The organism is Pseudomonas ovata (assembly GCF_003131185.1).
In the GTDB taxonomy this organism is placed as follows: domain Bacteria; phylum Pseudomonadota; class Gammaproteobacteria; order Pseudomonadales; family Pseudomonadaceae; genus Aquipseudomonas; species Aquipseudomonas ovata.
On record NZ_QFFU01000013.1, the window covers coordinates 1 to 57,671 of the forward strand.

Consider the following 57,671-nt stretch of genomic DNA (forward strand, 5'->3'; position numbering starts at 1 on the left):
ACGATCTGAGCGGTGGTCAGGGCGGCGACATCAGCGGTTTCCATCGCGGCCACTTGCGTGGTGGTCAGGGCCGCCACTTGGGCGGTGGTCAGACCGGCGACTTGAGCCGTGGTCAAGGCAACCACTTGATCAGTGGTCAACGCAGCGGCTTGGGTGGTCGTCAGCGCAGCAATGCTGGCTACTGGCATCGCGGCCAGATCAGCCGTTTCAATGGCAGCCACTTGGGCTGTGGTCAGTGCGGCGACTTGAGCGGTGGTCAGGGCTGCCGCCTGGGCGCTGCCCAGGGCGACGATCTGAGCGGTGGTCAGCGCCGCGACATCGACGGTTTCCAGTGCCGCGACCTGGGTAGTGGTCAGCGCCGCTACCTGGTCAGTGGTCAGGTTGGCCACCTGGGCGGTGGTCAGAGCCACGACCTGATCGGTGGTCAGTGCCGCCACGTCAGCGGTTTCCATCGCGGCCACTTGCGTGGTGGTCAGGGCCGCCACTTGAGCGGTGGTCAAGCCGGCGACCTGAGCGGTGGTCAGGGCCACAACCTGTGCAGTGGTCAGCGCTGCGGTCTGGGTGGTGGTCATTGCCGCCAGGCTGGTGACCGACAGTGCCGAGATATCAGCGGTTTCAATGGCGGCCACTTGGGCTGTGGTCAGTGCGGCGGCCTGGGCGGTGGTCAGGGCGGCCACCTGGGCGCTGCCCAGCGCTACGATGCCGGCGGTGGTCAGCGCGGCGAGGTCAACGGTTTCCAGGGCGGCGATCTGTGCCGTCTTGAGGGCGGCCACTTGAGCGGTAGTCAGGTTGGCCACCTGGGCGGTGGTCAGGGCCACAATCTGATCGGTAGTCAGCGCTGCGAGATCGACGGTTTCCATCGCCGCCACTTGCGTGGTGGTGAGGGCCGCCACTTGAGCGGTGGTCAAGCCGGCGACCTGAGCGGTGGTCAGGGCCACAACTTGTGCAGTGGTGAGCGCTGCGGTCTGGGTGGTGGTCATTGCCGCCAGGCTGGTGACCGACAGGGCCGAGATATCAGCGGTTTCAATGGCGGCCACTTGGGCTGTGGTCAGTGCGGCGGCCTGAGCGGTGGTCAGGGCGGCCACCTGGGCGCTGCCCAGGGCGACGATGCCGGCGGTGGTCAGCGCGGCGAGGTCAACGGTTTCCAGTGCGGCGATCTGTGCCGTCTTGAGGGCGGCCACTTGGGCGGTGGTCAGGTTGGCCACCTGGGCGGTGGTCAGGGCCACAATCTGATCGGTGGTCAGCGCTGCGAGATCGACGGTTTCCATCGCCGCCACTTGCGTGGTGGTCAGGGCCGCCACTTGAGCGGTGGTCAGGCCGGCGACCTGAGCGGTGCTCAGGGCCACGACCTGTGCAGTGGTCAGCGCTGCGGTCTGGGTGGTGGTCATTGCCGCCAGGCTTGTAACCGACAGGGCCGAAATATCAGCGGTTTCAATGGCGGCCACTTGGGCTGTGGTCAGGGCGGCAGCCTGAGCGGTGGTCAGGGCAGCCACCTGGGCGCTGCCCAAGGCGACGATCTGAGCGGTGGTCAGCGCGGCGAGGTCAACGGTTTCCAGTGCGGCGATCTGTGCCGTCTTGAGGGCGGCCACTTGCGCGGTGGTCAGGTTGGCCACCTGGGCGGTGGTCAGGGCCACGACCTGAGCGGTGGTCAGGGCCGCCACGTCAGCGGTTTCCATCGCCGCCACTTGCGTGGTGGTCAGGGCCGCCACTTGAGCGGTGGTCAGGCCAGCGACCTGAGCGGTGCTCAGGGCCACAACCTGTGCGGTAGTGAGCGCTGCGGTCTGGGTGGTGGTCATTGCCGCCAGGCTGGTGACCGACAGAGCCGAGATATCAGCGGTTTCAATGGCGGCCACCTGGGCGGTGGTCAGTGCGGCGGCCTGGGCAGTGGTCAGTGCGGCCACCTGGGCACTGCCCAGGGCGACGATGCCGGCGGTGGTCAGCGCGGCGAGGTCAACGGTTTCCAGGGCGGCGATCTGTGCCGTCTTGAGGGCGGCCACTTGGGCGGTGGTCAGGTTGGCCACTTGGGCGGTGGTCAGGGCCACGACCTGAGCGGTGGTCAGCGCCGCGACATCGACGGTTTCCATCGCCGCCACTTGCGTGGTGGTCAGGGCCGCCACTTGAGCGGTGGTCAGGCCAGCGACCTGAGCGGTGCTCAGGGCAATGACCTGTGCGGTGGTCAGCGCTGCGGTCTGGGTGGTGGTCATTGCCGCCAGGTTTGCAACCGAAAGGCCGGCGAGATCAGCGGTTTCAATGGCGGCCACCTGGGCTGTGGTCAGTGCGGCGGCCTGGGCAGTGGTCAGTGCGGCCACCTGGGCGCTGCCCAGGGCAACGATGCTGCCAGTCGTCAGGGCTGCGACATCGACGGTTTCCAGGGCGGCGATCTGTGCAGGCTTGAGGGCGGCCACTTGAGCGGTGGTCAGGTTGGCCACCTGAGCGGTAGTCAGCGCGACGATCTGAGCGGTGGTCAGCGCCGCGACATCGACAGTTTCCAGCGCGGCCACTTGTGTGGTGGTCAGTGCTGCGACCTGGTCGGTGGTCAGGCTGGCCACCTGAGCGGTGGTCAGGGCGATCACTTGTGCAGTGGTCAGCGCCGCCGCTTGAGTGGTGGTCAGCGCTGCCAGGCTGGCGGTCGGCAAGGCGGCGATATCAGCGGTTTCAATCGCGGCCACTTGCGCGGTGGTGAGGGCGGCGACCTGGGTGGTGGTCAGTGCGGCCAGCTGGGCGCTGCTCAGGGCAACAATGCTGCCAGTGGTCAGGGCGGCAACATCGGCCGTTTCCAGGGCTGCAATCTGCGCAGGCTTGAGCGCTTCTACTTGATCGGTGGTCAGTGCTGCGACCTGGGCGGTGGTCAGCGCCACGATCTGGGCAGTGGTCAGGACGGCGACATCGGCAGCTTCCAAGGCCGCCGCTTGCGTGGTGGTCAGGGCCGCCACTTGATCAATCGTCAGGTTGGCCACCTGAGCGGTGGTCAGTGCGATCACTTGATCGGTGGTCAAGGCCGCCGCCTGAGTGGTGGTCAGTGCTGCAATGCTGGAAACCGGCAGGACAGCGATATCATCGGTTTCAATGGCGGCCACCTGGGCGGTGGTCAGAGCCGCCACCTGAGCGGTGGTCAGGGCAACCACTTGGGTGCCAGTCAGCGCGACGATCTGACCGGTGGTCAGGGCAGCGGCTTGCGCAGTGGTCAATGCGACCAGGCTGGCCACAGGCAGTGCGGCAATATCGTCAGTTTCAATGGCTGCAACCTGGGCAGTGCTCAGGGCTGAAATCTGCGTGGTTAGCAGTGCGCCGATCTGGTCGGCACTCAGGGCCACGACCTGGGCGGTGGTCAACCCAGGCAGTTGTTCCGTAGAGAAGACACCCAGGTTGGCATTGGTGATGACCGCCACCTGATCGGTGGTCAGCGCCGCAATCTGGTCAGTGCTGAAAGCAGCAATGTCTTCAGTGCCAAGATCTGCGATGGTCGTGGTGCTCAAGGCAGCAACTTGCGCGGTAGTCAACGAAGAAATAAAGCTCATATACGCGTCCTGTTTAAGGTCATAACCGCGCCGTCAGCGTTGCCGCCTTAGCTTGATGTAAAAGAATGGGTTGCCCATGTGTCACCGTTAGCGACCAAGGCTAAATAAACATTAAGAACTTTTTAGGTGGCTTTTTGCCTTTTTTGGTTTTTTGGTTATTAAAAAACCGGGTTTTATAGGCTCAGGGCAAGGAAAATTAGTATCACATGGCTATTACTGTTTGTTGAATGCTTGCGTCCTTGACGTGCGATCAGCGGTACAGAGGGGCTGCAAGGCCTGTCTCAGTCTTGACCCTCTGTTGCTCTTGACCTAGTGTGCGTTGGAACCTCCGTTCGTCGGCGCACGGTATGGAGCACGTCATCCCCCACCCTCTGGCTATCCAGCAAGGGCCTTGATCGAGTAATAGATTGTGAAAACCTTCCTTCATGTAGGTTGCGGTCCAAAAGACAAAAACGGCACGACCAAGGGCTTTGCTTCGCCGGACTGGCATGAGCTGCGTTTCGATATCGATCAGAGCGTCAACCCTGACATCGTCGGCACCATGACCGACATGTCCCAGGTCAAGGACGCCTCGGTCGATGCGCTGTTTTCCAGCCACAACATCGAACACCTTTATCCGCACGAAGTGCCGGTAGCGCTGGCGGAGTTTCGCCGTGTACTCAAGCCTGGCGGTTTTATCGTGATTACCTGCCCGGACCTGCAATCGGTCTGTGCATTGGTGGCCGAAGACAAATTGACCGACCCTGCCTACATCTCGCCGGCCGGTCCCATCGCGCCGATCGATATCCTTTACGGGCATCGCCCGGCCATGGCCAATGGCAATCTCTACATGGCGCACCGTTGCGGTTTTACCAAGCGTGTATTGACCGGCAGTCTGCAGGCGGCCGGCTTCGATATGGTACTGCCGGTCCAGCGCACCCATCCGGCCTATGACCTGTGGGCTGTTGCAGCACTGGCGCCGATCACCGCAGAGGAAATTCTGGAGCTGGCCAAACAGCACTTTCCCGACTGACAGCGTGCTGCCTGTCCTGGCCCGCGCCTACAACGGCGTGACCAGGACGGGTTGAAGAGCATGGCCCGACGACCTTCGGAGTTAACCGTAATGATCGTGAGCGGCGACAATTTCAATATCACCAACCTGCCACTGTTCAAACACAGCCTTGAAGGCCTGCGCCAGAGTCTGGCGACCCCGGAAAGCTTCTACAGCGCTGACAACGTCATCTGCTGGAACCGCAATTTCAGCTTCATGACCGATGAAGGTTTCATGGAGATCATGCGGCGCAACGCCACCTCCAACACCGAAATGACCATCATCTGGCGCACCTACATCTTGTGTCACTTCGCCATGCTGGCCCGGAGCCTGCCTGGTGATTTCATCGAAGTAGGGGCGTGCAAGGGCAATACTGCCAATATCGTTGCCGACCGCATCGACATGGCCACCAGCGGCAAGCAGTACTACGTGTACGACACATTCGAGCACCCGGCCGACGACGATAACGGCTCGACGCTGTTCAGCCAGGTAAAGCAACGCTTTGCCAGCTATCCGTTCGTGCACGTCATTCAGGGGGATATACCGGATTCGTTCGAGCAGGACTTTCCCGAGCAGATCGCCTTTGCCCATGTCGACCTGAACCTGGCGTTGGTAGAAGTCGAGGCACTCAAGTGCATCATTCCGCGTCTGGTGCCTGGTGCCGTGCTTGTGCTTGATGACTACGGTCGGTGGAGTCATGACTCGCACAAAGCCGCCGAAGACCCGCTGCTGGCCTCGTTTGGCCTGAGCGTCCTGGAGTTGCCGACAGGCCAGGGCCTGGTGATCAAGCCCTACGCCTGATTGCATGCCCTGCCGGTCGCCCGGCCGGCAGGGCAGCAGGTTTCAGACCAGTTGGTTGTAAACCTCGACCGTGCGCTCGCACATCCGCTGCGCCGTAAACAACGCTTCGAAACGCGCCCGGGCCTGGGCGCCGAAGCGGGCGGCTTCCTCGGGGTTGTCCCACAGGCGGCGCAAGGCCTCGCGCAGGGCCTGCGGATTTTCCGGCGGCACGGCCAGCCCGGTTTCGCCGTCGATATTGACGAACGTAGTACCGGTGCCGATCTCGCAGGAGATCATCGGTTTGCTGTACATCGACGCTTCCAGCAGCGATATGCCGAAGGCCTCCGAGCGCAGGTGCGAGGGGAACACCAGCGCCTGGCTCAGCTGTAGCAGGCAGGCTTTGTCTTCATCGTCCAGGCGGCCGAGAAAACGCACATTGCGCAATTGCAGGCGCTCGGCCTGTGCCTTGAGCTCCTGCTCCTGTGGGCCACCGCCCAGAATCAGCACCGGATAATCCACACCTTCCAGGGCATCGAGTAGCGTGCTCAGGCCCTTGTAGTAACGCAGCACGCCGACGAACAGGAAAAACCGCTCCGGCACCTGTTGCTGCCAGTGCGCCCGGCGCTCGGGCGAGACCTGCGGGTACGCGGCCTCATCCAGTCCGTACGGCACCACCACGGTCTTGTCGGCAAAGGGCTTGAGGGTTTCGCTGGTGCGCTGGTAATTGGGCGAGGCGACCAGAATGCGGTCCATGCTGCCCAGCATGCGGTTCATCAGCGGCGCATACAGCTTGAGCAGCGTGCGCTGCTTGATGATGTCCGAGTGATAACTCAGCACCGTCGGGCGACCATGACGGGTGGCAAAATGCACCAGGTCCATCATCGGCCACGGAAAATGAAAATGCACCAGGTCCGCTTCGGCGGCCATGGCCTTGAAGCGGGCAAAGGCGGGCAGTGAAAAACCGGTGGACGCCAGGTTGAAGTTTTCCTTGACCCGCACCACCGGGTGATCGGCCACCTGGATGCGCTCAGGCACCGGGTCGGGGCTCAGGGTCAACACCTGGCCTTCGACGCCAAAGGCGCGACTGCCCTGACAGAGTTGAAACATGACCTGTTCGATACCACCGGTAGTGTCGGGGTAATAGGTCTTGAAGAAATGCAATACCTTCATGGGGGGGGCTCGTTGGTAGGAGCGCGCTTGCCCGCGACCGAGTGCGTAGCGCTCGCAAAATCTCGGAAACGCTGCAAGTTTACGATCTGAAATCTGCGAAACGCTGCAAATTCACGATCAGGAAATCTGCGAAACGCTGCAAATTTACGACTGCTGACGCAGCCGGTCGCGGGCAAGCGCGCTCCTACAGCGGTCCGGTCAACCGGACGACAACATCCAGCGCAGGGTGTCGCGCAGCGGCGGGGTCTGCCAGTCCGACACATGGGTGCGCAGACGGGTGTTGTCGCCACACAGGGTCTTGACCTCGTTGGCCCTGACGAAGGCCGGGTTGACCTGCACGTCGATAGCCTGGCCGGTGATGTCCCGGCACATGTCCAGCACCTCACGCAGCGAGTGGGTCACGCCCGAGCAGACGTTGATCGTCTGCCCGATCGGGCGGCTTTGCAGCAGCCCGCGATAGGCGCTGACCACGGCCCGCACATCGCTGAAGTCACGCCACACATCCAGGTTGCCGAGTTCGATGGTGTCGGCCTTGCGGACAAAGTGCGACACGATCTTGGGCAACAGGAAATTATCGGCCTGGCCGACACCCGTGTAATTGAACGGGCGGGCAATGATCAGCGGCAGACGGTCGTGCCAGAGGCTCGCCATGTATTCCATCGCCAGTTTGCTCACCGCGTAATCGTTGGCCGGTGCCGGCGCGGTCGACTCGTCGAGCAGACCGCTGGAGGCATTGCCGTACACGTTGGCACTGCTGGCCAGCAACACGCACTCAGGCGTCTTGCCGCAGGCCGCAATGGCCTCCAGCAGGTTGCGGGTGCCGATCAGGTTGACCTGATAAAACGCATCCGCCGCGCCGTGGCCGACAAAGGCCAGCGCGGCCAGGTGCACGACGATGTCCGGCTGGATGTCGGCCAGCAGTGTGCGCAGGCCAGCGGCATCCGTCAGGTCTGCCTGGTAGTAACCGGCACTGTTCGAAGGCTGGCTCCCGGTGCCGACCACCTCACAGCCGCAAGCGGCAAGCTCGGCGGCCATGAACTGTCCCGTGAAGCCATTGATACCTGTAATCAGGGCACGCTTACCGGCGATAGTCATCAGAACGAGAAGCCCTTTTCGTTGCGACGCAGGTCAGCTTCTACCATCATGCGGCACAGCTCTTCCAGGTTGGTCTTGGGCTCCCAGCCCAACACTTCCTTGGCCTTGGCCGGGTTGCCGATCAACAGCTCGACTTCGGCAGGGCGGTAGAACTTCGGATTCACCGCGACCAGCACCTTGCCGGTGGCAGCGTCGATGCCTTGCTCGGCCTCTTCCTTGCCTTCCCACTGAAGGGTGATGCCGACTGCCTTGAACGCCATGCTGACGAAGTCACGCACGGTTTCGGTACGGTTGGTGGCCAGTACGAAGGTGTCCGGCTCGTCAGCCTGCAGCATGCGCCACATGCCTTCGACGTATTCCTTGGCAAAACCCCAGTCGCGCTTGGCGTCCATGTTGCCCAGTTCCAGCTTGTCGAGCAGGCCCAGTTTGATCTTGGCCACCGAGTCGGTGATCTTGCGGGTCACGAACTCACGGCCGCGCAGTGGCGACTCGTGGTTGAACAGGATGCCGCTGGTGGCGAAGATGCCGTACGACTCGCGGTAGTTGATGGTCATCCAGTGCGCGTAGAGCTTGGCCACGCCATACGGGCTGCGCGGGTAGAACGGCGTGCTCTCGATCTGCGGGATGGCCTGGACCTGGCCGAACATCTCGGAGGTCGACGCCTGGTAGAAGCGGATCTTGGTATTGACGATGCGAATCGCTTCGAGCAGGTTCACAGCACCCAGGCCGGTGATTTCGGCGGTGGTCACCGGCTGGTCGAACGACACACCCACGAAGCTCTGGGCCGCGAGGTTGTAGACCTCGGTGGCTTCGGTGGTTTGCAACAAACGAATACTGGCAGAAAGGTCGGTCAGGTCGTATTCGACCAGGTGCAGATTCGGGTTGTTCTGGATGCCCAGTTCTTCGATACGCCAGAAGTTGACGGAGCTGGTACGGCGATAAGTGCCGTAGACGGTATAGCCCTTCTCGAGGAGCAGTTCAGCCAGGTAGGCGCCGTCTTGACCTGTGATGCCGGTAACGATTGCTTTCATGCTGGGGGTTTTACTCCATTGAAAAGAGTGGATAGCCAAGGACGACTGGCGCAAACATCGGCCAGTAAACGAAAGGACGCGATGATACAGGTTAGGCCGCTTATATACGACCCGCCAGGCCATGTGACTGGTGGCGCGGGGTCTGTATCGAAACAGCAGAAATGTTGTAGTCCGACAGCGCCCCGAGGGGGCGAGAGCGGCTAACTGACACTCAAAGCGGTATTTAATTCCCTTGTTTCATTCAGGTGAAGTACACCGGTCTGTGCACGGCCTTGACATACAGGCCTCGAGGCCGCTGAACCAATGGCCTGTTGCCTCATCCAACCCCCTCTTCAATACGTTCCGAAAACGACTAAACGATGACTATTACGATGAAGGCGATATAGTGCGCCTCCAGAAATGGCTTTTTGGCTTTTCTGCGTTTCGCTGCCCGACGCGCAAAGGACTTTGCTGCCAGGGGGCAGGCCCCGTCAGGGAACCCTCGAAACACACTTTCAAGCGTGAGGCCGTTCGGCCGCACCCTTATCAGGAGTCATGAATGTTGGAGTTGTTTAGAAGCCTCTGGGATTACCGGGGTTTCGTGTTTTCGTCCATTCGCAACGAGTTTTCCGCGCGTTTTTCCCGCAGTCGTCTGGGGGGGCTGTGGATGATCATCAACCCGCTGGCGCAAGTTGCAATTTATGCGCTGGTGCTCTCCAACGTGCTGGCTGCCAAACTGCCCGGCATTGAAAGCAAGTATGCCTACGCCCTTTACCTGATGGCCGGGATATTGGCCTGGAGCCTGTTCTCGGAAATCATCGGCCGCTGCCTGACCCTGTTCATCGACCAGGGCAACCTGATGAAGAAAATGCGCTTCCCGCGCATTACCCTGCCGGTGATTGTCGTCGGGTCGTGCCTGCTCAACTACCTGTTGCTGTTCGTGGCGCTGCTGGTGGTGTTTGCGCTGCTGGGCCAGTGGCCGCAATGGCAGATGCTCTGGCTGGTCCCCCTGACCGTCGTCGTCACCGCACTGGCGGTCGGCCTGGGCCTGATCATCGGCGTGCTCAACGTGTTCGTGCGTGATGTAGGCCAGGTGATTCCGATCCTGTTGCAGATCTGGTTCTGGTTCACCCCGGTGGTCTATCCGCTCAACATCATTCCTGATGAATTCAAAGGCTACATGGCCATGAACCCGATGTTTCCGATCGTCAGCGCCTACCACGACGTCCTGGTCTACGCCCGGGCGCCGGACCTGCAAAGCCTCGTAATGACCGCGGCGATTGCCGTGGTGCTGCTGGGACTCGGGTTGTTCATGTTCCGCCGCGCCGCACCGGAAATGGTGGATGTCCTATGAGCCTGTTGAGCGTCAACAACCTGGGCAAGGCCTACCGCACCTATGCCAGCGAGCTGCAACGCATCGCCAGCTGGTTCGGCGTACCGGTCAAGGCCCGCGAAGAGCACTGGGTGCTCAAACACATCAGCTTCAACATCGAGCCGGGCGAGGCCATCGGCATCGTTGGCCAGAATGGCGCGGGCAAGTCGACCCTGCTGAAAATGATCACCGGCACCTTGCAACCCACCGAAGGCCACGTGCAGGTCAATGGCCGCATTGCCGCGATCCTGGAACTGGGCATGGGCTTCTCGCCCGACCAGACCGGCCGCCAGAACGTCTACCACGCAGCCGGGCTGATGGGCTTCAACGCCGACCAGATCGACACAGTCATCGACGACATTGCTGCATTTGCCGAAATCGGCACGTATTTCGACGACGCCGTACGCACCTACTCCAGTGGCATGCAGATGCGGGTGGCCTTTGCCGTGGCCACCGCATTCCGCCCCGACATCCTGATTGTCGATGAGGCGCTGTCGGTCGGCGACAGCTACTTCCAGCACAAAAGCTTCGAGCGCATCCGCGAGTTCCAGCGCCAGGGCACCACGCTGCTGATCGTGTCCCACGACCGCGGCTCGATCCAGGCCTTGTGCGACCGGGCGATCCTGCTGGAAAAGGGCACCGTCATCAAGGACGGCAACCCTGAAGAAGTCATGGACTTCTACAACGCGCTGATCGCCGAAAAGGAAAACTCGACCGTGCAGGTCCGCGAGCTGGACGACGGCTCCGTGCAGACCCGCTCCGGCAGTGGCGAGGCCAATATCGGCCTGGTGACCCTGCACAATGCCGCCGGCGAGCGTATCGAGTACGTCAGCGTCGGCGAGCCGGTGTCGCTGCGCATCCAGACCCAGGTCAACAGCGCCATTCCCGAACTGGTGGTGGGCTACCTGATCAAGGACCGCCTCGGCCAGCCGGTGTTCGGCACCAACACCCATCACCTGGGCTGCACGTTGCATGACCTGCAGGCGGGCGAGACGCCGGGGTATTCGTTCAACTTCATCGCCAACCTTGGCGTGGGGTCCTATTCCGTGGCCGTCGCCCTGCACACCACCGACAGCCATCTGGCACGCAATTATGAATGGGTGGATTTAACGCTCGTGTTCAACGTAGTCAATATTTCGCAAAGCGAGTTCGTCGGCCTGGCCTGGATACCGCCGAGCGTGGAGTGCCAACGATGAGTGGGCTTTTCTATCGTGCCTTTGAAGACCGTCACCGCGGCTCGCGTGAGTTGATCCACGAGCGTCAGCAGATCTATGTGCCGTTCCTTGAACCCCTCAAGCAGCTCTACCCCGAGCGCAAGGCGCTTGACGTCGGCTGCGGGCGTGGCGAGTGGCTGGAAATCCTGCAGCGCAACGGTTTCGACCCCCTGGGCGTCGACCTCGATGCCGGCATGCTCCAGGCCTGCCATGACCTGGGACTGCCGGTCGAGCAGGGCGATGCGCTGGAGATGCTCAAGCGCATGCCCGACGAGAGCCTGGCCGTGGTCTCGGGTTTTCATGTCGCCGAGCACATTCCGTTCGATGTCCTCAAGGACCTGGTCAGCGAAACCATGCGGGTCCTCAAGCCCGGCGGATTGCTGATCCTGGAAACGCCCAACGCGGAAAACCTGGTGGTCGGTGCCCAGTATTTTTACCTCGACCCCAGCCACGAACGGCCGATCCCGCACCTGCTGTTGAGCTTTCTGACCGAATACTGCGGCTTCGAGCGCTCCAAGGTGCTGCGCCTGCAAGAGCCGGCGCCGCTGGTCGAGGGCGACGAAGTCAACCTGGTCAGCGTCCTGTTCGGCGTCAGCCCGGACTACGCCATCGTGGCCCAGAAGCAGGCGCCTGCCGAGCAGATGCAGACCTTCGATGCCGCCTTCGAACGCGATTACGGGCTGTCGCTGGACCTGCTGGCCACCCGTTATGACCACCAGGTGTCGCGCTCCAGTGCCCAGATCGAGCATCTTGAAGCCGCTGTTCGCGAGCTGGCAGCGCTTAATGCCAGCCATCACGCCCAGCTGCATGAACTCAGCCAGCGTGCCGAGCAGGCGCACTTGCGCTGCCAGCAGATCGAAGAGTTTGCCGTCGGGCAAGTCGAGCAGCGTCATCTTGAGTCCCTGCGCGTCAACGCTGAGATCGAGCATATGAGGGCGCAGAATCAAGCCTATCAAGCGCAGATCAGCGCCTTGCTGAGCAGCAGTTCCTGGCGCCTCACCCGGCCGCTACGCGTTGGCCTACGCGCAGCGCGCTGGGGGCTCAGGTTGCCCAAGCGGGGCATGCGCTCGGTCCTGTTCCGTTCAATGCGTTTTGTGCTTGACCGGCCGGTACTGACCCTGCGCGTGAACGCGCTCATCAAGGCCCATCCCGGCCTGTTCCAGAAGGCCAGGCAGTTTGCTCTGGACCATGGCTTCATCGAGCCGTCCCTGAGCGAGTTGAATCCAAACATCATGCAAGCCGATGAAGACGAATTCGCGCACCCGAGCCCGCGAGTGGCTCATGTCTACGCCGAACTCAAGCAAGCTTTTGAGCGCAAGGAAAACCGTTGATGCGTATTGTCATCGATCTGCAAGGCGCACAGTCCGATAGCCGCTTCCGGGGTATCGGCCGCTATTCGCTGTCTCTGGCCCAGGCCATGGCCCGCAACGCCGGCGAGCATGAAATATGGCTGGTCCTCAACGGCCAGCTGGCCGACAGCCTCTCCGATATCCGCACCGCCTTTGCTGGCCTGGTCGAGCCGCAACGTATCCGCGTGTTCTCCGTGCCAGACGCCGTCAGCGCCAACCCCAGCCCCTGGACCGTGCAGGCGGCCGAAGTGCTGCGCGAAAGCTTTATCGCCGCCCTGAACCCCGACGTGGTGCTGGTCAGCAGCCTGTTCGAAGGCTACCAGTCCAACGCCGTTACCTCGATCGGCGTGATTGCGACCCGTTACCAGACCGCGACGGTGCTGTATGACCTGATCCCGTTGCTGAACAAAGAGGTGTACCTGGGCACGCCGGAGCTTGAGGCGTACTACCAGCGCAAGATTGACTGGCTGAAGAACGCCGACACGCTGTTGGCCATCTCCGACTCTTCGCGCCAGGAAGCCATTACCTGCCTGGGGATCGATCCGCAGCGTATCGACAATATTTCGGCCGCCATCGGTGAGCAATTCAAGCCCGATGACGACCTGCCTGGCCAGGCCGAACGGCTGCAGCGGCTGGGCATCAAGGCGCCGTTCATTCTCTACGCGCCGGGCGGTTTCGACCCGCGCAAGAACTTTGCGCGCCTGCTTGAGGCCTACAGCCGCCTGTCCCAGAACCTGAAAAGCCATTATCCGCTGGTCATCGCCAGCAAGCTGCATGCTCCGCAGCGGGCCGAGTTGCAGGCGCTGGCTGAAAAGTTCGCCATACGCCCCAACGAGCTGGTACTGACCGGGTATGTCAACGATCAGGACCTGATCGGCCTGTACTCGCAAGCCACCGTGTTCGTGTTTCCATCCGTGCACGAAGGCTTTGGCCTGCCGGTGCTCGAAGCCATGGCCTGCGGGGCGGCGGTCATCGGCTCCAACAGCAGCAGTGTGCCTGAGGTCATCGGCTGCGATGAGGCCTTGTTCGACCCGCTGTCGGTCGAGTCCATCGCCGCCAAGCTGACCCAGAGCCTGGAAGATGAAGCGTTCCGCCAACGCCTGATCGACAGCGCCCGCCAGCAATGCATGAAATTTTCCTGGGACGCGTCGGCCAGAAAAGCCATTGCCGCACTTGAACTGCGCCATCAGCCGCGTCCGGCCGAGGCGCAGGACACCGCACCTGACGAGTTGCTGCAGCGCCTGGTGGCCTTGACCGACACCGTCCCCAGCGACGCCGAGCTGTTCCGGGTTGCCAAAAGCATTGCCTTCAACGTGGCCGGTGCCGGGCAGCGGCAACTGCTGCTCGACGTCTCCAGCATCGTGCAAAAGGATGCCAAGTCCGGTATCCAGCGCGTGGTCCGCAGCCTGTTGCATGAGTTTCTCAGTGCCCCGCCCGAAGGCTTGAATGTGCGCCCGGTGTATTACGCCGAAGGCCGCTATTACTATGCCAATGCCTTCACCTCGCGCATTCACCCGCCGTTTCCTGACACCGAGGACGCGCTGATCGATTTTGCCCAGGACGATATCTACCTGTCCCTGGACCTGAACATGCACCTGGCCAATCAGCTTTACCCGCTGCATCACCAGATGCGCTTGATGGGCGTGCAGATCAGCTACATCGTCTACGACTTGCTGCTCTACCATCGTCCCGACTGGTGGCCAGAAACGACCGGTGACATGTTCAATGACTGGCTGCACAAGATCGCCCTGGCCGGCAGCAACCTGATCTGCATCTCGGCAGCCGTGGCTGATGAACTGCAGGCCTGGCTGGACACGCACCCCGAGCTGTATGCCGGCAACCAGCCACGGGTGAGCAGCTTCCACCTGGGTGCCGACATCGACAACAGCCTGCCGTCCACCGGCCTGCCGGACGACGCGCCGCAACTGCTCGACCTGCTGCGCCACCAGCCCAGCTTCCTGATGGTCAGCACCATCGAGCCGCGCAAGGGCCACGCGCAGGCCCTGTCGGCGTTCGAGACGCTGTGGGCGCAGGGGCAGCAAGTCAACCTGGTCATCATCGGCAAGCGTGGCTGGCTGGTCGATGCCCTGGTCGCACGGCTGGAATCACACCCGGAAAAAGGCAAGCGGCTGTTCTGGCTCGAAGGCATCAGCGACGAATACCTGGAAAAGGTCTATTCGGCTGCCACCTGCCTGATCGCGGCCTCCGAAGGAGAAGGCTTCGGCTTGCCGCTGATCGAGGCCGCCCAGCACCACATGCCGATGATCATTCGTGACCTGCCGGTGTTCCGTGAGATTGCCGGCGAGCACGCGTTTTACTTCAGCGGCCTGAATCCCGCCGACCTGAGCACTGCGGTCATCGCCTGGCTGGAGCTGTACCAGGCCGGCAACCACCCGGCCTCGTCCGCCATGCCATGGCTGACCTGGGAACAGAGTGCGGAGCAGCTCAAGGCACAACTGGCCTAATCTTCCGGGCCCGCCCACGCCGAGGCGTCTATGCGCCACGGCGGCATCCTGTGGATGTCAACGACAGCTTCATCAGTCCGGTGTCAGGCACGAGATCCTGGGCGACCTCAACCCTGTGGGAGGCGGCTCTGCCGGCGATGAGGCCAGTAAGGCCAACACACTTGCTGCGCCTGTCACACAGCCATCGCCAGCAGAGCCTCCCAAAGTCTGGTGTCAGGCCCGAAATTCAGGGTCACATCAAGCCTGTGGGAGGCGGCCCGCAATGAGGCTAGCTCACATCAGCCTTGCAGGTGGGGTGTCACTTTGCGAATGCCCAGGCCTTGAGCACAAAGAAGTTGAGCACCGGCACGATGAAGATCGCCGCCAGCAGGCTGAACAGATAGTGCACCTGCAACAGCGTACCGATGTAGGCAATCAGTAGCGTCAGCCCCAGTGACAGCAGCGAGGCCACGAAAAACCGGTAGTACTTGTACAGGCTGATCGAGGTCTTGAAGGTGTAGGCGCTGTTGAGGAAATACGACACCAGATTGGCCAGCATGAAGGCGACACCGTTGGCCAGCGTCGGGGAGAAATGCAGGAGTTCGACACACACGACCACGGCGGCAGCATGGATCAGGGTGTTGCACACCCCGATCACGGCGAAGGTCATGAACTGCAGGTTCATGAGGGACTTGATAGCGTTCACTTAGCTGATGATCTCGCGAATGATGTACACCGGCCGGCGCTTGCTTTCGGCAAAGATCCGGCCCATGTACTCGCCCAGCACACCGATGCCGATCAACTGCACGCCGCTGGTGAACAGGATCGCGATCATGATCGACGCATAACCGGGTGTGTCGATGCCGAAAAACAGGGTCTTGAGGATCAGGTAAATACCATACAGAAACGCCAGCGAAGAAATGGCAAAGCCCAGGTAGGTCCAGACCCGCAAGGGCACCGAGCTGAAACTGGTGATGCCCTCGATGGCGAAGTTCCACAGCTTCCAGGTATTGAAACTGGTGTGGCCGTGCTCGCGTGCGGCCACCTTGTACTCAAGGGTGGTGGTTTTGAAACCGACCCAGGCAAACAGCCCCTTCATGAAGCGGCGGCTCTCGGGCAACGCTTTGATGGCCTCGACCACCTTGGCATCCATCAACCGGAAATCGCCCACGTCGGCGGGAATGTCGATGTCCGAGATGCTGTTGTGCAGCCGATAGAAATAGTTGGCGGTGACCCGTTGCACGGCGCGATCGGTGTCGCGGTCCGTGCGCTTGGCCAGCACGACTTCAAAGCCTTCTTCCCATTTTTGAATCATCTCGATGACCATCTCGGGCGGATGCTGCAGGTCCGAGTCGATCGGGACGACAGCATCGCCACTCGCGTGGTCAAGACCGGCCGACAGGGCGGCTTCCTTGCCGAAGTTGCGCGAAAAATCGATCACCTTGATGAAGGACCAGACGGCCTTGGCCTGAATCAGCTTTTCCAGGGTCTTGTCACGGCTGCCGTCATTGACGGCCACCACCTCAAGATCGTAGCGATCCTGAATGTGCAGCCTGAGCGCCTCGATCCGTTCAAAGAACGCGAACACGCCGTTTTCTTCGTTATAGAACGGGGCGACCAGGGAGATTTTCTTGCGCGCGGCAGAGTTCATACGACTTATTCCTTGGACTCATGGGCTTTGCAGACAAAAGCAAAATCAACGCGATTGCAGTGGAGGGTCACGTTGGCCGGGAACAACGGCGTGATCGACTCCACCGATCCATAAACCGACTGGTTGAACACAAAGGCTGAACGGGCCCGGTCCGCCTGGCTTATTTCAGTCTGCAGGCTGGCCGTGTCGCACGGTGGCTGGTGCCGGGCGATATAACCGGTATTGAGGGTCAGGCCGCGTTCGGCGCTGTAACGCATCATGGGCATCAGGGTCTGCAGAACATCAGGACTCGGGCAGCGGAATTTCGGATAGAAATACAGATGGGCCGCCTGCGGGCCAAGTTCCTTGTCCCACAATGCGGTGGTCAGTATCTGGCTGGGCGGCCGATTGATCGTGTCGACGAAGTTATGCCGGACGCTGCGCAGATCCATCACTTGTACAAACAGTAACGCCAGCATCAGGCCCGCAAATACAACCCGGCGGGTATGACGGTAGAGCATGACGACCGTGAACACGATGATGCAGTACCCGACCGGCCAGAAGAACCGGCCCGAAGCCCGGAATTGCGAAGTCAGGATGTCCATGAAGGCCGGGTAATTGAGCGTCAGCACCTCGACAGTACCGAAATAGATCCGGTTCGACAGGGCATAGAGCGTGAACAACAGCATCAGGATGAACAGCGACCGATGCCGGGTAAATGTAGGGCTCGGGTGGGTCTGGTGCACACGCAGGGCGATCAGGAAGGCAAGGATCACGCCCAGGCCCAGGTAGTTATAACCCTCGCCCTGACCCGGCATGGAGGCATTGGGAATACTCATCAGGCTGGCACCGGCAATGGGCGACAGCAGGTTCATCGAGTAAACGCCAAAGCCACCCTCAGGCGCGACGGCTTCGCGTGGCAGCGGCAACACGGTAATCAGCAGACTCAGGCCGATCACCACCACCGGCAGCGCTGCCCAGGCGAGCTGCCGCAGGCTCTGGTAGCTGCGCACGGTGAAAAAGGTCGCGATGTAAATCGCTGTCGCCATGGTGAACAGGTAGATGTTCAGGTAGAACGCCATCGCCAGCCACAGTGTCCAGGCCACCGGCCTTAACTGCGACAGCCGTGCCGAGCGGATGTACAGCGCCAGCGCGCCCAGCACGATCCACTGCGAAAACAGCGAGGTGTGCGGCACCCGGGCCAGAAACGCCGGTGACAGGATGAACAGCACCACCAGGGTGATCAGTGCCAGCCATGAGGCGATGCGCAACTCCTTGAGGATCCACCAGGCACACACCGCCTGCAGGACAAACGCCAGGCCGATCCAGACGCCGAAGGGATTGAAGGGCGCAACATGCGCCGGCACGAACACTTTCAATAACAGTGAGTACAGCGGCAACGCATCGAGAAACGTAATGCGTGTGCCCACCGGGTAGTTGAAACTGTCGAACGCCAGCAAGGGCCAGCTGAACGGTGCCTGGAAATACGCATTGAAGCCGGAGATGTACTGCGTGACATCCTCGGTTTCGGTATTCCAGTACGACGACGTGCCGAGCAGAAAACCGTCAGGGAAATAGCGGAGTATGAAAAACACCGCAATTCCGATGGCGATCAACAACCCGACCCACCCGGTCGATTTCAATTGGTTGTCACGCATTGCACATCCTATGGGGCAGGGGAGGCGATAACAGCACATGACGTCAGGCAACCGTGCATAACGTTATTGTCATCGCGTGTACAAGCACAGCTATTAATGCCCTGTTGATCAGGGCATTCGTGCGACTTGAAAGGGGCGGCAGGATACCAGAGAACTTACACACTCGACATGAGGGGCGTGAGGCGACCCTGCGCCTCACGTGCAATTGAACAGGTCAGTGCTGACAGAGCGACCTATTGATATCAGACATAGCGCCGACCCTGATCGTCGTAGTCATACTCGTCGTCATCGTCATGATCATCACCCTTGAACACTGCCGGACCGTCCATGGTCAACAGCACCGAGCCGTTGTTCCAGGTCAGCCAGGGTGTGGCTTCGCTGCCCCTTTCTGAGGTGACGCCCGAAGGGCTGAGCACGATGTGATCCTGATCGATCTCGATCAGGCCGATCACATAGGTGTAGATGCCGCTGCTGACCTTGCGGCCGAAGAAGCCTTTCTTGCCATCGGGGAAATCGAATGCACACTCGACCACCTGATCGCCATATTCCATGCGCATTCTGGGCTTGAGCGAGGCCACCGAAACGTTACCGTTGTTCACCGCCGAATAGACACTGCACACCAGCGCGACCTTGCCGCCCAGTTGCCTGGAAATGTCCGGGTTAATCTCGACGGTTTCCTGCGCCGGTTGCGAGGCACTGGCCTGGACCACATCGCCGGTGTGGAACACGAACGGATAGAGATCGAAAGCGCCGCGTTTTTCCGGGGCCTGGATGATCGACATCTTGCCATCGGGCCGCAGAATGCCGATGCGCAGGTCCAGGTCGTCGTTGTCCCGGCCATCGCCATTATCGATCCAGGTGGCACTGACCCGAATGGCCCGTGGTGCGCTCGGTCCCTTGTCCAGCGTGACCTTGTGGGTCGCCCCGGGTTTATCGAGGGTGATCACCGACTTGGTGATGTTCACTGCCGGGGAGGGGACTGGAACCGGTGCTGGTGGTGCCAGTTCCGGTGCCGGCTCCTCGACATCGATGCCATACAGCCCACACAGCCCCGCCAGACCGCTGGCAAAGCCCTGCCAGACCGAACGTGCCTTGACCTGGTCATTGCGCACGTACAACTCGAGCACGATGATTCCGGTTTCCGCGCTGAAGGCACCCGGGGCCAGTTCGAGCACCTGAGTCCCTGTCGTCACCTGCGCCTGCAAGGCCTGGACCTCGGCAAAGCCTGCACTGCCGCCATCCTGGGTCAGGGTAATGGCGATTTTCGAAATACCGGCCGGCAACCGGGCAAGGTCGAACCGAATGCTGTGGCTGACCGTACCGCCCGCTGTCACCGGGTCAGAAAACGTAGCGGCGCCCGAGGCATGTACCGGCGCATTGAAGAACACCATGCCGCTGTCATCAAGCACCTTGCCACTGTCAGTGACCAGAAACGCAGTCAGGTTGACGTCCAGCCGGGCATCGGCGCCGTGGGTCACCACGACCTGGCCCTGGGTTTGATCGAGGGTTGTGTTTTCACCGGGTTTGAGGCTTTGGCTCACGGCTGTTTCCCTGTTCCATGGAGAGGCTGCCGGGCGGTCTACCGCTCCAGCTGCGAATGGCGTTACCGCGCGATGGTAGCGCCTGCTTTCCGGCCAAGGCCAATACTTTACTCAGGTCGGTGGAAGGCTGCTCTGGCTGAGTCACAGACGCCGCAGGTATATCGGCCTTGCTGGCCTCATCGCCGGCAGAGCCGCCTCCCACAGGATTGATGTTGTTCTGGATCTCGTGCCTGGCATCAGACTGGGGAGGCAGCTCTGCTGGCGATGGCGATGTGACAGGCGCAGCAGGTGCACCTGTACTGCAGAGCAGCCTCCTGCTAAGGCTATTTACAACTGATTGGCAAAGCGGCCCACCGCACCGACCACTTGCCTGGCGCCTTCCTGGATCTCGACGATCACCGAGCCTGCCTCGTTGGCCAGCGCCAGGCCCTGTTCGGCCTGGCCGCGGCTGTTGGCCATGCCGCGTACAGCTTCGTCGGTGAGGTTCTGGTTCTGCTGCACCACCGTGACGATCTCCTCGGTAGCGGCGCTGGTACGGCCAGCCAGTTGCCGCACCTCATCGGCCACCACGGCAAACCCGCGCCCCTGTTCGCCGGCGCGTGCGGCTTCGATGGCGGCATTGAGGGCCAGCAGATTGGTTTGCTGGGCAATACCGCCAATGGTCTGCACGATCGAGCTGATCAACAGCGACTGCTTGCCCAGCGCCTCGATGCCCGTGGACGCCGACTGCATTTCTTCAGAGATCCGGCGCATGGTCTGCACGGTGTTCTGTACCACTTCGGCTCCCCGTCGGGCGCTGACATCCGTTTTCTGCGAGATCTCGAACGCAATGCTCGCCGCCTGGCTGACTTCTTCTTCGCGGGCCACCTGGTCGGTCACCACTGTGGCGAACTTGACCACCTTGTAGAGCTTGCCCTGGGCGTCATGCACCGGGTTGTAGGTGGCTTCCAGCCAGACGGGGCGGCCGTGGCTGTCGACCCGCTTGAAACGGCTGGCGACGAACTCACCCCGGTTGAGGGTGGTCCAGAAATCCTTATAGCCGCTGGAAGCAACCTCGCCGGGTTCGCAAAAAAGACTGTGATGCTTGCCCTTGATCTGCGCCAGCGTGTAGCCCATGCCGTGCAGGAACTGATCGTTAGCGGTCAGCACATGCCCGCCCAGGTCGAACTCGATCACCGCAGTGGAGCGCAACAAGGCCTGGATAAAGGCGGCGTTCTCGGCGGCCGTGTCGATGCTTTTGCTGATGTCCGAACCACGGCAATGAATGCTCTGCAACTGCCCGGCCTGATCCACGATCGGCTGCCAGATGGCGCTGATCCAGGCCAGGCTGCCGTCGGCCCGCAAAAAGCGATACGTATCGGTCACCGCCTCACCTTTCTGCACTCCCAGCCTGAGGTTGCGGTAGCAATCGAGCTGCTTGACGTAACCGGGCACCAGGTCGTCCATCGGCTTGCCCAATAACTGATCGGCCCGATAGCCGAGCATGCGCAGGAATCGATCGTTGGCATCGACAATATGAAACCGGGTATCCAGCGTCAGGCTTATCAGGCAGGCATCAACGCCTTTTTGCATTTGTCGGTACATCGACAACTCGGACTGCAGCGCCTGTAACTCCGTTTTCAAGCGAGAATTGAACATGGCAACACCGACGATAATGAGAGGGGACACTCTGTTATCGGCAAGCGTAGTCGGGGTTTTAAAAATACCGGCCATAGAATGCAAAAAGCCTCGAATAATCGAGGCTTTTCATCATGAACCGACGCTTACTGATCAGTGCCGGCCTGGCAGCTGAGCAGGTCTTCGTCTTCGATCACGAATTTTTCCGACGCGCTGATTTTCTGGCCTTCGACGATGCACTCGTCGGCGTCTTCATCCACCAGGCGCACATCCCATTTGCCCGGTTTGACATTGGTCAGGCTCAGGACCATACCTGGCTTGAGCACTTGCTTGCCCAAGTGGTCATCACCCCAGTCTTCCTGGCTGGTCGGCGCGAAATAGATCTCGTGGATTTCCCAGGACGACTTGTTCTCGATCTTGATCGTTGCAGCAACAGCAGGCACGGCTTGCATCAACAGGATCGACGCGCCAATAGCAGCAAGGGCTTTCTTCATGGGATTCTCGAACGAGGAGGGGAGTGATATTGAATCGCCATAATAATAGCGAAAACCTGCCCTGTCGCGGGCCGGATGAAAGAAATCATCCGGCTTGCCCACCTCGCGTGACCTGGTTACCCGTAGGAGCGCGCTTGCCCGCGACCGGCTGCGTAGCAGTCGTAAATTTGTAGCGTTTCGCAGATTTTACGAGCGCTAGCGCACTCGGTCGTGGTGGTCCGGCATTCCGGCAAGCGCGCTCCTACTACACCTTGAACACTGCGCGATCTGATTACTTCGGCAAGCGCCCGTAACGGTCTTCGAAGCGCACGATATCGTCCTCGCCCAGGTAGGCACCGGACTGGACTTCGATCAGCTCCAGCGGCACCTTGCCCGGGTTGGCCAGCGAGTGCTTGACGCCCAGCGGGATATAGGTCGATTGATTCTCGGAGAGGATCAGCTCCTGCTCGCCACAAATGACCTTGGCGGTGCCCGATACCACGATCCAGTGTTCAGCGCGATGGTAGTGCATCTGCAGCGACAGGCACTCGCCCGGCAATACGCTGATGCGCTTGACCTGATAACGGTCGCCCATGTCGATCGTGTCGTAGTGACCCCACGGGCGATTGACCAATGGATGAGTGACAAACTCCGGACGCTCTTCGGCCTGCAGGCGCTTGACCACATCCTTGACCTGCTGGCTGTCGTGCTTGTTGGCAACCAGCACGGCATCCTTGGTCTCGATGACAATCAGGTCCTCGACGCCGACAGTGGCCACCAGGCGGTGGTGCGACTGCACCAGGCAGTTATTGGTGTCGATCGCCAGCACATCGCCTTCGAGGCGGTTGGCGTTGGCATCGTGCGGGCCCACATCCCAGATGGCCGCCCAACTGCCCAGGTCGTTCCAGCCGGCATCGAGCGGCACGACCAGCCCGGCGCCTGTGTGCTCCATGACCGCGTAATCCACCGACTCGTCGGCACACAGCGCGAACTGCTCGGCCGGCACGTGCGAGAAGTAACTGTCGACCTGAGCGTGTGCCAGCGCTACGCGGCAGGCATTGAGGATGTCCGGGCGATGACGCTCCAGCTCGGCCAGAAAGACCGAGGCGCGGAACATGAACATACCGCTGTTCCACAGGTAGCTGCCAGACGCCAGGTATTCAGCCGCCAGTTCAGGCGACGGTTTTTCCTTGAACGCCGCAATGGCAAAGCCGCCCTGATCGATGGCCTGGCCGCACTGGATGTAGCCAAAGCCGGTTTCCGGATGCGTCGGGGTAATGCCGAAGGTCACCAGGCGGCCGGCCTCGGCATGCGCCTGGGCCACTTGCACGGCCTGACGGAAGGCGTCTTCGTCATGAATATGGTGATCGGCGGCCAGCACCAGCAGCACAGGATCCGTGCCATCGGCGGTCGCTTCCAGCGCAGCCAGGGCGATCGCCGGTGCGGTGTTGCGCGCCAGCGGTTCAAGAATGATGCGGCGGCTGCCGATCTTCGCCACGCGCAATTGCTCGGCGACGATAAAGCGATGATTTTCGTTGCTCACCACCACGGCCGGGGAATGCTCCAGGCCTTGCAGGCGCGCCAGCGTGCGCTGAAACATCGTTCCCTGGTCCTGACCGTCCAGTGCCAGGAACTGTTTAGGGAAGCTCTGTCGCGACAGGGGCCACAGACGCGAACCACTACCGCCAGCCAGAATTACGGGGGTGAACATAGAAACTCCATTCCTTAGCCATGAAGGCGTCATGAGGCCGGCATTATCCGGGGGCTGTAATAGGGATGCAATACACGCTCAATACGCCCGCGCGCGAGTACGACCCTCAAAACCCCCGGAAATTTCCCGTATGGCCTGATGTCAATGCATATCCAGCCAGTCAGCACATGGTAGTCTGCGCGCCCTGCCTGGCAGCGCCTGCAGTGATTGGCCCGAATTGACGCTATTCGCCGCCGAAATAACCTGAACATCGCGATTCAACCGATTGAAGTAGAGAACAGCAAAACATGGATATAGGCTTGAGCTGCACCGTCTGGGCCGGTGGCGCACGAACGGGACATCTGGACGGTATCGGTATCTATTCCCAGGCACTCTGGCAAGGCCTGACGGCCCTGAGCCAGGATAACGCGCTGCGCATCAAGCCCTATGCCTTTGGCAAGAACCTGCCGCCCATGCCCTTTGGCGCGCCGCAAGTGCTGGCCAGGGACTTTCGCATCCATGCCGTGCTCGGCGGGGTGCTCAAATGCCCCCTGAGCCGCTCGGCCGACATCGCTCGCGACGTGCAGTTGTTCCACGCCACCGACCACCATATTCCGCTGATCCGCGGTGTGCCGACCATCGCCACCATCATGGACGTGATCCCGCTGCTGCATCCGGAGTGGATCAAGCAAGACCTCAAGCGCCTGAAAAGCTGGCTGTTCGTCAACAGCATCCACCGCGCCGACCACATCATCACCATCTCCGAATACAGCAAGCAGGACATGGTCACGCACTTGGGGATCGAGCCTGAGCGCATCAGCGTCACCCCGCTGGGCGTGGACCCGGTGTACTTCCAGCGCGTGGAAGACGCCGAGCGTGAAGCGGTACTGGCCAGGCATGGCCTGCAGCCGGGCTTTTTCCTGTCCATCGGCACCCTGCAACCGCGCAAGAACCTGCTGCGGGTGCTCGACGCCTTCGAGCAATTGCCCGCCGAGGTGCGCCAGCAGCATCCGCTGATCGTGGTCGGTCGCGATGGCTGGCACAACGAAGCGCTGCTGCCCAGGCTTGAAGCGCTGCAACAGCGTGGGGAAGGGCGCTGGCTGAGCTACCTGCCGCAAAGCGATGTATTCGCCCTGTTGCAAAGCGCCGGCGCCTTGGTGTTTGCCTCGTTGTACGAAGGTTTCGGCCTGCCGGCCATCGAAGCCTTTGCCGCGCAGTGCCCACTGATCGCCTCCAACAGCACCTCGCTGCCGGAAGTCACCGGCGAAGCCGCCTGGCCGGTCGACCCCAACAATGCCGACAGCATCAGCGCCGCGATGCAGGCCGTGCTGGCCCAGCCTGAAGAACGCGCCCGCAAGGTCCGCCTCGGCCTGGAACGCGCCCGCCAGTTCACCTGGAGCGCCTGTGCACAGCAGACGCTGGACGTGTATCGCAAGGTACTGGCGCAAAAGCACTGACGCGCAAACCGGCTGCGCCTGCCCCATAGCCATCGCCAGCAAGCTGCTTCCCACAGACTGGTGCCAGGCCCGAAATTCAGGGTCACATCAAACCTGTGGGAGGCTGCTCTGCAGGCGATGAGGCCAGCAAGGCCCATACACCTGCTGCGCCTGTCCGATAGCCATCGCCAGCAGAGCTGCCTCCCACAGTCGTGTGCCAGGCCCGAGACCCTGGACGACATCAATCCTGTGGGAGGCGGCTTGCCGGCGATGAGGCCAGCAAGGCCAAAACACCTGCTGCGTCTGCCCGATAGCCATCGCCAGCAAGCTGCCTCCCACAGTACAGTGCCAGGCACGAGACCCTGGGCGACATCAATCCTGTGGGAGGGGGCTTGCTGGCGATGAGGCCAGCAAGGCCCATACACCTGCTGCGCCTGTCACACAGCCATCGCCAGCAAGCTGCCTCCCACAGTCTGGTGTCAGGCACAAGATTCTGGGCGACATCAAACCTGTGGGAGGCGGCTTGCCGGCGATGACGCCAGCAAGCCCAAAACACCTGCTGCGTCTGCCCGATAGCCATCGCCAGCAGCTTGCCGCCTCCCACAGATGCTGTAGTGCCGCCTCCCACAGGTCTTGTGCCAGGCACAAGATCCGGGGCGCTTATCAAACCTGGGGGAGGAGGCAGATCAGCTTGTGAGAGGGTGCTCTTTCAGCGAATCCCGGTCGGGGCCGGCTTGGCCGGTTCCTGGGCCACGGCGGTGCCGCCCAGCCACACATTGACGCTGTCGACACTGTCCTGCGGCGGGCGACCGGCCCAGCGGTTCAGGATGAACAGGTTGGTGATGAAATCGTACTGCGCCTTGAGCAGGTCACGCCGTGCCTTGAACTCGGTCTGCACGCTGTTGAGCACATCCACCGCATTCACCACGCCATACTTGAACGCCTGCTCGGCGGCATTGCTCGACTCTTTGGCCGACTCCAGTGCGTTCTTGTTGGCGCGCACCTTCTCGACACTGGAAAACGCGGTCAGGTACGAATTGGTCGTCTCCTTGACCACTTGGCGGCGCGCGGCCTCAAGTTCCTGCTCGACCGCCAGTTGCTCGTCATACAGACCCCGCACCCGCGCCGAAGTGGAGCCACCGCTGTAGATGGGCACCTTCAGGTTGATGGTCGCCACGTAGCTATCGCTACGGTTGGTCAGGGTATTGTCGTAACCGACGTCACTCTGCTGACCACTGAGGCTGAAACCCAGGGTCGGATAATGCCCACCCTTGCCCTCGCGCACGGCCGCATTGGCAACCTCGACGTTGCTTTCACGCGACTTGAGCATCGGGTTGCTGTCCATCGCTTGCGCGACCCAGCTTTCCAGCGAGTTGCCCGGCACCTGAAAGGCAATATCGTTACGAATACGGCTCAACGGCTCGACAATTGGCCGCCCGACCAGCTCCGACAACGCAGCCCGGCTGATACGCACCTGATTACGCGCCTCGATCTCCTGCGCCGCCAGCAAGTCGACCCGCGCCTTGAGGTCCAGCACATCGGTCTTCTTGGCAAACTGACGCTCGTACAGCGCCGACACCAGGTCCAGGTTCTTCTGCGTGGCACGCCGCTCGGCCATCAACAGCTCCAGCTCGTCATCGGCCGACAGCGCAACAAAGTAACGCTGGGCCAGATCGACCGTGGCTTCCGCCTGGGCATCATCGGCCTGTTGGCCCTTTTGCTTGGTGACGCTCTTGGACTTCTGATAGCCCTCCCAGACCGCCTTGTTGTACAGGTGCTGGGTCAGGCTCAGGCCATAGTTGGAGTTGTTATAGATATCGCGCTCGGCCGCATTCTTGCGCAGCACCCGGTTGAAACTGCCGTTGGCCGACACCTGCGGTAGCAACGTACCGAAGGCCTCACGCTCTTTCTCTTCAGCCGACTTGGCCCGCAAATAGGCTGCCAGAACACGCGGGTCCTCAAGGCGCGACTGTCGAAACAGCTCCATCAGGTCGACGGTCTGCAGCGATTCACGAGTGACCTGAGGTGCATCCGGCTGGGCGGCCTGGGCTTGGGGAACAGTCAGGCCCAAGGCCAGAACGAGTGGTAATAAACGCAGCACGGTCACTCCTCGATCATCGATTTGGCCAAGACGTTGCGAGCTGGCTTGAGCAAATACTCAAGCATCGTGCGGTCACCAGCATTGATCAGCACATCGGCTGGCATGCCAGGCTGCAGCCTACGGTTTGCAAGCTTCTTAATACCATCATCCGTGAGCTTCACTCGTACCAGATAGTAAGCTTCGCCGTTTTGTTCGTTAGTCAGACGGTCAGCAGAGATACGAACGACGGTGCCCTCAATCACTGGAGTTGTGGCGCTATTAAAGGCACTAAAGCGAATGTCAGTCAGCTTACCCAATTCGACACGGTCGATATCCACTGTCGAAATATGCGCTTCGACAACCAGTTCGGAAGACTCCGGCACGATGTCCAGCAATGGCGTTGCAGGGCTGACCACACCACCAACGGTGTGCACCTTCATATCCAGTACCATGCCGTCTTCGGGCGCGCGGATTACAACTCGTGACAGGCGGTCCTCAAGGGCTGATGCCTTCTCCTGAAGGTCGAATACCTTGGCTTGTACATCGCTCAGTTCATTCACTACATCAGAACTGAATTTCTTGTTCAGTTGTACGATCTGAAGTTCGGTCTCGCTGATCTGCAACTGGGTTTTGGTGATCGTCGATTCATGGTCAGCCACCTCAGACTTGAGCATGTCTAACCGACGCTCTTGCTCGAGTAATCGCTGTTTTTCGACGAATCCCTGTGCCAGCAAAGGCTTGAGTTCGCTGATTTCACTGCTGTAAGAGCGTTGCAAGCTGCCCTTTGTGCGAATCATGTCCTTAAGGCCAATGATCTGCTGCTTCAACTGGCCGATACGCTCTCGCTGTACAGAGATCTCTCCCTGCCTGGAGAGCTTGCGTGCCCTGAATACCTGTGCCTCGCCTTCAATCGCTTCTTGCGCACGCTGGCTATCAGTATCTTTAATGACTAACGCAGGTATTTCGTCAAGATCATCGCGCTCGGCCCGCAAGCGTGCTTCCTTTGCCTTGGCAGAAACCAACTGGTTGCGAGTGGATTCATATTCAGCACTTAGCTGTGCTTCATCCAAGACGATCAGTGGGTCGCCTTTATGTACCGTGTCACCGTCACGTGCCAGCAACTCCTTGACAATACCGCCTTCCAGATGCTGAACCGTCTTCCGATAGCTCTGTACCGTTACCACACCGGTGCCGTATACAGCGCTGTCCAGTGGCGCGAAGGCTGCCCAAGTACCAAAAAGGCCGAAAGTCACTAGTACGATTGTCATCCCGATGCGGCGGATACCGCGATCGGAAGTCGGCATATCATCAGATTGCTCATCGGAATGCTTTTCGAGCACATTCACTGCTTTACTGCTCATCTACAAATTCCTTTCACGCGCCAGGTTGCGCGGGAGCAACGTCGGTACCGGTTGAGGCCGTTTTCTGTTGAGCCTGAAGTTGCGCTGCTTTGGCCTGCTGCTGAGCGAGTTCGGCAATTACCTGTTCGCGTGCGCCATACATGCTTATGGTGCCATTGCTCAACACCATTACCCGATCAAGGCGTGACAGAATGCTTGGTCGGTGCGAGATGATGAAAACCGTGGCGCCGGTTTCCTTTACCTTCTGCAAGGCCACGCTCAATGCACGCTCGCCGACATCATCCAGGTTGGAATTGGGTTCATCGAGCACGATCAGGCGCGGGCTGCCATACAAGGCACGTGCCAGGCCGACACGCTGACGCTGGCCACCCGACAGGTTGATGCCTTCGCTGCCGATCACGGTGTCGTAGCCATCAGGCTGTTGCAGGATCAGTTCATGCACACCGGCCATACGTGCAGCCAAGACAACCTTGTCAGGATCAACCTTGCCGAAGCGGGCAATATTATCGCTGATGGTCCCTTCGAACAGCTCGATATCCTGGGGTAGATAGCCCAGATGCGGACCAAGAAGCTCTTTATCCCAACTGCTTATATCAGCTCCATCCAGGCGGACCGTACCACCCTTTGGAGTCCATATGCCCAGTAGCGCACGAGCCAAGGTCGACTTGCCTGCACCGCTAGGACCGACGATACCTACGATGCTGCCGGCTGGAGTTACGAAGCTGATATTACGAATGACGGCAGATTTTGCACCTGGTGGAGAAACCACCAGGTTCTCGACCTGAATATGACCCTCGGGGTCAGGCAGTGTCATGCGCTGAGGCTCAGCGTTGAGGTGCTCCATAGTCTCGTTCAGGCGCTCATATTGCACGCGTGCTGAGATAAACCCTTTCCAACTACCAATCATTTGGTCGATAGGTGAAAGCGCACGTCCTAGCAAGAGCGAGCCGGCCATCAGCAAGCCAGGGTTTACCTCATGAAGAATGACCAAGTACGCACCGATGGCCAGCATCATTGATTGAGCCCACAACCGGAATATCCGAGAAATCGAGCTGATAACACTGCTTTTGTCACTGGCATTGGACTGCAGTACCAAAACGCGCCGCTGCCGCTTGGCCCAGCGCCCCATAAGGGTATCGAGCATACCCATTGACTCGATGACCTCGGCGTTGCGTAGCGTTTTGGTGGTCTGCAAATTAGCGATCACGCTTTGCTGATTAGCGTCCGCAAGAGCTTTACCTGTGTAACGCTGATTCAGAAAGGCCAGCACAACCAAGACAATTGCAGACGCAACGGTCATCCAGCCGAACCAGGGGTGGAAAAGGAACATGACAGCGGTATAGATCGGCAGCCAAGGCGCATCGAAAAAGGCAAAAAGACCGTTACCTGTCAGAAACTGCCTTAAGGACGTCAGATCATTCAGCGGCTGCGCCGATGCATCCATACCACCACTGTTGAGTGCTTTTTTAAAGCTGGCTCGGTAAACATCGCGGCTGAGCAAGACGTCCAAGCGGTTACTGATACGCACCATAATTCTTGAACGAACCCATTCCAGAGACCCCAAGGTCAGCATCAGGATGGTCAGAATCAGGGTCAACATGATCAGGGTTGGAGTGCTTGAGGTAGGCACCACTCGTCCAGAAACCTGGATCATGTAGAAGGTAGGAACCAGCATCAAGGCGTTTACGAACAGGCTGAAGAAGCCAACGGAGAGAAAACTGCTTTTGCAGAGCTTGAGGGCTGCCTGCAAATTATTTTCGTGTGAACGACTCATAGAATCCGTACTGATGAGGGGGCGGCAAAGGCGCGGCAGTGTAGCACCGGCCTTGGTGCAGGTGCAGCATTAGAGGGCCATCAAATTAACCAAAGCGCTGTTAAACACAAGTGAATATTTCCCCAAAAGCATTGGCAAGCGTCTGAAAAAATGCCAAGCGCCGCTTCTTAACTTCAAAAAAAGTTCCATTTTTCTTGTGAAAAATGCAAATAGCAGTCTTAGGTGCGCGCTAGAGGGGGCTGTCTTAGCGAGCCTGCCACCACTGAGGATCCTGCATAAGCAAATAACGCCACGGCATAACTTGCATGTCGCGCTACAGCAATTATCAGCAGCTCTCCATGACATATACAAACCTGTGGTTCATGAGGACAGCGTTCGCCATCATTTGTTCCGTGGGGAGAAAAATAATACCAAGCGTTTTTTACCTGTGGGCGGGTTCGAAAGGGCCCGAAAGGCCGGAATCCTTGCTTGGGAGGCGATGTCGTACGACGTCGAGCATGCGTCGACTGGGCTGCGGAGACGCCTTGCGGGTAATAGCCTCGTCTTAGGTCAAGATGAACATGCATTGCACTATCACAGGTCAGTTTTCGATGGCAGGCTCATCTCGAGGCAGGGAAAATTTCCCACGCCGCCTATGGAATTTTCCTATCAAGTCAATTGACTTTTCCCACAAATGGATTACCCTCTCGACTTCGTGACTCGAACTGAGTCGCCTGAACAATTACATCTAGAGAAGTTGGTTAGCGGCTTCGACGCCGCTAATAGATGTAGCCGCTCAAGATGAGAAGGAAGCTTATTGAGTGCAGTCGCAAAAACACGATGGCCTGAAAATCAATTCCCGGATCACCCTGCTGGAACCGGGAATGTACATTTTCCGCTACGCCTCCCAGCCCACCGCCGAAAAAAGCGTCTGCATCGCCTTGCAGCAAGCGCCGCTGGGCAAGGGTGCGATCGATTTTTTTCCGGCTGAAGGCGTGAGCAAGAACATTCTCACCAAGCTGGGTGACTGCATCATCGGCCGCGTCAAAGGCGGCGTCACCACGGTTCTGATCACCGAGTACTTCTTGGCTAATCATGAAGTTGAGCCAGTGGATTTGCGTATTGATCGCATCGACACCTCGCCGGCCATCATGCGCAATCTCAAACCTAACATTTCTGCTCCAGACACTGCCGCCCTGCCCAACACCGCTTCTGGTGCAGTCGTATTGACGTTGACCGGTCATATCGAACAAACCGGCGATGTCACGGTCATTAACCAGTGCCTGGGCGATGAAGCCGGGCAAAATCGCCTTGAAGGCTTTGCCATTAATTGGGCAAACAAGCCTCAAGGTGTTGATCTGGCTTACACCACCACGCTGGCAGGTGCAGGCCCAGGCCAGAAAGTGACGACAGGTAGCTTCACAGGTGCTCGTAATAAAGCTGCAGCAATCGTAGCGGTAGGCTTCAGCCTGATTGGCGCAGAACGCGCCGATTATGAACTGGCCGGCCATGCGGTATTTGCCGGTGGCGAGCGACAAGCCATTGTGAGCGACCAGATGATTTTTGGACCCAGCGGCACTGAGCCTCTGGTTGCACTGAATTTAACGATTACTCCCAGAAACGAGATCAACGCCCTCCGCCATACATCTCTCAGGGAACAACCTGCGATTACGCAGACAGATAGCAACATAGGCCAATTGGCCTGATATGGCAGGATTTGACTCATGGCATTGCAATACGATACCCCAGTAACGAGCACTGAATTCGCAGCAGCACTGGCTACCAACACCAACATTTCCGACTCCACCGCTGCTGCTATCAACAGCGTACTGGGCCTGGATTCTTCGGCGTCCCTGGTTGTAGCCGGCTGGAATGGCGTTGGTGCTGTCAATGCACCTGTTGGTCAAGTTATCGACGTTCTGTCGATCAACGTTGCTGGCACCGCCCCGGTTGATCTGACTCTGCCTGCTGGCACTGAAAACGCTCCAGTTATCATCATCGACAGCGAAGCTGACGTGACCCTGACCATCGGCGACGACGCTGCTGCCTCGGCTCGCGTTGCTGGCGACGTAGCTGTAGCTGCCGTTGCTGACGTTGACGGTATTGCTCGTGTAGTAGTTGGCGGTAACGGCGACGACACCATCACCTACAACGGTACTGAAAACGTACTGGTAGCTGGCGGCGCTGGCAACGACACCATCACCACCGACAGCGGCGATGACGTCATTGTGACTGGCGAAGGTAACGACGTTATCGACGCAGGCACTGGCTACGACACTATTGAAGTACTGGGCAACTTCGCTGACTTCACCAAAGCTGTAGACGGTGATGCGCTGGTTCTGACCGGTGTCAACGGTGCCGCTGGTAACAGCGTCAGCGTAACTGGCGGCGAGATCGTGACCTTCGCTGGTGGCGAGACTCTGACCATCGTTGAGTCGCAAGAAGAAGCACAAGCTCTGAGCCTGTACCAAGCCCTGCTGGGCCGTGATGCAGACAAAGATGGCGCTGCTAGCTTCATCAACGCTGTTGACGGCGGCGCTTCGCTGGAAGCCGTTGTTGGTGACTTCCTGAACTCGAACGAGTATCAGACCATCGAGCGCACTGACTTCCTGAGCGACCTGTACACCGGTCTGTTCGGTCGTGAGACTGACGACACTGGCCTGCAAGGCTGGCTGTCGGTGTTCGAACAAGGTGCAAGCCGTAGCGACGTGATCGCCGGTATCGCTGGTTCCGCTGAAGCCTCGGCTCTGAGCAACGACACTTTCGTCTCCGCTCTGTACGAAGCTGCACTGGGTCGCGACACCGCTGGTAACGAAGCCAATGGCTGGATCTCGCTGCTGGAGTCGGGTGCTTCGCGCACTGACGTCGCCAACGACATCTTCGCCTCGGCTGAAGCCAACACCAAGACCAACACCGAGTTCGTTGACTCGCTGTTCGAAACTGTTGGTGGCGATGCTGCAACCAAAGCTGGCTACCTGCTGGCCCTGGAAAGCGGTGCTTCGCACTCCGACGTGGTTGTATCGGTCATCGGTCAGGCTGACCTGAACGCCGACGCTACCCACGTAATCGTGGTGCCAGGCGCAGTCTAATCACTGCTCCGCTGCAACAAAGCTGAACACCTCCAGCCGCAAGGCTGGGGGTTTTCAAAAAAGGGGCACCTTCGGGCGCCCCTCTTTCATTTAACAGCGAAATACCATGCCCATGTCTAAAGACGTCGTACATGAGCGAGGCACGCTCATGGATCATTTCCATCGCCAGCGCCAAAGCGGCCAGCATGGCGATGCCGCGGCTTGTCTGGAACGTGCGCTGCAAACCCCCGAATACCGTCCTGAAGCCTTGATCTGGAAAGGTATTCAAGCGCTGCAGGAACAACGCCCCACCCACGCATTCATTTACCTCACCAGTGCCGCCAATGCGCTGCCCGACCGGGCTGACGTTCGTGCACTTGTAGGTCGCAGCATTCTCGCCCAGCAGCAGCCCGCGCTCGCTGCACGGCAACTGACCGCTGCCTGGCAACAGATGCCCGCCGACCCGGCGTTGCGTATCATGCTCTGGCAAGTGCGCAGTAAAACCGAAACCCCTGAAAAACTGCGCAAGCAGATTCTTGCCCGTCTGCCGGAAATCACCGACCCCAAGGAACTGCACCTGGTGCTGAGCCTGCTGGCCACCCAGCCTAACCCGCTGGCCAGCGTGGGCGTAGTGACCTATGAGGTTGAAACCGGTGAGGTCCAGGGTTGGGCCGTAGACCTGCGCAACCCCGGATCGGTCGTTGGCCTGAGCATTATCAATGCCGGGCAAAGCACTCAATGTGCGGCCGACAAACCTCACCCGTTGCTGACCCAGGCGGGCTTTCCGGCTGCCCACGGTGGCATTCAGGAAATCATCCGCGATGCGGCACTCACGCTGGACGTGCAGTTCAGCGACGGTACGCCCTTGCTGGGCAGCCCGCTGTTGAACCAGCCGCCTTTCGTGCCGCCGGTGCAAGTGGGCAAGACCCGCAGCCGCCAGGAGCCGGTCGATATCCTGGTGCCGGTGTATGACGGTTATGAAGAAACCCTCGAGTGTCTGAACAGCGTCATCCGCAGTCGGGGTGCGAATCGCACGGCGCATCGCCTGGTGGTACTGGACGATGTCACACCCAATGCCCGGCTACGCGAGGCGCTGCTGGCCATGGCCGCCGCCGGCGACATCGAGCATGTGATCAACCCGGTGAACCTGGGCTTTATCCGCAACGTCAATCGCGGCATGGCGCTGAGCCCGGAGCGCGACGTGGTATGGCTCAATGCCGATACCCGCGTGCACGGCGACTGGCTGGATCGCCTTCGTGCGGTTGCCTACAGCGACAAAGGCATTGCCTCGGTGACGCCGTTTACCAATAACGGCGAGCTGATGAGTTTTCCGCAAAGTCGCGTCAGTCACACCATGCCCAGCGCCGAAGAACAAGCGCATTTGGACAACCTGGCAAGGCAGACCGACAGCCCGGCCATGGAAATCGAGACCGGTTGTGGCTTTTGCCTGTACATCAAGCGTCGCGCCATCGTCGAGGTCGGTTATCTCGACGAGGTGCACCTGATGCGCGGCTACGGTGAAGAAACCGACTGGTGCCTGCGCGCCCGTAGCCATGGCTGGCGACACATGGGCGCGCCCAATGTGTTTGTGGCGCACCAGGGCGGTGCGTCGTTTGGCGACGAAAAGATCATTCGTGTGGCGTACAACAACGCCATTCTCAGAAAGCGTTATCCGGATGCTTCGGCGCGGTATAGCGCTTTTTGTTTGAGAGACACTATAAAACCGGCACGGCAGGCGCTACAACGTGCTCGTCTTGGTGAGCTAAGCGATCACATCGCGACACATCCAGAGAGACGATGGCCTAAGACTGGTTTGAAACAGCTACATCTGCACACTGGCAAACTCGATGACATGCCACTGAGCCTCATCTGGCGATATGAAAACCAGCAGGTCTGGGTAACGCTTCAAGCGAACCTACAACCGCTTGCTTTTAGTCTTGACTACCTCTGGCCTTCTGAACATGAGCGCTTATTAGAGGACCTTAAAACCCTCCCGATTGATGAGATTTTTTATCAGCAACTGAACAGTTGCCCTCGCTTATTACTCGATTTACCTCATCAATTAGGTAAGCCGTATCGTGTTGTTTGCCGAGACGATCAGTTGTTGAAGTCAGACAGTTCGTATGACTGGTCTGCTTTTGCACAATTGGCAAGCAGCGTCCAGCTTCCTTTTAAAGCCTTGCAAAAGCGCTACGCTACAGCACTGCCAACCGTAAAGTTTTCTGTTGGTAAACAGCACAGATTCGTTGCAGCAGCCAAAAACACCTCCAGTGTGCTATTGATTGCAGATGAGTTGCACAATGCCGAACTGGCGCATCAATGGCTTGAGCTAGGTCGTCGCATCACTCGTGAAAAATTACCCATACAACTGTTGACCTACGGAAACAGTTCTTGGAGTAAAGCCTTGGTAGCCACTGGTGCAGTTCATGCCTTACCTAATGTTCAAGGCCTTGATGCTGTTGAGTGTATGCTGCTTTCTGGCTGCAAGGCAGCGATAAGCCTAGAGTGCAATCCAGGCGCTGATTGGAATGCACCGGCTCTGGCTAGCGAATTATGCGTACCGTTATATGCTCCGCCAGGCACATTTACAAATGAGGCCGGCGCAATTTCTTTTAAACTGCTACCTCTTTCTCTGGGCCAGGTCTGATGCCAAAAGAAGTCTTGAACAAGCCCAACGCAGGCGAAAACTCTACTTTCAATGGCGCCATTACAGGCCTGTACGGGGATGTGCTGCAGGGGTGGGCATTCAACAGTGCACAACCAGACCAGCGCCTGATCATAGATATTTGTATCGACGGCGCCAGTGTTGCTTTGGTGCGAGCTGACCAGTTCCAGCCCAATGCTCAAGCGGGTGACCAGTTTCATGGCTTCAGTGCGCAGCTTCAACAGCACTGGCTTGAGGGTGCTACACGTATCAGCGCCATGGTCGCTAACCAGGACCATTGGCTCGATGGTCAATTGCAGATACCTGTTTTGCCGAGTAAGGAGCCAGCACCTGTAGCGGCTATCGTTTGGCATAGCGGCGGACTGCGTATTGGCGGATGGTCATGGGATCCACAAGCGCCACAGCGACATGTCCAAGTTACAGTGCGTGAAAGTAATAAAGTACTTGGTAGGATATTTTGCGATAAGCATCAGCAATCACTCAGCTACCGCAGCAGTAGCGATCATGGATTTGTTTTTGACCTCCCATGGTCATTGGCTGACGGGAAACTACACATCATAGATGTTGAAAATGATATGGGACAGCCTTTAGCTGGCAGCCCAATCAAGGTGTGCTGCTGGCCCGAAGGGCTGGAAGGCTTGCTGCACCAGTATGACCAGATTCCAGATGAGCAGACCATGACACTGCTCACTCAAGTGGCAAAAGAACAAGCATTGTACTTACCCAAGAGCGCAGGCTTCGGGCATTACCCTCAATGGTTCGAACTCTTTCAACACAATGCCCCGCCGAAAAACCGGCCATCTCAGGGTAAACTCGGTCTGTTGTTGATCAGTGAGGGCGATATTGCCTTAGAAAGCATCAGTCTGGGCAGTCTGCGTAGCCAGAGACCAATGCAGTACCAGATCGCCAAGGGCTCGGCCGAAGACATCCTGCCTGCGTTGGCCCATCTGCTCAAAGATGGGTGCGACCGTATCGTGCCACTGTTTGATGGTGACCGGCTGGGCGTCAATGCACTTGAGCATTTAAGCGGTTTGCTCGATAACGGCAATGCTTGGGCATATGCCGACTGCGACCGTGACGGTTCACATGGCGAACGAAGTCTGCCTTGGTTCAAGCCGGTTTGGGACATTGACCTGTTTATCGGCGCCGATATCTTTACGCCCGGAGCGATCTTCAGTTCAACCATCCTCAATCAGGCATTGGCTCTATTGACCCCACTTGATGGGCTTAAGTCACTTAACTGGCATTACCTGCTTGCCGGTATCGCACTGGCAACTGAAATGAGCCATGCCCGCGTAGCGCACCTGCCACAGGTCTTGTATCACCGCCATCATCTGGCTCCGGCCAGTCCTGAAGAGGCGGCAGCCTCAATGGACCGTCACCAAGCCATAGCCTGGTTGTGCCAGTGTCTGACTCCGGGCGCGCTGGTAAGGGCCTTGCCTAAGTATCCAGCTTTGCTGCATGCACAATGGCCGCTACCAGCCGAGCTGCCAAAAGTCAGCCTAATCGTTCCCACGCGAGATCAAGTTGGACTGTTGCGCACTTGTATCGACGGCTTGTTAAACAACACCGACTATCCGAATCTAGAAATCATCGTTGTCGACAATCAATCTAGCGATCCGGCCACGCTGAGTTATTTAGACGCATTGCCTGCTCAAGGAGTAAAAGTGCTGCCTTACCCGCAGCCCTTTAATTACTCGGCCATCAATAATTACGCAGCAGATCATGCGACTGGCGAGCTGCTTGGTTTGGTCAACAACGACATCGAGATTATCGAAGCGGGCTGGCTGAAAGAGATGGTCAGGCAGCTGCTACGCCCGAATGTGGGGGCTGTTGGGGCCAAGCTGTTATGGCCTAATCGTATGGTTCAACATGGTGGTGTTGTGGTGGGAGTCAATGGGCTGGCTGCGCACACCGGCAACAACCTTGAGCAACAGGACCCAGGCTACCTGGGAATGAATCAGATTACACGCCGACAAAGTGCCGTAACAGCAGCTTGCCTATTGTTACGAGCATCCATCTTTGACGCAGTGGATGGACTGGACGAGCGCGCCTTTCCGGTGGCTTTCAATGATGTAGATTTGTGTCTGCGCATTCAGCAACTAGGTTTACATTTGATCTGGACGCCTTTTGCACAACTGATTCACGCTGAGTCAGCGAGCCGAGGTAAGGATCAAATCCCAGAAAAACGGGCTCGTGCGTCACGCGAACAGCAAGGGTTTATTGAGCGCTGGTCGCACGTTGGTCAGAATGATTTGTATTATCATCCAGCCCTTAGTTTGGACTACCTGAGTGGTCCTTACGGCGGCTTGGCAATACCGTGCCGGCCGCTTAAGGTCAGGGCCGGTAAGGCATTGGGTCAGACCAAACGGTAATTTTATGAAAATTAACATATTCCATATTAACGAAACCTTGACCTGCAAATAATGAATCATGCTGATGACGCGAACAGTAACAAACAGGAACTTCATGTGGGCAGCAACCCTCATGCGAAGGGATGGTATGTGCTGTTGTGCAAAGCAAAGCAGGATCATGTGGCTGAAGAAAATCTGATGCGGCAGGGATTCACATGTTATCGGCCGGAAGTCATCGAGACAACCAACGGGAAACCGGTAAAAAAATCGCTTTTTCCTGGTTACATATTCGTTTTTTTAAGTAGAAATCAAGATTGGTCCCCTATTCGCTCGACCAAAGGTATCCAGCGTTTTGTTCAGTTTGGAGTCGAGCCTAAAAGTGTTTCTGCAACGATTATAGACGAAATCAAAAAACGATTATCTGGATTTGCGTTGAGTCAAACCACAAGCTGCAGTAGAGAACACTACTCTGTATGGCTTGAAGAAATATTCAAAGAAGCTGACTCATTGACGAGGACATGCCTCTTGATCAAGCTTATGCAGAAAACGATGTAACTGTTGATATACCACATGCCACGATCCTTAATAGGCTGACACAGCAAACCTGGAATCGTGATGAAAATAGGCACCGTCGTCAAGAATGCACGCTAAATCTTGGGGCGGTAGCGTGCCGAAAACTGAACAGTAAGAGTCTTACAAGAGTACTTCATGAAAAATACCATTTTGGTGACGGGGGGAGCCGGATACATTGGCTCACATGCAGTATTGGCACTGTTGGAAGCTGACCACCAGGTCGTAGTGCTTGACAATCTAAGCAATAGCTCTTCGTCATCACTGGAAAATCTCTACAAAATCACAGGAAAGAAACCTGTTTTTTTTGAGGGCGATATTTCTGATGAAAAACTTTTGGGTTGTATATTTGAAAAATATAAGATTGACAGCGTTTTTCATTTTGCTGGACTCAAAGCAGTAGGTGAAAGTGTCAGTGAACCTGTCATCTATTATGAAAACAATGTGGTTGGCACATTGCGTCTTTTGAAATGCATGGCAACCAATAATGTTTTCAAATTCATCTTCAGTTCTTCAGCTACCGTTTATGGAGAACCCGCTCATATGCCCATCAGCGAAAGTTCGCCCACAGGAAAGCCCACCAACCCTTATGGTCGAACAAAGTTGATCATTGAGGAAATGCTTGGTGATTTCAGTGCTGCTGACCCGCGCTGGAGCATTGCCATTTTAAGGTACTTTAATCCTATTGGCGCACATGAGAGTGGGCAGATTGGCGAAAACCCCAAGGGAACGCCCAACAACCTTCTTCCTTATATCAGTCAAGTGGCGGTTGGGAAAAGAAAAGAATTAACTATTTTTGGCAATGACCATGCCACACACGATGGTACCGGTGTGCGGGATTACATCCATGTGGTGGACTTAGTCGATGGTCATATACGTGCCCTTAAATTTATAAGCAATGAGTCGGGTATACACACATGGAACTTGGGCACTGGTCGTGGCTACAGTGTGCTTGAAATTGTAAATGCTTTTGAAAAAATAGCAGAGAAGCAGATACCCTATCGCTATGCTGAGCGCAGATTTGGTGACATTGCAGCATCATGGGCTGATGCTCAAAAGGCCGCACGTGAATTAAAATGGACAGCCATAAGAACTTTAGACGACATGATACTCGATACGTGGCGATGGCAGAGTAACTACCCGGAAGGGTATCCAGAGATTCAATAACATCCTGATGAGCCGTAATCTTTCAAGGAAAATTTTGTGAAACCATCCAAAACCATCACCACAAACAAAGCTATTCCAACAAGCGCTGTCAGTACTCCAGTCGCCAAGCCAAAAAATGTCGTTACATCACCACCCGTTGTCATAAACAACATTCAGAAAAAGCCAGAATCGATTATCCCTGTGAATGGTGGCACAGAGATCCTTATAAAGGTCGATGAAGCCTTTATAAAGAATGGTGAGATGACCGTTATTGCATGGTCAACGCATACACAGCTGAATTTCTGCATAGCCTCGCCTGACGAAGCCATTCCGTGCGAGACATTGTTAGTCGAAAGACCGGATGTTTTGGCGCTGATTGGGAAAAGTCAACCTGTAAAAGGCTATGTCATTAAAACAAAAGTGACGACGGAGCAATCAGTTAAGCCATTATTTTTGACATTTAACATCAGCGGGACCGTATATGTTTCGCCTTTAACTCTTGACTTAAAGATTGAAAATCTAGAATTAATTGATTCTAAAAAATCAAAAGCGCACATTGACTTTTGCGGTGCGATAACAAAGAAGTTTGGTGTCGTTGCAGGATGGTGCATCGCCAAACCTGGTGTTGTAACATGGTTAATGGATAGCAAGGGAAATAAAAAAGACATAAGTCAATGTCTGAGATTTCATCGTGACGATATTACTCGAATTTTTTCTGATGAATATGCTTCGCACACAATATATTCAGGCTTTGTGACTAATTGGCCATATCCACAGGATCCAGAAGACTTATTGGCCATCGTTGAAGAGGATAAGGGTGTTTTTAAAAAAATCACTTTAAATAGATGGACTCCTATTTCAAACGATCCTGTTAGCTACGCCAAATATGCTTTTCAAGTTCCAACACCAGCCCAAGACTTTAACTATCGTTTGGACAGTTGGGAAGGTGAAGCGATCAGTACTTTAATCGAAGAGCGAAACGCAGCTCATCGGCTTTCGGAAATTGACCCTGTTGTTTGGAAGTTTGGTGTTCAAAAAAAGGAAGATATTAAATACAGTATTATCATTCCATTGTATGGTCGCTGGGATTTTATAGAACATCAACTCAATGAGTTCTCTAAAGACAGAGCATTCTATGAAAATATCGAGATTGTCTATGTTTTCGATGATCCAGCACTCATTACGCCTGTGGTTAACGAAGCAGAAAACCTGCTAAAACTGTATGGGATTCCATTTACTTTTGTATGGGGACACCGTAATCGAGGTTTTTCTGGCGCTAATAACCTCGGGGTAAAATACTCTCATGGAGAGTATTTGATTCTCTTGAACAGTGATGTGTTCCCGACACACACCGGTTGGGTTGAGCAACTGTGCAATGCCCTCGAAGCCAATCAAGACTATGGCATCATTGGTGCGAAGTTGCTATTCCCGGATGGCGGCCTCCAGCACGGGGGAATGGAGTTTGTTTATTCTCAAAGCTGGTCCGTTTGGCTCAACAAACATCCGCTTGCCGGGTTGGACCCAAATATTGATAGCTCTAAAGATCTGATGGAAAAGCCCGCAGTAACGGGTGCCTGTATGGCAATCAGCAGAGCTACCTATATAAAAATTGATGGGTTTGACGAAGGTTATTTGATCGGTGATTTCGAAGACTCTGATCTGTGTATGAAAATACATGCTGAAGGTCTAAGAATTGGCTATTTACCTTCTGTAGTGCTTACTCACCTGGAGCGTCAGTCGTTCACATTACTTGGTGACACATCATTTAGAACCCTGGTCGTTCGTTACAATGCTTGGCGTCATAGCAAGAAATGGGGCAATGATATTAAAAACCTTATGACAGATATCGAGGCTAAGTAATAATTATGAGTAATCACCGTGTATTGGTTCTAGCGCATGGCCATCCTGATTTTAACTTGGGAGGTGGTGAGATTGCGGCCTATAACCTGTTCAAGGCTTTTAAAAATAATCCAGATGTAGAAAAAGCCTGGTTTATTGGTCGCGTAGACCGTGGCAATGGTGCAACTGGTGCGTTCAGCACTCGCCGTGAGGATGAGTATCTTTGGGAGCAGTCGTTAGGAGATTCTTTTTTAATTAAAGCAGCTAATCCCTATTCGGTCTGGCACAGTTTCAGAGCCATGATTAGAGCCCTGAAGCCGACTAAAGTTTATGCGCATCACTACTTTCACCTAGGGCTTGAATACTTTAGAATCATCAAGCAAGAGCTCCCTGATGCAGAGTTGATTGTTACACTTCACGAATACATGGCCATTTGTCACCAGCAAGGCCAAATGGTTAAGGCAGGAACTAATAAGCTGTGCACTGAATCATCGATCGATGATTGTCACCGTTGCATACCGAGTTTTAGCCGAGAGCAGTTCTGGTTGAGAGAGCAGTTTATCAAGAACCATTTTGAATTTGCTGACCACTTTGTTTCGCCCTCTGAATTCCTTCGTCAGCGATATATCGCTTGGGGCATCGATCCTAACAAAATAACTGTAATTGAAAATGGTCAGGATGAATGTCTGCCTGCACCGCCGAGGCCAATAACATCTCCCTATCGTAATCGATTTGGTTTTTTTGGTCAGATTAATCAGTTTAAAGGTGCAGACCTTCTGCTGGAGGCCATTAGTCGTTTGTCCTCAAAAGAGCGGAAAAAGTTGGTAGTTGAATTTCATGGTGCAAATCTCGAGCATCAGTCGCATGAATTTCAACGTCGCATTAAAGAGATGATGGATCCGTTGATTGCTGAAGGGTGCGTACGGTGGGCAGGTCCTTATCAAGCCAGCCAGCTTAAAAATAGAATGTCTAAAGTCGACTGGGTTATCGTGCCGTCGATCTGGTGGGAAAACTCGCCCATGGTTATTCAAGAGGCCTTTATTTACGGCCGGCCTGTGATCTGCGCAAATATTGGTGGTATGGCAGAGAAAGTAAAAGACGGTGTTGATGGTCTTCATTTTGAAGCAAGAAACTCTATAGATCTTGCCGAAGTTTTATTGAGCGCGGCTACGGCAGAAGGGCAATGGGAGACACTGCATAGTAATATCGTGAAGCCCATCAGCTATACTGATTGCGCAAAAGTTCATCTTGAATTATTAACAGAGTCAGGAGGTATTGCTCGTGTAAATGTAATACCACTTACATCATCTCTGGCGTAAATTAAACTTGTAATATTTTTTTAACATTCGTCAGCTACAATGTTCAGCTCGTGTGTTGTTGTTTTCGGGAGTTTAAATTTTATAAAGACCCAAGGCAACAAATCTGAGCTGAACTGTTGTTAAATGGAGTTTACATGGCGAAAATATTCACGTTTGGACTGAATGAGTCTATTGCTTCGTCCTCAAGCATAGACACCAAAGAGCTTTATAACTTGGTAGGGCACAATACCGGCAATCTTGCATTCCACTACGCAATCAATCGCTTGATAAAAACTGTGCCTCAATCAGTGCCATGGAGTTCAAAAGCAGAAAAAATAAATCTCATGGGTGATATTGGCATTATGCCGTGCGCTAACCAATTGGGGCCTCATATGGACATGGCGGGGCTTGCCAATACATTCAAAGATTTGAAGACTAAAATACTTGCAATTGGCCTTGGTGCTCAAGGTGGTGTTAGTCACGAAGATATTCCTGTTCTTCCCCAAGGTACATTGTCTTGGCTTGATCAGCTAGTTGCTCGCGCTCCATCTGGGAAACCTAATATCACGGTACGCGGTGACTATACGCTTAAGGTAATGCAGCATTATGGTTTTGGTGATAAAGCGATTTCTTTAGGTTGCCCCTCGTTGCTTATAAATAAGTCTAGGCACTTAGGCGAAACACTGGAAAAGCGTTACAAAGCCAATTACCAAAAAGTAGCTGTTGCGTCAGGCCATCCTAATTGGAAGGCATTAAGTGCAGTCGAGGCCTCTTTAGTGAGAATTATGGAGGATACACATGGTATGTATATTGTGCAGGCAACTGATGAAGCAGTAGCTTTGTCGCGTAATGATTTTGAGATAGTAAAGCCTGCGTACATTGAGAAACTTAAATCTTATTTAAAGTTAAACCTGGACGACGCGCAATTCAAGCAATGGATTCGGCAATATTTTATATCTTTTTATAATATTCCAGCTTGGATGGAATATTTAAAAAGGTTTGATTTTATTGTAGGTGCAAGAATACACGGTGTAATGCTTGCTCTTCAAGCAGGTGTTCCTGGGTTATGTATTGCGCACGACTCCCGAATTCGTGAGTTATGTGAGAAAAGTAAAATACCGTATGTGATGGCTGATAAAATAAAGGATGGCATCACTCTTAATGATTTAAAAGCGCTATCAGAATTTGATGGTAAAGCATTTGATAAAAATCGCGAAAAAATTGCAGAGCAGTACAAGATTTTTTTTGCTCAGAATGGTATTTCCATTCACTAGCCTTTTAGTGGTTAATTAAAACCTGACTAGCGAGTACATACATGAGACTGCCTGGAAAAGAAGCGTTTGAAGTCGCCAAATGCAATCCTCATCGGCTGATGCAAGTATGGGCTAAGGAACTTCCACAGTACCCGACTGTTCCTCATGTTGCGAAGTTTAAACTTCCAAGCAGCGGAAAGTTTTTTACTATTGGTTCGTGTTTTGCAAGAAACATTGAAAATGCTTTGCGAAGTGCCGGAGTTTCCATCCTGAGCAGTGTCCCCTCCTTGCCAGGTGAATATTATGAGCTTGGAGGCGATGCACGCACAGGTTACCAGAATGTTTATACACCAGGATCTATCCTTGAGGCGGTAAAGCTCTGCAGTGTTCAGAGTCCCCATCATTCTATTGTAGGCTCTAACGATAAATATCTTGATCTGTTAACTTCAGGATTGATTCCTTTGGATGAAGTTAGGGTCAAAGGTGTCAGGGACGGACTAATAGAAACTTACAACAAGCTTCCTGAGTCTGACGCGGTCATCATTACATTGGGTTATAACGAGTCTTGGATTTACAAGCCTGAGAGCTGCTATATTAATCGCACACCGTCCCATGTCATGTTGAGACGCCAAATAGACGACTTTTATTTTGAATGTTTAGGCTATGATGCTTCATTGTCTTTGGTTAGAAAAGCCTTGGAGATGATTAATCAGTTTTCTCCAAGATGTAAAATAATACTTACTGTATCCCCTGTGCCGCTGAGTGCCACTTTTACTGATAAAAGTGTTGTTATTGCCAATCAATTATCAAAATCAACATTGCGTACTGTCGCTTCTGCCATTGCAGAAAGTTTAGATTATGTGGATTACTTCCCAAGCTATGAAATAATCATGAACTCTGAGCGAAGCAAAACATTTTTGGAAGATGGTATTCATGTAAAGCCTGAAGCCGTAGCCAATGTGATTTCTCAGTTTAAGACGGCTTATTTTAATTAGCAAGACGCAGAAAATATGTGCATGGTTTTGTCTTCATATTTTCTGCGCGTTTTTTTATGTGTTGCCTCGAGATTTTAATGCAGGTTGCGCTAACTAGTTTAGAGGCCATTTATATTTTATTTTGAATAAGGTAAGTTAAATGCGCTTATTTAAAAATCTTTTCTTGCTTATTATTTTTTTGGTTTTTTCAAGAATTCCTCTTGCTGCCGATAGAAATCCAACATTATTGGTTGATAAAGAAGGTGTAGAAACTGTTTTTGACTGGAGCCAGCATAAGTGTTTCGACGAAAATATCCCTGACTCTCCTGCGCGCGCCTTTAGATCATCAGGTGGTCATGTCTATCTTTACGCAACTCATTATAAGAATATACCTTTTATAGGACAATCCTTGGATAAGGTAGAGCCTGCTTGTAATAATGTCTACTCTGCGCCCATGGATCCCGTTCCAGATAATTATAATGCTAGAATATGGCTTCAATCATTTTATGCCGAAAACAATGGGAAAGTAGTTTACAGCTTGGGTAGTTCGGATTATCACGCATCGTGGTTTGGCAAATGCCCAAATATAAACTCAAAAAATAAGGGCTGCTGGTGGAGTGCTATTGTCCTAGCAAAATCTAATGATGGCGGTTCTACTTTTAAGATAGCTCCTCCACCACAGCATATTATTGCCCGCTCTCCTCAGTTTTTTTCACCAGATTCAGGCGGTCCCACAGGCTTTTTTACAACATCTAATATCCATAAAAAAGAAGGTTATTATTATTCTTTTTTTAATTTTATTGCCAATAACGGTAAATTCAGAGGCAATTGTCTAGCCCGTACCGCTGAACTTGATGAGCCTTCTTCCTGGCGTGCTTGGGATGGGAAAAGTTTTAGCAAGGTTTTTTATACTTCGCCTAACCAGCAGTCATACAACTCTCAAGATTATTGCAAGCCGATTGAATCACTTCCTTACAAAATAAGGAGCTTAGTCTGGCATGAGCAAAGTAAAAAATATTTAGCTGTATTCGAAGAAGTTAAAATAAATCCTCATGATAAAAATAAGGTGAGCGTGAATTTCAATTATTCGTGGTCCGAAAATCTCATTGATTGGACTAAATCTGAAACAATCATGTCAATAGATAGCCCTGGCTCTTGTAATCATGCTCAGGCTATCGCAGCATACCCGTCGTTAATAGACAGCGAGTCAAAAGACCTTAATTTTGGTACCGTAGGCAATCAGGCCTATCTTTACTACACCCAGTTCAACCTATCGGATGGGTGTCGTTTAACGCTTGATCGAGATTTGGTCAGGGTGCCGGTCAGCATCCATCAATAATTACTGAATAACCCATTACAGGTATTGCATGATCCTAGTCACAGGCGGAGCCGGCTTCATCGGCTCAAACTTCGTTCTCCAGTGGTGCGCTCGCAACGGTGAGCCGGTCATCAACCTCGATGCCCTGACCTACGCCGGCAACCTGGCCAACCTGCAGTCGCTGGAAGGCAACGAGCAGCACCATTTCGTGCAGGGTAATATCGGCGACGCCGACCTGCTGGCCAGGCTGTTCGCCGAGCACAAGCCACGTGCCGTGGTGCATTTCGCCGCCGAATCGCACGTCGACCGTTCCATCACTGGCCCCGAAGCTTTCGTCGAAACCAACGTGATGGGCACTTTCCGCCTGCTGGAAGCGGCTCGCTCGCACTGGAATGGCCTGCAAGGCGAAGAGAAAGCGGCGTTCCGCTTCCTGCACGTGTCCACCGACGAGGTGTACGGCACGCTCAGCGCGACCGATCCGGCATTCACTGAAACCACGCCCTACGCGCCCAACAGCCCTTACTCGGCAAGCAAGGCGGCCAGCGATCACCTGGTGCGTTCTTACCACCACACCTACGGCATGCCAGTGCTGACCACCAACTGCTCGAACAACTACGGTCCGTTCCACTTCCCCGAGAAGTTGATCCCGTTGATGATCGTCAACGCACTGGCCGGCAAGGCGCTGCCTGTCTATGGCGATGGCCAGCAGATCCGCGACTGGCTGTATGTCGAAGATCACTGCTCGGGCATCCGCCGTGTGCTGGAAGCCGGCACCCTGGGCGAGACCTACAACATCGGTGGCTGGAACGAAAAGGCCAACATCGACATCGTGCGCACCCTCTGTGCGCTGCTCGATGAAATGGCGCCGGCCACTGCCCGCAAGGTCATCAACCAGAAGACCGGCGAGCCGGTACAAGGCTATGCCGAGTTGATCACCTACGTCACCGATCGCCCCGGCCACGACCGTCGTTATGCCATCGATGCCCGCAAGATCGAGCGCGAGCTGGGCTGGAAGCCGGCAGAAACCTTCGACACCGGTATCCGCAAGACCGTGGAGTGGTACCTGGCTAACCAGGAATGGGTTACTGGCGTCATGGATGGCAGCTACCGTGACTGGGTCCAGAAGCAATACGAGGTCACGCCAGCGTGAAAATCCTCTTGCTCGGCAAAAATGGCCAGGTGGGCTGGGAACTGCAGCGTGCCCTGGCGCCGCTGGGTGACGTGATTGCGCTGGACCGTCAGGGTGCCAATGGCCTGTGTGGCGACCTGGCTGACCTGGAAGGGTTGGCCGCCACGGTGCGCCAGGTGGCGCCAGACGTGATCATCAACGCGGCGGCCTACACCGCCGTGGACAAGGCCGAGACCGAAACGGAACTGGCCGATGTGATCAACGGCCAGGCCCCGGGCGTGCTGGCCCGCGAGGCCGCGGCGCTGGGCGCCTGGCTGGTGCATTACTCCACCGACTATGTGTTCGACGGCAGCGGCGAGCAGCGCTGGGAAGTCGACGCACCGACCGGCCCGCTGTCGTCCTATGGTCGCAGCAAGTTGGCTGGCGAGCAGGCGATTGCCGCCAGTGGTGCCAAGGCCATCGTGCTGCGCACCAGCTGGGTGTACGCCGCACGCGGTCATAACTTCGCCAAGACCATGCTGCGCCTGGCCAAGGAACGCGACACGCTGAATGTGGTGGCCGACCAGTTCGGTGCCCCGACCGGTGCCGAGCTGATTGCCGATGTGACCACGCACATTCTGCGGCAGATTTTCGCTGCCCAGAACGCAGCAGCCCTGAGCGGTGTCTATCACCTCGCGGCAGCCGGTGAGACCTCCTGGCATGGCTTTGCCCGCTTTGTGCTGGAGCATGCCGAGCGTAACGGCGTGGTGTTGAAGGTTGCCCCCGATCAGGTTGGCGCGATCAGTACCGAACAATACCCGGTACCGGCCCCACGCCCGCGCAATTCGCGCCTGGCATTGGGTAAACTCGAAACCACTTTTCAACTGAAGATGCCGCTCTGGCAACAGGGCGTACAACGTATGCTGGACGAAACCCAGCAATAAGGACTGACTCAATGGCTCGTAAAGGCATCATTCTGGCTGGCGGTTCAGGCACTCGCCTGCACCCGGCCACCCTGGCAGTGTCCAAGCAACTGCTGCCGGTGTACGACAAGCCGATGATCTACTACCCGCTCAGCACCTTGTTGCTGGCCGGTATCCGCGACATCCTGATCATTTCCACGCCGCAAGACACCCCGCGCTTTCAGCAACTGCTGGGCGACGGCAGCCAGTGGGGACTGAACCTTAGCTATGCAGTGCAGCCAACACCGGACGGCCTGGCACAGGCGTTTACCATCGGTGCCGACTTTATCGGCAACGATCCGTCGGCCCTGGTGCTGGGCGACAACATTTTCTACGGCCATGACTTCCAGTCGTTGCTGCTCAATGCCGACAAGCGTGAGTCCGGCGCGTCGGTATTCGCGTACCACGTTACCGACCCTGAACGTTATGGCGTGGCCGAGTTCGACGACAGCGGCCGTGTACTGTCGCTGGAAGAAAAACCCAAGGCGCCGAAATCCAGCTATGCCGTTACCGGCCTGTATTTCTACGACAACCAGGTGGTCGACCTGGCGCGTGATCTGAAGCCTTCGCCCCGCGGCGAGCTGGAAATCACCGATCTGAACATTCTGTACCTCGAGCAAAAGCAGCTGAACGTCGAGATCATGGGCCGCGGCTATGCCTGGCTTGACACTGGCACCCACGACAGCCTGCTCGAAGCCGGCCAGTACATCGCCACGCTGGAGCGCCGTCAGGGCCTGAAAGTCGCTTGCCCTGAAGAGATCTGCTTCCGTGCCGGCTGGATCGATGCCGAACAAGTGGAGCGCCTGGCGCAGCCGCTGCTCAAGAACGGCTACGGCCAATACCTGAAGAACCTGCTCAAAGAAAAGGTGTTTTGATGCAAGCCACTCCTCTGGCCATCGCTGAAGTCGTGCTGTTTACCCCCAAGGTATTCGGTGACGAGCGTGGTTTTTTCTACGAGAGCTTCAACGCACGCGCCTTCAAGGACGCCACAGGGCTTGAGCCGGACTTTGTCCAGGACAACCACTCGCGTTCGGTGAAAGGCGTGCTGCGCGGCTTGCACTATCAGCTGAACCCGCATGCACAGGGCAAGCTGGTGCGTGTGGTGCAGGGCGAAGTATTTGACGTGGCGGTGGACATTCGCCGCTCGTCGCCGACGTTCGGCAAATGGGTGGGCGCGTTGCTGTCGGCGCAGAACAACAACCAGTTGTGGATCCCGCCAGGCTTTGCCCATGGGTTCATCACCCTGAGCGACACGGCCGAGTTCCTGTACAAGACCACTGATTTCTATTCGACAGAATGCGAGCGCTGCATTGCCTGGAATGATCCGGAAATCGGGATCGAATGGCCGCTGGACTGCACGCCGCAGCTGTCGGGCAAGGACCAGTTGGGTGTGGCGTTGAAAGATGCCGACCTGTTCGACTGAGCTATTAAATGGAGCGAGTCTAGGCTACGCTCCATTTTCTAAAATGGTATATATGTGGAATCCGAAGAATATCGCTATCGTAAAATTGTGATTATTTATAAGGAGTTTTAAAGTGCTTTCAAACCATGCGCGTTTAAGATAATGGTTTTTGGTACAAAATTTTCAACACTATCATGATTAAATTCATACTCACGAAGTGCTTCCTCTACAGGCAGAGGTGCAATTCTAGCCACAAACTCGGGTGACTTTTCCCACCATCTACTTTGCTGCAACCGAAAGGCAATTTCATTAGGGAAACGACCTCTAATGACCGTTGCAGGGTTTCCGCCCACGATCGTATATGCAGGCACGTCCTTTGTTACCACGCTTCCCGCAGCAATAATTGCACCATCACCGATTGATATTCCCATGGACATAGTAACATCACGACCAATCCACACGTCGTTACCTATCTTTGGGAAGTTTTTATGACCGTAAATATTCCACGTAGGGTCTTGTGGAGTCCCAACGTTCTGCAACAAGTCTTTCCATAGGAGATTTTGTGGCCTAAAAGTTATTGCCGAAGTAGTAAGCAAATGCGTTTGGTGGTGACTGTCAAGGAATATAAGCCCGCCAGATATAGAGCAGTATCTTCCGACTTCAAGTTTGGCTGGAAGTTTTGATACACTGTAACTGAACGAGCCGATACTGCAAAGTCCATGTGACGGGGGGGCACCATTACTGCCTGTATAAGGCCCGCCATAAAATCCTACTCTTTCTTCAATTCGTATAGGATGGCGAGTATCTATCTCTGTAGGAAGATTCATCCAGCCGTACTTGCTTTCAGTATTATGGCCTATATTAAAGTGCAGAAAAATCTTGGCCTGAAAAAAATTATCCGCTACGGTCCTGTTGAATATCATATCAGCCTTTCCTACATTGAGCTAAGCGAAGTTGCAGTGGTGGGCATGGGTGCAGTTTTAAATGTGTTAAATTTTGGTTTTGGCGTTTGAGGATAAGTATAAAATACGTTTGGCTCTTTAAGATTATAGGCTATCGCCATAAGGTATGTTAATTGTGATTTTTGTTTTACGGCTAGGTTTTTCTTATCCTAAATTTAAGGCGATGATTGATAGGTGGAGTTCCGCTCTATGATTTCAATCATCGCCTTTCTACGCTGTAATATTATTTCACGTCCACTGCGTCAAGTAAGGATAATGCATGCTGAAGAGTGTTTCTTATGGATAATATTTTTTCGTCTTTTGATTTTGAGATGATGTCTTTGATTTCTGTTGTAGAAATGCCTTCAGTTCTTGGCAAGTAAAGTACTTGAACAATGTCCTGCAAGTCGTCAAACTTTCCAGCCCAATCATTGCCAATAGCGAACATAGAGGCTTGATATTTTATAATATCTACTCTCTTTTGCTCCCAATGAGTTTCAGGGATGACGTAATCCACCACACTGAGTGCTTTCACCAAGCGAGCCCGATCAGCATAAGGAACAATACATTTCTTCCCTTTTAAAGCATTAAACTCATCAGTCGAAACGCCCACTATTAGGGTGTCGCACATTGCTTTTAGTTTTTCTAAAAGATTAAGATGGCCTGTGTGCAAAAGGTCGAAGGTTCCATATGTAATAAGGGTTTTTTTATTCATGATAGAGTGTAAGGCCATTCGAAGAAGGGATTTGATTGAGTCCAGTCCGCCCCGTATCTTTCAGTTAAAAAAGCTGCTGGGTTATTGGGGACGTTAAATGTTCTATCGTAAAAGGTCATTGTTTTTATTGGTAGAATATAGTCAGCACTGATTTTACGTATCTGCATTTTTTCCATATGCAGTGAGATTTCTCCGTCGGAGATAACGCCAGGAAACAGATCGACGCAAACAGAACCTTTTCCTAGAACGTGTAAGTTGTGCCCCATATTTCGCACAACGTTATAACCATGAGCCTTTAGTTTTGTGTACATATCCTCGCTGGCCGATTTTAGATCAGGGTGGCTGCTAAAAAAGCCCACGTCCAAATCATCATCATGCGGGATAAAGCCTTTATCTCGAACAGCCCCAAGTAATGTGCCGTACAATAAAGTACACGGATAACCCAGAGATGAAACAAAGTTCATCACCTCATTTGTATGCTCGAGAAGATCTGTTTTTCTTTCCAATAGATAGCTTTTACGAATTCCGTGTCGTGTCAGAATAAAAGATGATCTATTAAATAGCTTGGTCGTGTATTCATTGATTTTTTCTTGAAGCTTGAATGTCAGATCTTTAGTTGTGATGATATTTTGCATGAATAGGAAATTTGACAGGACTCGATCTTTTGATAGGGCGGCAGCAATATAAGCGCTCAGAATCTCTAGATCGTACTCGTCTGCTGGGCTATCGCCATAGTAATCAAGTACTGAGAAAAGACACATGTCATCTTCTAGGAACTTGTGTATGAGTTCGCTTCTCAAAATGCCTGTCATAGTTCTCTTTATTTGCAGGCGATTAGCAGCGATACTATTACTGTCTAAGCTTTCTAGGAAGCTTTTTGGAAACCACTTATTCATCGAGTTGTAAATGGCTATGTAGCTTTCGGTATTAGCATTCTGCCAAAGTAATTCCCAAGCGCCATCTACAAGAAGTTCGAGTCTAAGATTTTTATTACGCTTTGACCATCGGTCCGCTCGGTTCAATACCTTGATTTTTGAAACGGCCAATTCTGTATTGAAGAGAATTTCGACATAAGGAGCAACTTCTTTTTCAGTATGAATTTCTCCGTGATGATTACCTTGGATGTAGTCAGCACCAAATCTTGTATGGTTTCCATTAAATACGCTGCTCATTCTGATCGAGCAGTTTTGTTTATTTGTTCCTAAAGGTGCTCCGCTTTCAGAAAAAAGCATAAACTTAGAAAAGTTTAAAAACTCTGGAGCGCTAGAGCATATTGAAAATCTAACACCCTGAATCGCCTTGTTAATATCTAATTCAAGGCACATTTCTGTGTTAGAACCAAAGAATATGGCACCAGGGAATAACTCTTTGAACAGGCTATTAATTTTCAAGAGGCTATATCCTTTGCTCTTTTTGATGTGTTGACGGTTCGAAATGACTGGAGATGAACGAGGCGTCATGAGCTGACTCATGCTTTGCCCTATGAGCATGGTCGAGCGTGTTTTGCGACGTGTGAACCCACCGCAGGGCCGTTAACAAATGTACCTTCACCTAGGTCGACGCCTCGTGATACTAAAATTGTCACAACATCCTAATATAGTGAAGGCGGTGCCGTCCAAGCCTTTGATTTAGTGAGTGCAACGCACCCTGAATATTGCTGGAATTGTCAGTGTCGAATGACGCGCTTTTCGTATGGATAAGCTGGAATCGAGAAAAAATCGATCAAATTCGCACCGGCTATCGGAAAATTTCTACTGTCATGCTGCGCAGGCTGTACCTGATGCGCGCCTGTGGAAATTCGCCATGGGTAATCGCTGCAGCCATCATAAAGCCTCCCCCGGCACCGATCGTTTTGGTGGAGTCGACGAACCCCTATACGAAGACTGCGCTCTCTCGCACCCAAACCGAGCAGGTACTGACTGGTTTTGCAGCCGCTCAGGCAAGCGAGTTTGCAGCTTTGAAAAGCCAGGTTGGGCAGGAGTTTTTGATCAGATCACGCTCGAAGAGCCCTTGTTAATCCAAGGGTTGATGAAAAAGGTTGGAGATGTAGTGGGGGGCGTCGAGGAGAAAATTTGCGCGTATAGCTGATACCTGTACTGTGTGATGCCCTACGGCAACGTACCGCTATGACTTCGGAGTGAGGCACTTGAAGTAATGGACATTGGTCTAGAAAATGCTGCTCAAGTGGCTGATATTGCAGGCTCTGCTGTCAGCGACAGCAAACCCCGGTTTATTCCCGTGCTTTTTGATGAGCGCGGTGATGTGGCCTTGTGGCTTGAAGGTGGAAAGCTGTCTGCCTTGGGGATAAGCGAGTCGTTGAAAGCCACGCTTGGACTTAGACGCGCGTACGCACCCGCGAATAAGCCGGTCGCGTCTACTCTGCCTGCCGCTACTGACGGGCTCTCACTTCATGCTTGGCGCTCTCGCTTGGCTAAGATCAAGACAGGTAGCGGGCAGGCCAAGGTGCTACTTACGGGTGACAGTTGGACTGAGTTCGTAGCCATCCCTCAGCAACTTGCGACTTTGCTGCACGACCAGTTTGGTAAAGCAGGTGAGGGTTGGCTCAGCGTTAATGGAACTTACATGCTCGATGGTGTCATGCTGACAAAAGCGGGCTGGACTGTTTATGACGCCTCCACTGGGGCAATCCCGGCCTACGGCACTGGTGTAGACGGGATGTATATAACGGCCGAAACCACTACCGCGACCCTAACAATCGGCAATGCGAAGGCCACAAACTACGACATCTACTATCGCAAGCATGGCGGCACATTTCGCTGGCGGGTCGACGGCGGGATATGGACTACGGTGACAGCCGACACCTCTGGCAGACTGGGTAAGGTCAGCATCACGGGCCTAGCTGACGCGTTGCACAATCTTGAGATCGATACTGTCGGGAACAGCCGTACTGTGGTTCTTGATGGTTTCAGGGCCTATAGTCCAGCAACCGTCGGTGTTGAGCTCCTTAAGGCTGGTAATGCAGGCCTAGACAGTGAACAATTTTCGCGCTTTGCTGGCAATATTAACTCGATCGCTGTCGACTTCGCACCGGACGTGGTCGTAGTAATGCTGAGCACCAACGATTATCGGCGTACCTCTCCGACTGTTGAGAAATACATTGCCGGACTGACAGCGTTGGTCGCCCAATACCGCACAGCCTCGCCAAATACCGGGTTTATCTTCATTGCGCCGGCAGACTCAAATGGTGTCGCTATTCGTCCGCTGACGGACTACCGCGATGCGCTCTATGCCTTCTGTATCAACAATGGACATGAGTTCTACAATATGCACGATCAGTGGGGATCTTTCGCGGAAATGAAAGCTCTCGGTATGTGGGTGGATGATCTGCATCTGAGCAAAAAAGGAGCTCACGCTTTGACGTCTAGTTTGCTTTCCAGATTCCTGTTTTGAGGTATCTACATTACAACTGTATTTAAACGTCAATGAATTCAACCTGTCAGGCTCCGGTTATCTCAATATCCGCGATTTCGTGGCGCCTTAGCTTCCGTATACTTCCGGCTTGGTAGGTAAGCATGAATCCTTCAGATTGGGTAGTTACTGAATTGTTACGCTTAGGATAATAGGTACTTTGACGCAGATGCAAAACATCGTGGTTATTTATGAAGCTTTGTTAATTTCGAGGAAAAAATTTAAGGCTGCTTTCACCCATGAATATTCGGCTCTATTTACGAAATATCGCTAAAAGCTGTAAATTATTCACTCCCCTTGCAGTGGTGCGATGCAATACTATCGAGTTGTCAGCTTTCTCAGCTAGCCCATTTTTCTGCCTGCGACCTATGCACAATCCGCAGCACTGACCCCATTTTCCCCTCTTCTTCAGCCAGATCGTATTCAGGCAGACACTTGGAGCTGATGACCTTGCGTACCAGGCGGGAGAACTCCTTGAGCGTACCTGTGCTGCCGCTGTGCTCGTACAAGGTGTCGAAACCCCACACGGCCATGTTCTTGCCTGCTGACTTGCGTGCCAGTCGATACACGAACCGGCCGACGCCCTGACTGATTGTGAAATAATCCGGGTGAACCGTGAGTACCTCAGGCTTTTGACACTTGGTGATTTCTTCGTACATCCAATTGGCTATTTCAATTTCAACATACTCAATAGCCTCGGTTTCGCTGTCGTTAACGACATTGAAAAAAGAGATCAGGCTTTCACCGTTGGTGTGGGTCGTTACACCACGAGTACGCTGTATCAGTACATGCGTGGTGCTTAACCTGACCAAAGCATCTAGAAATTTTTCTGTCTGGCTTCCACCCTTGCCCTTCTTGCAGAACCTCAATACATCGTCAACTCGGGGGCGAAATAATCGACCCGGCTTTTCGCCTTTGCCTGCGCGGTGCTGGTTCATAGCCTCGTTCAGGTGAGAGATGGCCATTAGAACAATGTCATAGTCCCACACAGAGGCCATGCCATGAACACCTGAGGAAACTCGTATATAACCATTGGGCAAATGATAGTTAATTATCGAGTTGGCGCGGTCTTCTCTTTTTGATAAACGAAACAAGGCATATTCCATGGTCCCCAAATTGTCACGTGGGCTGACATCGTAGGGCAAGGGGAGAAAGATACAGGTAGGTACTTCACAAACAGGCTTCTTCGCTGAGGGAGGGCTGGAAGTGGCAGCGCCCACCTTACGCTTGGTGGTAGAGGGCAGTTTGACCTTGGCTGGTGCGCGTTGGGTCGGTACAGCCGTGGGGCTGCCTGCGGTTTCATCAGCCACTTTCAGCTGGTCTGGCTGTCCCTTTCTGGCCTTGATGGCGTCCAGACGCCGAGCGTGTTTGTTGAGTGGCATTGGGACATTCCCATGATCGGTGAGCATGCTGCGGCATTACGGGGCGGCGTGGAATGCTAAGGGTTTTGTTAATACGAGAAAATCAGACAACAGCACCAGTTGTCATAGGACTGATGAGTAATAGTGAGAAATTTTTCCTTGGTGGTATGTAGGACATATCCTTAGTGAAGTGTTAACCGATGGCATGAAGCGGCATGCCCATTTTCAAACTGACCCGACCAAATACGAAGTCGAGTGCCGGCCGTTTGCGCGCGTCACACGCGTTTTTAGTTTTAATATAGTTTTAATATAGTTATAGGCCGTGTGGATAACCCGTGTAGCCCTTGTTTTCCAAGGCGTGGCGGGCTGAATAAGCCTGTGGATGGGTGTGCAAAGTACAGGTTTTGGTGTGTAAAGTACCGATTTCGGTGTGCAATGTACCGATTTCAATACGCAATCCAGTGATGAAAAGGCACGTCCGCGCCGTCGACACGTCGGTCACTGCGTTAACGCAGATTGTTCGTTTGTGGATAAATGGTCCAAGCCTTTTGTAGGCAAGGCTTAGTGGCTTCCAAAACCCTGTGGATGGGTGTGTAAAGTACAGAATTGGCCGGCCTGATCAGTGTGTTTCGCTTGCTGCTTATCGCTGGCCATATTCATGCGGTGTGTAAAGTACAGAAAATACCGTTTCAAGCTGTTTTTCTTACCGCTTTCTGGCTACGAAACCCCGTATTTGCTGGGTTTTCCAAATTTTTGACCGCACATTTCATGTACTTTACACACCGCCCTGCAGGCCGCTGCATCAGCCACCAACGCCGTGTTTTCGCAGCCCCATGGATGGGTGATTTACGCCTTCCCCCATGCTTTCACCCGCTTCATAACCCCCACGGTCTTCCGAAGGCCTGTAAATACGGGGTTTCGGCCAGTCCTTGAGACGGCTTTGCGTAAATTACCCATCGCTTGCGCTGCTTGGCTTTGCCGGCATTCCGGCAGAGCCCCCTCCCACTGGGCTGGGCGGGTAATCTCCTACACGCTCCAGGAAGAAAT

41 protein-coding genes and 2 pseudogenes are annotated in these 57,671 nt (G+C 55.1%); 24 read left to right on the forward strand and 19 right to left on the reverse strand.

Features of this window, described 5'->3' with window-relative positions; genetic code table 11:
* A partial coding sequence (locus DGA31_RS17650) for a beta strand repeat-containing protein (RefSeq protein ID WP_109513416.1) occupies nucleotides 1-3,518 on the reverse strand: 3,518 nt, incomplete at its 3' end.
* Nucleotides 3,519-3,927: 409 nt separating this feature from the next.
* On the opposite strand from DGA31_RS17650, the gene DGA31_RS17655 reads away from it, so the two are divergent.
* Nucleotides 3,928-4,530: a class I SAM-dependent methyltransferase gene (locus tag DGA31_RS17655; protein ID WP_109513417.1), complete on the forward strand. Its 603-nt coding sequence runs from the start codon at nucleotides 3,928-3,930 to the stop codon at nucleotides 4,528-4,530.
* A 90-nt stretch (nucleotides 4,531-4,620) separates the two neighbouring features.
* Entirely contained in the window at nucleotides 4,621-5,349 is a 729-nt protein-coding gene (locus DGA31_RS17660) for a class I SAM-dependent methyltransferase (protein ID WP_109513418.1), read from the forward strand.
* Nucleotides 5,350-5,391: 42 nt separating this feature from the next.
* Here DGA31_RS17660 and DGA31_RS17665 read toward each other — a convergent pair whose 3' ends face one another.
* From DGA31_RS17665 to gmd, 3 genes are all read right to left on the reverse strand, one after another.
* Nucleotides 5,392-6,498 carry a glycosyltransferase family 4 protein gene (locus DGA31_RS17665; RefSeq protein ID WP_109513419.1) on the reverse strand — a complete coding sequence of 369 codons (1,107 nt, stop codon included), beginning with the start codon at nucleotides 6,496-6,498 and terminating at the stop codon, nucleotides 5,392-5,394.
* Nucleotides 6,499-6,696: 198 nt separating this feature from the next.
* Nucleotides 6,697-7,593, reverse strand: a complete 897-nt coding sequence (locus DGA31_RS17670) for a GDP-mannose 4,6-dehydratase (protein WP_109513420.1) — start codon at nucleotides 7,591-7,593, stop codon at nucleotides 6,697-6,699.
* Nucleotides 7,593-8,624, reverse strand: a complete 1,032-nt coding sequence (gmd, locus tag DGA31_RS17675) for a GDP-mannose 4,6-dehydratase (RefSeq protein ID WP_056835850.1) — start codon at nucleotides 8,622-8,624, stop codon at nucleotides 7,593-7,595. The genes DGA31_RS17670 and gmd overlap by 1 nt, the downstream gene beginning before the upstream one ends.
* A 538-nt stretch (nucleotides 8,625-9,162) precedes the next feature.
* Between gmd and DGA31_RS17680 the strand changes: the two genes are divergently transcribed.
* Genes DGA31_RS17680 through DGA31_RS17695 form a run of 4 tightly spaced genes read left to right on the forward strand, consistent with a single transcriptional unit; the run spans nucleotide 9,163 to nucleotide 15,003 of the window.
* Nucleotides 9,163-9,957: an ABC transporter permease gene (locus DGA31_RS17680; RefSeq protein ID WP_056835848.1), complete on the forward strand. Its 795-nt coding sequence runs from the start codon at nucleotides 9,163-9,165 to the stop codon at nucleotides 9,955-9,957.
* Nucleotides 9,954-11,171, forward strand: coding sequence for an ABC transporter ATP-binding protein (locus tag DGA31_RS17685; RefSeq protein ID WP_056835846.1), 1,218 nt, complete (start codon nucleotides 9,954-9,956; stop codon nucleotides 11,169-11,171). Before DGA31_RS17680 ends, DGA31_RS17685 begins: the two co-directional genes overlap by 4 nt.
* Nucleotides 11,168-12,520, forward strand: coding sequence for a class I SAM-dependent methyltransferase (locus DGA31_RS17690; protein WP_109513421.1), 1,353 nt, complete (start codon nucleotides 11,168-11,170; stop codon nucleotides 12,518-12,520). The genes DGA31_RS17685 and DGA31_RS17690 overlap by 4 nt, the downstream gene beginning before the upstream one ends.
* The gene (locus tag DGA31_RS17695; RefSeq protein ID WP_109513422.1) at nucleotides 12,520-15,003 is read left to right on the forward strand and encodes a glycosyltransferase family 4 protein; all 2,484 of its coding nucleotides are present in this window, start codon (nucleotides 12,520-12,522) and stop codon (nucleotides 15,001-15,003) included. Before DGA31_RS17690 ends, DGA31_RS17695 begins: the two co-directional genes overlap by 1 nt.
* Nucleotides 15,004-15,301: 298 nt before the next feature.
* Here DGA31_RS17695 and DGA31_RS17700 read toward each other — a convergent pair whose 3' ends face one another.
* From DGA31_RS17700 to DGA31_RS17730, 8 genes and pseudogenes are all read right to left on the reverse strand, one after another.
* The gene (locus tag DGA31_RS17700; RefSeq protein WP_109513423.1) at nucleotides 15,302-15,667 is read right to left on the reverse strand and encodes a GtrA family protein; all 366 of its coding nucleotides are present in this window, start codon (nucleotides 15,665-15,667) and stop codon (nucleotides 15,302-15,304) included.
* Between the two features lie 21 nt (nucleotides 15,668-15,688).
* Entirely contained in the window at nucleotides 15,689-16,633 is a 945-nt protein-coding gene (locus DGA31_RS17705) for a glycosyltransferase family 2 protein (RefSeq protein WP_109513424.1), read from the reverse strand.
* A gap of 5 nt (nucleotides 16,634-16,638) precedes the next feature.
* On the reverse strand, nucleotides 16,639-18,270 hold the full coding sequence (locus tag DGA31_RS17710) for a DUF6311 domain-containing protein (RefSeq protein WP_240043347.1): 1,632 nt from the start codon (nucleotides 18,268-18,270) through the stop codon (nucleotides 16,639-16,641).
* A gap of 242 nt (nucleotides 18,271-18,512) precedes the next feature.
* Nucleotides 18,513-19,811, reverse strand: coding sequence for a TerD family protein (locus DGA31_RS17715; protein WP_109513425.1), 1,299 nt, complete (start codon nucleotides 19,809-19,811; stop codon nucleotides 18,513-18,515).
* 327 nt (nucleotides 19,812-20,138) lie between these two features.
* Nucleotides 20,139-20,741, reverse strand: a complete 603-nt coding sequence (locus DGA31_RS30800; protein ID WP_421957981.1) for a methyl-accepting chemotaxis protein — start codon at nucleotides 20,739-20,741, stop codon at nucleotides 20,139-20,141.
* Nucleotides 20,721-21,524 (reverse strand): annotated as a pseudogene (locus DGA31_RS30805) (PAS domain-containing protein); the annotation flags it as partial. The pseudogene DGA31_RS30805 and the gene DGA31_RS30800, both read right to left, overlap by 21 nt.
* 50 nt (nucleotides 21,525-21,574) lie before the next feature.
* On the reverse strand, nucleotides 21,575-21,922 hold the full coding sequence (locus tag DGA31_RS17725) for a hypothetical protein (RefSeq protein ID WP_056835828.1): 348 nt from the start codon (nucleotides 21,920-21,922) through the stop codon (nucleotides 21,575-21,577).
* A gap of 271 nt (nucleotides 21,923-22,193) precedes the next feature.
* Nucleotides 22,194-23,612, reverse strand: a complete 1,419-nt coding sequence (locus DGA31_RS17730; protein WP_056835825.1) for a mannose-1-phosphate guanylyltransferase/mannose-6-phosphate isomerase — start codon at nucleotides 23,610-23,612, stop codon at nucleotides 22,194-22,196.
* A 287-nt stretch (nucleotides 23,613-23,899) separates the two neighbouring features.
* Between DGA31_RS17730 and DGA31_RS17735 the strand changes: the two genes are divergently transcribed.
* Nucleotides 23,900-25,048: a glycosyltransferase family 4 protein gene (locus DGA31_RS17735; protein WP_056835823.1), complete on the forward strand. Its 1,149-nt coding sequence runs from the start codon at nucleotides 23,900-23,902 to the stop codon at nucleotides 25,046-25,048.
* 688 nt (nucleotides 25,049-25,736) lie between these two features.
* On the opposite strand, the gene DGA31_RS17740 is transcribed toward DGA31_RS17735, so the two are convergent.
* From DGA31_RS17740 to DGA31_RS17750, 3 genes are read right to left on the reverse strand one after another with little or no spacing between them, the layout of a single operon-like run.
* Nucleotides 25,737-27,134: a TolC family outer membrane protein gene (locus DGA31_RS17740; protein ID WP_109513427.1), complete on the reverse strand. Its 1,398-nt coding sequence runs from the start codon at nucleotides 27,132-27,134 to the stop codon at nucleotides 25,737-25,739.
* The gene (locus tag DGA31_RS17745; protein WP_056835818.1) at nucleotides 27,131-28,468 is read right to left on the reverse strand and encodes an HlyD family type I secretion periplasmic adaptor subunit; all 1,338 of its coding nucleotides are present in this window, start codon (nucleotides 28,466-28,468) and stop codon (nucleotides 27,131-27,133) included. The genes DGA31_RS17740 and DGA31_RS17745 overlap by 4 nt, the downstream gene beginning before the upstream one ends.
* Nucleotides 28,469-28,481: 13 nt before the next feature.
* On the reverse strand, nucleotides 28,482-30,242 hold the full coding sequence (locus tag DGA31_RS17750) for a type I secretion system permease/ATPase (RefSeq protein ID WP_109513428.1): 1,761 nt from the start codon (nucleotides 30,240-30,242) through the stop codon (nucleotides 28,482-28,484).
* A gap of 863 nt (nucleotides 30,243-31,105) precedes the next feature.
* Between DGA31_RS17750 and DGA31_RS17755 the strand changes: the two genes are divergently transcribed.
* The 15 genes from DGA31_RS17755 (at nucleotide 31,106) to rfbC (ending at nucleotide 50,199) form a co-directional block, all read left to right on the forward strand.
* Entirely contained in the window at nucleotides 31,106-31,927 is an 822-nt protein-coding gene (locus DGA31_RS17755) for a hypothetical protein (protein ID WP_161959203.1), read from the forward strand.
* Between the two features lie 18 nt (nucleotides 31,928-31,945).
* On the forward strand, nucleotides 31,946-33,310 hold the full coding sequence (locus DGA31_RS17760; protein ID WP_109513430.1) for a DUF4214 domain-containing protein: 1,365 nt from the start codon (nucleotides 31,946-31,948) through the stop codon (nucleotides 33,308-33,310).
* Nucleotides 33,311-33,458: 148 nt separating this feature from the next.
* Complete coding sequence (locus DGA31_RS17765) at nucleotides 33,459-35,936, forward strand: glycosyltransferase family 2 protein (RefSeq protein ID WP_109513431.1); 2,478 nt, start codon at nucleotides 33,459-33,461, stop codon at nucleotides 35,934-35,936.
* Entirely contained in the window at nucleotides 35,936-38,329 is a 2,394-nt protein-coding gene (locus DGA31_RS17770) for a glycosyltransferase family 2 protein (protein ID WP_109513432.1), read from the forward strand. Before DGA31_RS17765 ends, DGA31_RS17770 begins: the two co-directional genes overlap by 1 nt.
* Nucleotides 38,330-38,425: 96 nt before the next feature.
* Nucleotides 38,426-38,863, forward strand: coding sequence for a transcription termination/antitermination NusG family protein (locus DGA31_RS17775; RefSeq protein ID WP_161959198.1), 438 nt, complete (start codon nucleotides 38,426-38,428; stop codon nucleotides 38,861-38,863).
* A gap of 153 nt (nucleotides 38,864-39,016) precedes the next feature.
* Entirely contained in the window at nucleotides 39,017-40,045 is a 1,029-nt protein-coding gene (galE, locus tag DGA31_RS17780) for a UDP-glucose 4-epimerase GalE (RefSeq protein WP_082481345.1), read from the forward strand.
* Nucleotides 40,046-40,081: 36 nt separating this feature from the next.
* Nucleotides 40,082-41,884: a glycosyltransferase family 2 protein gene (locus DGA31_RS17785; RefSeq protein ID WP_152035052.1), complete on the forward strand. Its 1,803-nt coding sequence runs from the start codon at nucleotides 40,082-40,084 to the stop codon at nucleotides 41,882-41,884.
* 5 nt (nucleotides 41,885-41,889) lie between these two features.
* Nucleotides 41,890-43,182, forward strand: a complete 1,293-nt coding sequence (locus tag DGA31_RS17790; protein ID WP_109513434.1) for a glycosyltransferase family 4 protein — start codon at nucleotides 41,890-41,892, stop codon at nucleotides 43,180-43,182.
* Nucleotides 43,183-43,316: 134 nt separating this feature from the next.
* Nucleotides 43,317-44,435, forward strand: coding sequence for a polysaccharide pyruvyl transferase family protein (locus DGA31_RS17795; protein WP_109513435.1), 1,119 nt, complete (start codon nucleotides 43,317-43,319; stop codon nucleotides 44,433-44,435).
* Between the two features lie 41 nt (nucleotides 44,436-44,476).
* Complete coding sequence (locus DGA31_RS17800; protein WP_109513436.1) at nucleotides 44,477-45,409, forward strand: GSCFA domain-containing protein; 933 nt, start codon at nucleotides 44,477-44,479, stop codon at nucleotides 45,407-45,409.
* Nucleotides 45,410-45,548: 139 nt separating this feature from the next.
* The gene (locus tag DGA31_RS29655) at nucleotides 45,549-46,727 is read left to right on the forward strand and encodes a hypothetical protein (RefSeq protein WP_152035053.1); all 1,179 of its coding nucleotides are present in this window, start codon (nucleotides 45,549-45,551) and stop codon (nucleotides 46,725-46,727) included.
* Nucleotides 46,728-46,755: 28 nt separating this feature from the next.
* On the forward strand, nucleotides 46,756-47,856 hold the full coding sequence (gene rfbB / locus DGA31_RS17805; protein WP_109513437.1) for a dTDP-glucose 4,6-dehydratase: 1,101 nt from the start codon (nucleotides 46,756-46,758) through the stop codon (nucleotides 47,854-47,856).
* Entirely contained in the window at nucleotides 47,853-48,758 is a 906-nt protein-coding gene (rfbD, locus tag DGA31_RS17810; protein WP_109513438.1) for a dTDP-4-dehydrorhamnose reductase, read from the forward strand. Before rfbB ends, rfbD begins: the two co-directional genes overlap by 4 nt.
* 11 nt (nucleotides 48,759-48,769) lie before the next feature.
* On the forward strand, nucleotides 48,770-49,651 hold the full coding sequence (gene rfbA, locus DGA31_RS17815) for a glucose-1-phosphate thymidylyltransferase RfbA (protein WP_056835802.1): 882 nt from the start codon (nucleotides 48,770-48,772) through the stop codon (nucleotides 49,649-49,651).
* Nucleotides 49,651-50,199: a dTDP-4-dehydrorhamnose 3,5-epimerase gene (gene rfbC / locus DGA31_RS17820; RefSeq protein WP_109513439.1), complete on the forward strand. Its 549-nt coding sequence runs from the start codon at nucleotides 49,651-49,653 to the stop codon at nucleotides 50,197-50,199. The genes rfbA and rfbC overlap by 1 nt, the downstream gene beginning before the upstream one ends.
* 292 nt (nucleotides 50,200-50,491) lie before the next feature.
* Here the strand turns inward: rfbC and DGA31_RS30810 are convergent.
* The 3 genes and pseudogenes from DGA31_RS30810 to DGA31_RS17835 all read right to left on the reverse strand — a co-directional run.
* Nucleotides 50,492-50,657: pseudogene (locus tag DGA31_RS30810) on the reverse strand (DapH/DapD/GlmU-related protein); the annotation flags it as partial.
* Nucleotides 50,658-51,363: 706 nt separating this feature from the next.
* The gene (locus DGA31_RS17830) at nucleotides 51,364-51,834 is read right to left on the reverse strand and encodes an FAD synthase family protein (protein WP_109513441.1); all 471 of its coding nucleotides are present in this window, start codon (nucleotides 51,832-51,834) and stop codon (nucleotides 51,364-51,366) included.
* Entirely contained in the window at nucleotides 51,831-53,294 is a 1,464-nt protein-coding gene (locus DGA31_RS17835) for a LicD family protein (RefSeq protein ID WP_161959199.1), read from the reverse strand. Before DGA31_RS17835 ends, DGA31_RS17830 begins: the two co-directional genes overlap by 4 nt.
* A gap of 232 nt (nucleotides 53,295-53,526) precedes the next feature.
* On the opposite strand from DGA31_RS17835, the gene DGA31_RS17840 reads away from it, so the two are divergent.
* Both DGA31_RS17840 and DGA31_RS17845 read left to right on the forward strand, forming a co-directional pair.
* Nucleotides 53,527-53,922, forward strand: a complete 396-nt coding sequence (locus DGA31_RS17840; protein ID WP_152035054.1) for a hypothetical protein — start codon at nucleotides 53,527-53,529, stop codon at nucleotides 53,920-53,922.
* 66 nt (nucleotides 53,923-53,988) lie between these two features.
* Complete coding sequence (locus DGA31_RS17845) at nucleotides 53,989-55,245, forward strand: SGNH/GDSL hydrolase family protein (protein WP_109513444.1); 1,257 nt, start codon at nucleotides 53,989-53,991, stop codon at nucleotides 55,243-55,245.
* A gap of 356 nt (nucleotides 55,246-55,601) precedes the next feature.
* Here DGA31_RS17845 and DGA31_RS17850 read toward each other — a convergent pair whose 3' ends face one another.
* On the reverse strand, nucleotides 55,602-56,645 hold the full coding sequence (locus DGA31_RS17850) for a replication initiator protein A (protein ID WP_161959200.1): 1,044 nt from the start codon (nucleotides 56,643-56,645) through the stop codon (nucleotides 55,602-55,604).
* Nucleotides 56,646-57,671 lie beyond the last annotated feature (1,026 nt).

Excerpts from the sequence above, each read along its gene's own strand:
- DGA31_RS17660 (WP_109513418.1), top strand. The coding sequence starts at position 4,621 with ATGATCGTGAGCGGCGACAATTTCAATATCACCAACCTGCCACTGTTC.
- DGA31_RS17665 (WP_109513419.1), bottom strand. The coding sequence starts at position 6,498 with ATGAAGGTATTGCATTTCTTCAAGACCTATTACCCCGACACTACCGGT.
- DGA31_RS17670 (WP_109513420.1), bottom strand. The coding sequence starts at position 7,593 with ATGACTATCGCCGGTAAGCGTGCCCTGATTACAGGTATCAATGGCTTC.
- gmd (WP_056835850.1), bottom strand. The coding sequence starts at position 8,624 with ATGAAAGCAATCGTTACCGGCATCACAGGTCAAGACGGCGCCTACCTG.
- DGA31_RS17680 (WP_056835848.1), top strand. The coding sequence starts at position 9,163 with ATGTTGGAGTTGTTTAGAAGCCTCTGGGATTACCGGGGTTTCGTGTTT.
- DGA31_RS17685 (WP_056835846.1), top strand. The coding sequence starts at position 9,954 with ATGAGCCTGTTGAGCGTCAACAACCTGGGCAAGGCCTACCGCACCTAT.
- DGA31_RS17690 (WP_109513421.1), top strand. The coding sequence starts at position 11,168 with ATGAGTGGGCTTTTCTATCGTGCCTTTGAAGACCGTCACCGCGGCTCG.
- DGA31_RS17695 (WP_109513422.1), top strand. The coding sequence starts at position 12,520 with ATGCGTATTGTCATCGATCTGCAAGGCGCACAGTCCGATAGCCGCTTC.
- DGA31_RS17700 (WP_109513423.1), bottom strand. The coding sequence starts at position 15,667 with ATGAACCTGCAGTTCATGACCTTCGCCGTGATCGGGGTGTGCAACACC.
- DGA31_RS17705 (WP_109513424.1), bottom strand. The coding sequence starts at position 16,633 with ATGAACTCTGCCGCGCGCAAGAAAATCTCCCTGGTCGCCCCGTTCTAT.
- DGA31_RS17710 (WP_240043347.1), bottom strand. The coding sequence starts at position 18,270 with ATGCGTGACAACCAATTGAAATCGACCGGGTGGGTCGGGTTGTTGATC.
- DGA31_RS17725 (WP_056835828.1), bottom strand. The coding sequence starts at position 21,922 with ATGAAGAAAGCCCTTGCTGCTATTGGCGCGTCGATCCTGTTGATGCAA.
- DGA31_RS17730 (WP_056835825.1), bottom strand. The coding sequence starts at position 23,612 with ATGTTCACCCCCGTAATTCTGGCTGGCGGTAGTGGTTCGCGTCTGTGG.
- DGA31_RS17735 (WP_056835823.1), top strand. The coding sequence starts at position 23,900 with ATGGATATAGGCTTGAGCTGCACCGTCTGGGCCGGTGGCGCACGAACG.
- DGA31_RS17745 (WP_056835818.1), bottom strand. The coding sequence starts at position 28,468 with ATGAGCAGTAAAGCAGTGAATGTGCTCGAAAAGCATTCCGATGAGCAA.
- DGA31_RS17750 (WP_109513428.1), bottom strand. The coding sequence starts at position 30,242 with ATGAGTCGTTCACACGAAAATAATTTGCAGGCAGCCCTCAAGCTCTGC.
- DGA31_RS17755 (WP_161959203.1), top strand. The coding sequence starts at position 31,106 with ATGTACATTTTCCGCTACGCCTCCCAGCCCACCGCCGAAAAAAGCGTC.
- DGA31_RS17760 (WP_109513430.1), top strand. The coding sequence starts at position 31,946 with ATGGCATTGCAATACGATACCCCAGTAACGAGCACTGAATTCGCAGCA.
- DGA31_RS17765 (WP_109513431.1), top strand. The coding sequence starts at position 33,459 with ATGGATCATTTCCATCGCCAGCGCCAAAGCGGCCAGCATGGCGATGCC.
- DGA31_RS17770 (WP_109513432.1), top strand. The coding sequence starts at position 35,936 with ATGCCAAAAGAAGTCTTGAACAAGCCCAACGCAGGCGAAAACTCTACT.
- galE (WP_082481345.1), top strand. The coding sequence starts at position 39,017 with ATGAAAAATACCATTTTGGTGACGGGGGGAGCCGGATACATTGGCTCA.
- DGA31_RS17790 (WP_109513434.1), top strand. The coding sequence starts at position 41,890 with ATGAGTAATCACCGTGTATTGGTTCTAGCGCATGGCCATCCTGATTTT.
- DGA31_RS17795 (WP_109513435.1), top strand. The coding sequence starts at position 43,317 with ATGGCGAAAATATTCACGTTTGGACTGAATGAGTCTATTGCTTCGTCC.
- DGA31_RS17800 (WP_109513436.1), top strand. The coding sequence starts at position 44,477 with ATGAGACTGCCTGGAAAAGAAGCGTTTGAAGTCGCCAAATGCAATCCT.
- DGA31_RS29655 (WP_152035053.1), top strand. The coding sequence starts at position 45,549 with ATGCGCTTATTTAAAAATCTTTTCTTGCTTATTATTTTTTTGGTTTTT.
- rfbB (WP_109513437.1), top strand. The coding sequence starts at position 46,756 with ATGATCCTAGTCACAGGCGGAGCCGGCTTCATCGGCTCAAACTTCGTT.
- rfbA (WP_056835802.1), top strand. The coding sequence starts at position 48,770 with ATGGCTCGTAAAGGCATCATTCTGGCTGGCGGTTCAGGCACTCGCCTG.
- rfbC (WP_109513439.1), top strand. The coding sequence starts at position 49,651 with ATGCAAGCCACTCCTCTGGCCATCGCTGAAGTCGTGCTGTTTACCCCC.
- DGA31_RS17830 (WP_109513441.1), bottom strand. The coding sequence starts at position 51,834 with ATGAATAAAAAAACCCTTATTACATATGGAACCTTCGACCTTTTGCAC.
- DGA31_RS17835 (WP_161959199.1), bottom strand. The coding sequence starts at position 53,294 with ATGACGCCTCGTTCATCTCCAGTCATTTCGAACCGTCAACACATCAAA.
- DGA31_RS17840 (WP_152035054.1), top strand. The coding sequence starts at position 53,527 with ATGGATAAGCTGGAATCGAGAAAAAATCGATCAAATTCGCACCGGCTA.
- DGA31_RS17845 (WP_109513444.1), top strand. The coding sequence starts at position 53,989 with ATGGACATTGGTCTAGAAAATGCTGCTCAAGTGGCTGATATTGCAGGC.
- DGA31_RS17850 (WP_161959200.1), bottom strand. The coding sequence starts at position 56,645 with ATGCCACTCAACAAACACGCTCGGCGTCTGGACGCCATCAAGGCCAGA.